The organism is Candidatus Effluviviaceae Genus V sp. (genome assembly GCA_014728125.1).
Classification (GTDB): Bacteria; Joyebacterota; Joyebacteria; order Joyebacterales; family Joyebacteraceae; genus WJMD01.
In genome coordinates, this window is sequence record WJMD01000097.1 from 1 (window position 1) to 57,671 (window position 57,671).

Sequence of the window (57,671 nt, forward strand, 5' to 3'; positions counted from 1 at the left end):
CGCTCATGGTCGCCGTGGCTGTCGAGCACCGTTCCGTTCAACCGGCGCGGCGCAGTCGGGAACGCGGCCCCGGGCAGGGCCGCGCTCGTGGGGAGCATCGTAGCACCGCCTGGGACGGCGTGTCAAGACGGGGCGCCTTGCCTGGGGCGCCGGAGCGTCGTACAATGCTTGCGACGGACCTTCCACGAGCTGGCCGTCATCAGGGCACGGCGGCGACGACAGAGGGGACCGGCGTATGCCAGAGAACACAGCGGAGAAGCCGCTCGATTTCGTGCGGGCCATAGTCGAGGAGGACAATCGGACCGGCCGCTACGACGGCCGCGTCCACACGCGTTTCCCTCCCGAGCCGAACGGCTATCTGCACATCGGGCACGCGAAGGCCATCAACCTGAACTACTCGATCGCCGAGGAGTACGGCGGCCTCTTCAACCTGCGCTTCGACGACACGAACCCCATGGCGGAGGAGGAGGAGTTCGTCGAGTCGATACAGGCCGACGTCCGGTGGTTGGGGTTCGACTGGGAGGACAGGCTCTACTTCGCGTCCGACTACTTCGGGCAGCTCTACGAGTACGCACGCGAGCTCATCAGGCTGGGCAAGGCATACGTCTGTGATCTGACGCCCGAGGAGACAGCCGAGTACCGCGGAACGATCCACGAACCCGGGCGTCCCAGCCCCTACCGTGACCGGAGCGTCGATGAGAACCTCGACCTTCTCGAACGGATGAAGAACGGTGAGTTCGATGACGGTTCGCGCACACTCCGGGCGCGCATCGATATGACGTCGCCGAACATGCTCCTTCGCGATCCTGTCATCTACCGCATTCTCCACGTGGCGCATCACAGGACCGGCGACGAGTGGGCCATCTACCCGATGTACGACTTCGCCCATCCGCTCTCGGACTCCATCGAGGGGATCACCCACTCGAACTGCTCCATCGAGTTCGAGAGCCACAGGCCGCTCTACGACTGGTATCTCGACCAGCTCGGCGTGCACCATCCGAGGCAGACCGAGTTTGCCCGCCTCAATCTCACGAAGACGGTCCTCTCCAAGCGGCGACTGCGGAAGCTGGTCGAGCAGGGCTACGTCGAGGGGTGGGACGACCCGCGCATGCCGACCATCGCGGGACTCAGGAGGAGAGGCTATACGCCGGAAGCGATTCGTGAGTTCCTGGACCGCGTGGGGGTCGCGAAGACGCCGACGACCATAGAGATAGAGCTTCTCGAACACTGTCTCAGAGACGACCTCAACAGGCAAGCGAACCGGGTGATGGCCGTGCTCGACCCTGTCCGTGTGGTGATCGACAACTACCCCGAGGGACGGACCGAGGAGGTCGAGGCCGTCAACAACCCGGAGGACTCCGCGGCCGGCACACGGATGCTGCCTTTCTCCGGGACGGTGCTCATCGAGCGACGCGACTTCATGGAGGACCCTCCGAAGAAGTTCTTCAGGCTCGCGCCAGGACGCGAGGTGCGTTTGAAGCATGCCTATCTCGTTACCTGCACGGATGTCGTCAGGAACGGGGAGGGCTGCATCGAGGAGATCCACTGCACGTACGATCCCGAGTCGAGAGGCGGTGACGCGCCCGACGGGCGACGCGTGCGCGGGACGCTGCACTGGGTCAGCGAGCAGCACTCGCTCGAGGCGGAGGTCAGGCTCTACGACCACCTGCTGGTCGAGCCCGAGGACGGGACGGACGTCGACGTCACTGAGCTCGTGAACCCCGAGTCGCTCGTCGTCAGAAGCTGCGCCCGCGTCGAGCCGTCGCTCGGGGACGCCGTCCCGGGCGTTCCCTACCAGTTTCTCCGACTGGGGTACTTCACACGGGACGATCAGGGCGGGTTCGTCTTCAACCGCTCCGTTGCGCTCCGAGACACATGGGCGAAGATCGTCAGGGCGCGGAAGAAGAGCTGATCCGCGCCGGTGCGCTGCGTCTTCCGATCCCGGGAGACCCGCCACGGGACGGAAGCCTGCGCCCGTGCGGTCCCGCCTGCATGTTCCAGTGGCACGAATCTTGCCTTTTTCCGCCGCCGGCTGGCGTGTTCACAGGCGACGGGAGAGTCCATGCGCGATCTCATCCGAGCGGCCCGTGACAGGGACCCGGCGGCGCGCGGCCTGTCGGGTCTGATCGAGGTCGTCCTCTCGTATCCGGGCTTCCATGCGGTCCTGCTGCACCGCGCGGCTCACGCGCTGTGGCGGTGGAGACTGTGCCTCTGTGCCCGCGCGGTCTCCCAGTTCGCCCGGTGGCTGACAGGTATCGAGATCCACCCGGGGGCGGAGATCGGTCGCGGCTTCTTCATCGACCACGGGATGGCGGTCGTCATCGGCGAGACGACGGTGATCGGCGACAGCGTCACGCTCTACCAGGGCGTCACGCTGGGCGGTTCCGGGAAGGAGACCGGAAAGCGGCATCCAACGCTGCACGATAACGTCGTCGTCGGGGCCGGGGCCTCTGTTCTCGGGAACATAGCGGTCGGCCGCGACGTCCGGATCGGGGCCGGATCGGTCGTCGTCAAGGACGTCCCGGACCACTGCACGGTCGTCGGCGTCCCCGCGCGCGTGGTCCGTCACAAGGGTGAGCGCGTCGCGCAGCACCCCCTCGATCACGCAGAGATGCCCGACCCGGTTCAGCAGAAGATGAACGAGCTCGAGCGGCGGCTGCAGGAGTTGGAGATCCGGCTGGACGACGGTCAGTCCTCTTGACAGTTCGTGGATCACGCACTAGGCTCTGCTCTGTGTCCGGAAACGGTTTCCACAGGCGCCCCTCCGGATCGCCGAAGCCACTTCATGGCATGCACGCCGCGCGAGGGCGACACGCCATCACGCCCGCCCCGGTCGCCGGGGGCCTGCTCGCGCCGCGGGATCGTCCGATACCGACCGGAGCGACTGCCGGTCGTTAAGCGTCACTGGACCTTCACCCCATTCATACTCGCCGCTTGCACGGCGGTCCGTTCTCGTACTCGGGGGGGCAGCATGAGGTGGGCATCGCTCATCACGGGACTCATTCTCGCGGCAGCCGTCGCGGCCGGTGCGCAGACCGATGGCGCGACACCCGAACCGCCGGACACGGCCGAGGTCGGCCGGGAGGCGCGCGCCGACACGGCGACCGTTCCCGCGCCGTCGGACAGCGTGTCGGCGGACGCGGGAGAGGGGGCGGAACCGGCGCCCGACGACGCCCCGGCCGGCGCCGGGCTCCGCGTGCTCCGAGCGTACGTCTGCAAGGGTATCGAGGAGAGCGAGCCGGCCGAGGCGGGCCGGAGCTTCCTCTCGCCGGACGACGGGCTTCTGAGGCTCTGCTGCTTCAGCGAGATCGCCGCGACGGCGACCGACACCGTTCTGCACGTCTGGTACTGGGGCGACAGGGAGATGGCCCGTGTGCCGCTCGAGGTCAGGGGCCCCCGTTGGAGGACCTGGAGCTCGAAGCGCATCATCGAGGCGTGGCGCGGCGACTGGCGTGTCGATATAACGGACCGCGGGGGAGACGTGCTTGAGCGGCTCGACTTCTCGATCGAGTAGCGCCTGCCCGTGCGAGCCGCCTCGTACGGTGCTGACGCGCCCGGCGTTCCTGGGGACGCCGGGCGTTTCTGTGTCGTGCCCGGGCCGCTCGGCTCCCCGTCGTCAGGCGTCGGCCGGGCACGAAGCCGCCCATCCACTTCTGACTTGACATGCATATATTCAGATTCTATAATATTCTTAGTTTTGCATACTCAACGAGACACTGGAGGTTCTAAGGTGGCCGGCTCGAAGCGGGCGGCGGGTGAGCGGCGTCAGCCGGACGATCCGGAGCGGACGGAGCGAGCGGCCGAGGTTCTGCGGGCGCTGGCGCATCCTGTGCGCGTCGAGATCGTGCGACTGCTCGGTGAAGGCGAACTCTGCGTCAAGAGGATCGAGGAGATCCTCGGCGTGCCGCAGCCGTCCGTGTCACAACACCTGGCGCGGTTGAAGTACGCCGGTGTCATCGAGTCGGAGCGGCGGGGGCATCTGGTCTGCTACCGACTCAGAAACACGGGCGCAGCCGACGCGGTCGATGCCGTGGTCAATGAGGAGTGAGTGCTGCGTGAGAGGAGAACCCCGAGTGGGGGAAGGGAGAGGCACATGGATTCGACGAACGCCGTGAACGTGACAGAGGCGACATTCGAGAACGAGGTCACGAAGTCGGACACGCTGGTGCTGGCCGACTTCTGGGCTCCGTGGTGTGGTCCGTGCCGCATCGTCGGCCCGATCCTTGAGGAGGTCGCCGGCGAGAACGAGGGGAAGGTCAAGGTCGTCAAGATCAACGTCGACGACAATCCGGGGCTCGCTCAGCGGTTCGGCATCCGCGGAATCCCCACGATGATCTTCTTCAAGGACGGCGAACAGAAGGACATGATGGTCGGAGCGGCCATGAAGGAGAAGATCCAGGAGAAGATCGACGCGCTGCTCGAGTAGATTCCCGAGGAAGGAGTGACCGGATGAGACGAAGCACGTTGCTCGTTGCCGCGATGCTCGTGGCCGTCGCGGCGTTCAGTCTGCCGATGGCCGGGTGCGGCACGACGGAGGAGACGCCCGGGACCGAGGAGACGAGCCGGGAGCCGGCAACGCCCGGGACCGGAGAGAACGACGATGTGACCGGAACGGCAGTCGGACAGTTCCCGCCCGAGTTCGAGCTTCCCGATCTCGACGACAACACCGTGACCCTGGCCGACTACGAGGGCGACGTCGTGATCATCGACCTCTGGGCGACGTGGTGCCCGCCGTGCCGCGAGGAGATCCCGTTCCTTATTGAGCTCTACGAGGAGCACAGGAACGACGGGCTCGTCGTGATCGGAATCGGACTCGACCAGGGCGGAGCGGATGTGCTTCGGCCGTTCGCGGAGAAGCATGACATCTCCTATCCGATCCTCGTCGGCGGACGTGAGATATCGAGGACCTACAGGGCCTCGAGCATCCCGACAACGTACATCATCGGTCGGGACGGCAGGATCGCGGCGCGCCACGTCGGTTTCCATCCATCGATGAAGGCGGAGATGCGCGAGATGGTCGAGGGGCTGCTCAAGCCTGTTGAGGCATAGGAGACCTGGGGGGTCCGTGTGAAGTGGAGCGGCATCCTCGTCCCGCTGGGCTTCGTCGCGCTGTGGATCATCCTGCAGCTCGTCGTGCTGCCCCGGCTGGGCGTGTCGACGTGACTCAGCCCGTCGTGCGGGCCCGCGGAGCGGGCCGAGTCGGAGGCTGAGGGGAACGATGAGGAGAGCGGCCTGTGAGCGGTTCGCGCGTCACGGTGCGCAAGTCCGCCGGCGAGCTGACGATCGAAGGGCCGGGTGGGGTGGAACGCTTCAGCGTGAGCATCGGCTCGAACCCCGACCTCGCGGACAAGCTCGAGGTGGGAGACTGCAGGACGCCCGAGGGCGAGTTCCCGATCGTCTCGATCGAGGACTCCAGTGAGTGGGAGCATGAGGGCCGGCGGTCGTACGGGCGGTACTTCCTCCGGCTCTTGTGTCCCCCCTGGGAGGGCATCGGCATCCACGGCACCGACGAACCGGAGCGCCTCGGGACCCCCGCGTCGCGCGGCTGTATCCGCATGTCGGACGAAGGGCTCGCCCGCCTCGTCGAGCTCGTCGAGATCGGGACGATCGTGCGCATTGTCCCTTAGCGGGAGTGGACCGCCCCACAGCAAACAGGTTGACACGACCATGTGGCGGCGGGTACGATTCGCACTGCCTCGGTCGGCGCGCCGCGCCGGCCCATTCACGACCACAACGAGATCCTGGAGCTTCGATGTCGACGGGCCAGTTCGTCGCCGTCGCCGGCAACATCGGCGTGGGGAAGACCCACCTCACCACGCTCCTGGCTAACCATCTGGGCTGGCGCGCGTACTACGAGCCGGTCATCGATAACCCGTATCTCGACGACTTCTACGCCGACATGAGGCGGTGGTCGTTCCACCTGCAGGTCTACTTCCTTTCCCAGCGTTTCGAGATCCATCGCGCGATGCTCAGGACGCCCGGCCCGTGCATCCAGGACCGGACGATCTACGAGGACAAGGAGATCTTCGCCGAGACGCTGCACCGACGGGGACTGATGTCGGATCGCGACTATTCGAACTACCGGGCCCTCTTCGACGCCATGACGAGCTTCCTGCGCGCGCCCGATCTCGTCGTCTACCTCAGAGCGGATGTCGGCACGCTCGTCGACAGGATCTGCTCGAGGGGGCGGGACTGCGAGCGCGAGATCTCGCCGGACTACCTGGCGGAGCTCAACGATGCGTACGAGGCATGGTCCGAGAGGGCCGGCAGTCAGACGAGTGTGCTGGCCATCGAGACCGACGGGCTCGATCTGGTGACTGACGAGCAGGCCATCAGGGACGTCCTGGAAGAGATCGTGGGCAGACTGGGGGTGGCCTCGGGGGGATCTCAGGCCGAGGACGTGCGGGAACGGGTCGTGGCTGCCTGAAGTCGCGGTCCCGGGTCCGAATCCCACGCACATGAGCAACGTCCTGTTCCCCTGTGCGCTCGCCGCACGGGCGGGCCGGGAGAACCGTATCCCGGCGAACGAGGTTCGCGCGGCCGCACGCCGTAAGTACGGCATATTCTTGACGTTTGGGCATCGTGGTGGTATAATGAGCGTGAGAACAGGGGGGCCCATGAAGAGCAGGAGACGCGCCGTCCTTGCGACGGTTCTGGCGCTTGGTCTCGTGTTCGCGTGGACGTCTGTATCGTATTCCGACGACCGCGTGGCACCAGACTTCACACTCCCCAGCATCACCGGGGAGGATCTACAGCTTTCGGAGCTTCTTGAGGAAGGCCCGGTCATCGTGGACTTCTGGGCCACGTGGTGCAAGCCGTGCATCAAGGCCTTCCCGGAGCTTCAGTCGATCCTTGACAACTACACACACTGCGGTCTGAGGGTCGTCGCAGTCTCGATCGACGGTCCTCGTTCGAGCTCGAAGGTCCCTTCGTTCATAAAGTCGAAGGGGTTCACCTTCGACGTGGTGCTCGATCCCGGACAGAAGGTGGCGCGGAAGTACCACGTGACCTCTGTACCGCGGACGGTCCTGGTCGGACAGAACGGCCGGGAGATCTTCGCCTACACGGGCTACCGGCCGTCGCACCACAGGAAGATGGAGGAGGCGCTCGAGGAGCTTTTCCCGGAGGGCTGCGAGGAGCCGGAGGATGAAACGGCCGAGACGGCGGAGGATGCCGGTGAGTAGATACGCCACGATTCTCGCCGCGGCGCTCGCGCTGGCTCTGCCGCGGGCCGTCCCGGCCGACGAGATCTACGCGACGGGCGTCGTCACCTCCGAGTACGGCTATCACACCGAGGCGGAGGCGTCGCTCTTCGATGCCAGGGTCGAGCTCGACCTCGAGACCGGACCGGTCCGTCTGGGCTTCGTCCATCGCTTCTATGAGCCGAGCGACGAGGCGTATCCCGGCGCGCTCGACGTGCCGGGTTCCGAGTTCCGCCAGCGCTTCGCCGAGTTCACGAAGGACTCGTTCAGCGTGCGCGCGGGCGACTTCTTCGCCACGTTCGGGAACGGACTGACGCTCCGGAGCTACGAGGAGGTCGAGCTGGAGCACGACACCTCGCTCGACGGCGCGCTCGTCGAGATGGACCGGGGCAGCTTCTCGTTCCAGGGGCTCGCCGGGACGACCGAGGAGACGGTGACGGCCTCGCGCGTTCGCGAGCACGTCGTCAGGGGTCTGAGGCTCAGCACGAACGTGGCCGGGAAGCTCGACATCGCGGCCAGCGCGGTCGGCAGGTCGTCGGAGCTTCAGGATGACGAGCAGGAACTGCCCGACGAGGTCGCCCATTTCGAGGACCGGACGCTGGGAGTCGAGACATCGGCATGGCTTGGTCCCGTGTCGTTCGCGGCCGAGTACGTCGGCCGCTCGGGCGAGAACCCATACGCGGAGACCGGTGACGTCGAGGGACACGGGACGTATCTCGCGACCACCGTCAACCTGCCGTGGGCGACGCTCTTCGGCGAGTACAAGGACTACTCCGAGCTCGGCCACTATCTGATCAACCCGCCGACCTGCGTGCGGGAGCACCTCTGGACGCTGATGAACCGCGTGACCTACGAGATCGACCTCGAGGACGAACGCGGGTTTCTCGGCGAGATCAGCGCTCCGGTCGGGGACGCGCTCTACGTGACGGGCGGGGCCTCCGAGGCGCGCAGCCAGGACGGCGACCTGAGTCACTGGGAGATCTTCGGGCACGTCGACCACGCGTTCTCCGGCAGCATCTACGGCTCGTTCGCTGGCTCGTGGTCAAGGGAGTACCTGGGAAACGAGTATAACGACTTCACGGAGCACATGTCGGGCGCGGCCGAGCTGGTGCTCGTGCCGGCGTCGGGGCAGCCCGTGGAGCTGGTCGTCGAAGGACAACTGACCGAGGAGTTCTACGGGAGCGAGCACACTGATTACCTGTTCTCCTTCACGACCTATCCCGGTGACGGGATGACGTTCAGCGTCCTGGCCGAGACGACCGACGACGAGACGAGCGAGCGTACCGTGTGGACCTCCTTCGAGGTGCGGCGGCAGATCGTCAGGGACATCGAGGCGTCCTTCATGATGGGAACCGAGAGGGGCGGAAAGAAGTGCACCGGCGGGATCTGCTACAACGAGCCGGAGTTCGAGGGCGTTCGGGTCAGACTGACCGGGTTCTTCTAGGAGGGGTCGTGCCGAACACGCTCCGGACAACTCTCAGACGGGCCCTCGCGGTCGCGGCGCTCGCGGCCGTCGGCACAGCACTCGGCGGCGGCTGCGACTGGTTCGACGATCCGATCGAGCCGAACCTCACGCCCGAGACGTCAATGACGACCTGTCCGTCCCAGGTCGACGCCGGGACCTCGGTCACGCTGTCGTGGACTGGGACCGACGTCGACGGCAGCGTGGTCGCCTACGCGTGGGCGTTCGACGACACGATCGACGGATACACGACGGAGACGACTGCCGTCTTCGACTCCGTGGATGCGGGGGCCCACACGTTCGAGGTCGCGGCGGTCGACGACGACGGCGACACCGACCCGTCGCCCGCGGTCTGCTCGTTCGTCGCGATCGACGAGGAGGAGAACCTCCCGCCCGAGACCGAGATGATCACGTGTCCAGGAACGGTGTCGGTCGGAGACGACGTGACGCTCCGTTGGTCCGGCAGCGATCTGGACGGAACGGTCGTCTCGTACCGTTGGACGCTGGACGGATCGGACGAGACGACGACGACCGACACGACGCTCGTCGTATCGGACGTCACGGAGGGCGGACATACCTTCAGCGTCGCGGCCGTCGATGACGACGGCGACGCCGACGGTACGCCCGCGACCTGCTCGTTCACCGCCACGGCGGCCGGGGAGCCGGTTCCGCGGATCGTGCTGGTCGAGCTCTTCACGACGCACTCGTGCGCGAACTGCCCGAACGCCGAGGAAGGGCTCCACATGATGCTCAGCGAGTACGGATCCGACAGCCTCTGCGTCGTGGCCTACCACGACCTGGGGCCTCCGATCGGGCCGGACGTGCTGGCCACGCAGGAGATGATGGACAGGATCGACTGGTACACCGACATCCACGGGTTCGAGGACCTGCATCCGCTGGCCCTCTTCGACGGGGACTTCTCGCGGCCGGTCCCGGGCGCGTTGAGTCCGGAGGCTGCCGCCGAGGACTACCGTACGGAGATCGAGGTCAGCCGGAAGGTCCCGTCCGCTCTGTCGGTCGACCTGAGCGGGTCGCTGGACGGAGCGCGGGCGAGCGTGACGGTCCGGGTGCGCGCGCACGACGACCCCGGCGCCGGCGACCTGGTGCTCCGGACCGTGGTCGTCGAGGACGAGGTGCAATCGCAGGGGCGGGTGTTCGACTTCGTCGCCCGTGACCTTCTCCCGGACGAGCCTCTGACGATGACCGCAGTGGGTGATTCGGCCGTGGTGACCAGGTCGTTCGACGTGGGCCCCGGCTGGAACATGGACCATATCGATGTGATCGCGTTCGTCCAGGACGACACGACGCAGGAGGTCATACAGGCCGGGCGACTCGCGACCGGCATGTAGATACGACGACGACCGAAGAGAGTCAGCAAAGGGAAGAAGGAACACTGTCTCCACAGAGCGCACGGCGACAGGGGCCTCAGACAGTAGGAGTGAAATCGCCGCGAAAGGAGAGCAGCATGATGAAGCGAACGGCGATCGTGGCAGTGCTCTGCGCCGTACTGGTGGGAGTCTCAGTGAACGGGGTCGCGGCAGACCGCGTCGTCCTCGCCGAGATGTTCGGCGGGACGTGGTGCGGATACTGCCCCGACTCGTCAGGCGCCCTTCAGATCCTCAGGGGCGAGTTCAGGGACGACCAGTTCCTGGCCATTTACAATCACGTGGGCGGCGCCGACCCGTGGCGCACGTCCGAGTCCGAGAGCCGCGCCAGCTGGTACAGCGTCGGCGGCGTCCCGCACGTCGAGTTCGACGGGGTCACCGACGTTGTCGGCTCGTACGGGTCGCCCGAGGCGACGGCCGACGCCTTCCGGCCGATCGTCAACAGCCGTCTGGGCGTCTCGGCTCCGCTGACGATCGAGGCCGTCGGCATCATCGGGTCGTCGGCCGGCTGGGTCGACGCCACCATCAAGGCGACCGAGTCGATCTCCCACACCGATCTCAGGGCGCAGTTCGTCCTCATCGAGAACGGGATGAGCTACGGCGGGAAGGACTACGACTTCACGGCCCGTGATTACCTGCCGGTCGAGAGTCTCTCGCTCTCCTCGCCCGGCGACTCCGTGGTGGTCAACAGGAACTTCACCATCGATCCGACCTGGGACCACACGAACATGGAGCTCGTCGTCTTCGTCGAGCGGACGACGGTCAAGCAGATCGTCAACGCCGGACTCATGACGAACCCCTATCAGTTCGACTTCGAGACGGAGGTCTACGCGGCCGAGGTGCCGCTGATGGGCGGCAGCGTCTTCACGACCGTTCTCAGGAACACAGGAACGGTGACCGACACCATCACGGTCAACATCGAGAACGTCGAGATCCCCGACGGCGTCTCCTCGTTCGATTGGTTCGCGACCTACTGCGACGAGGAAGGTCTGTGCTACTTCGGCGAGCATGACTTCGTTCTGGCGCCTGGAGAGTTCGAGACGCTCGACGTGCACATGGACGACTACAATGGATCGGTCCCCGGCATGGCGGTCACTCGCCTCTTCGGCACCAGCGCCGGCGACACGACGGCGCTCGAGGAGGAGTACTACGCGACCTTCGTCGGCATGCCTTCCATCCTGGTCGTCGAGGACGACGGCGACGACACATACGGGACGTACATGAAGTCCGCTCTCGACAGCGTCGGATACGCCGGACACCTGTGGGACGCCCACACACTTGGGCGCCCGGGTGCGGACCGGCTGGCGTCGTACTGGGCCGTCCTGTGGACGACCGGCAACGGCGACGCCACCGACATCACGGCAGACGACGAGTCGGATCTCATGAGCTTCCTCGACGACGGCGGCAACCTGTTCCTCGCCAGCATGAACTACCTGTCGTCGCGCGCCGCAACGAACACCTTCATCACCGACTACCTGAATGTCAGCTCGTGGACGGACGATGCCGGCGGCTTCGTGATGACGGGCGTGAGCGGCGACATCATCTCCGACGGCATGTCGCTCGGGCTTCTGGGCGGGGACTTCGCCCCGGGCGCGACCGACAAGTTCGTCATCTCCTCGCCGGCGGATTCGATCTTCTACGCCTCCAACGGCGTGCGCGGACTCAAGGTCGATGACGGCTACAAGGCCGTCTTCACCTCGTTCCCCTTCGAACTCGTGAAGACGACGACGGCCGACCCCGACAACCAGATGACGCTCATCGACCGCATCCTCACCTGGTTCCAGATGACGGGTGTCGACGATGTGATCCCGGGCGTGCAGAGGCTGTCGCTCGGCCAGAACTACCCGAACCCCTTCAACCCGGTGACGACCATCGAGTTCTCGGTGCCCGCGAGCGCGGAGCGCGTTGAGCTCGAGGTCTACAATGTGGCCGGAAGACTGGTCCGGACGCTCGTCGACGGCGAGCTCGAGGCCGGACCGCACAGGGTCATCTGGGACGGCACGGACGGGAACGGGAAGAGCTGCTCCTCCGGCATCTACTTCACCAGACTGACGGCCGGACGGGAGACGAAGACCGGGAAGATGACGCTTCTCAAGTAGCGCCGCTTCGGAGCACACTGCATCCCGGGCGCCCTGAAACGACGGGCGCCCGGGTGCCTTCCGGGGGGACGCACAGCTGAAAGGGCACGTTCGATGCGACACGATTCGCGACTCCTGAGCCTTGTGCTCGCAGCGATCCTCGCCGTCACGCTTCAGGCCGCCGCCTATCCGAGGGACGATGCGGCTGTCGTCGAGATCGACGTCCATTCAAGGGCGGAGATCCACCATCTCAACGAGCTCGGCATGGACATCATGAACGTGCGGGACGGCGTTGCCGAGATCGCCGCCGTGCCCTCGGAGATCGACGTGCTGCGAGCCAACGGCTACATCCCGCGCATCGTCATGGAGCGCATGATCGACGGCGTGGCCTCGCTGCGTCTCGAGGACCGTGGGGAGTACCACAGCTACACCGAGCTGACGAACGACATGGCGGCGTGGGCTTCGGCCTATCCGAACATCACCGAGCTCGTCTCCATCGGTCAGAGCGTCCTCGGCCGCGAGCTCTGGGCGATGAAGATCACCGACAACCCGGCCATCGAGGAGTTCGAGCCGGAGATCCAGTGGATCGGGGCGCACCACGGCGACGAGACGATCAGTGTCGAAGTGTGCTACTACATGATCGACCACCTTCTCGAGAACTACGGTACAGACCCCCAGGTCACGTGGCTCGTCGACGAACGCGAGATCTGGATCATCCCGATGTTCAACCCCGACGGCCACACGAGCGGCTCCCGATACAACGGGAACGGCGAGGACCTCAACAGGGGCTACCTCTGTCCGTGCGGCTGCAACGCCGGCTCGGCCATGGCCCAGCCCGAGCACCAGGCGCTCGAGGCGTTCAACGAGCGGATGAACCCCGTGACGTCGCTCACGTTCCACTCGGGCGCGGTCTACGTCAACTACCTGTGGGACTACACGTATTCGGCCACGCCCGATGAGGCGATGCTCATCACGCTCTCCGAGGGCTACAGCTCGTACACGGGCCTCCCTGTGACGAACGGCGCCGACTGGTACATCGTCCACGGGAGCTGTCAGGACTGGTGCTACGACCAGCGCGGTGAGATCGACACGACCATCGAGGTCTCGACGACCAAGGACCCGCCCCAGTCTTCGATCGATCCGATCGTGTCGGACAACATCCCGGCGATGCTCTATCAGGCGCGGAAGTCGGGGAAGGGCATCCGGGGGCTTGTGACAGACGGCGAGACCGGCGAGCCGCTGTATGCGACGATCTCGATCCCCGAGATCGGAAAGGACGTCTACACGGACCCGGACGTCGGCGACTACCACCGCATGGTCGAGTCGGGTACCTACACGGTTGTCTGTGAGGTCGAGGGATACCCCACCGAGACGGTCTACAACGTCTCGGCGAACCTCGACACGTTCGTCGTCGTCAACTTCGCCATGGAGCCTCCGCCCCGCGGCACGGTCGCGGGCTACGTCACCGACGAGCTCATGAACCCGATCGAGGCGACCGTCGAGGTCACCGACCTGACGGGCTACTCGGCCTCGTCGGACCCGGCGACCGGGTACTACGAGATCCCCTACATCCCGGCAGGCACGCACACGGTCCGGGCGAGCGCTCCGGGCTTCAGGACCGAGGAGCGGACCGGCGTCGAGGTTGTCGACAACACGACCTCGACGGAGAGCTTCGCGCTCGTCGCGCCGGTCTTCTACGACGACTTCGAGAGCGGGCTTTCGGGCTGGAACGGCTCGTGGGCGACGACCACCTCCGAGGCCATGAGTCCGACCCACTCGATGACCGACAGCCCGGGCGGCCAGTACGGCAACAACGACTACACCGTGACCACACTGGCCAGCCCGGTCGATCTGACCGGTCATGCCGAGGCGGCGCTCGTCTTCTGGCACCGGTACGACACCGAGGCCGGATACGACATCTGCTACGTGGAGGTGAGTTCGGACGGCGGTTCGAGCTGGACGCAGGTCGGTTCGTACGACGGCCTGCAGAACGACTGGGTCGAGGAAGAGATCGACGTCTCTTCCTGGGCGGGGACGAGTCAGTTCCTCGTCAGGTTCACGCTGGACTCGGACGGCTGGATCACGGACGACGGATGGTACGTCGACGACGTCCAGGTCTTCGGCGACCAGACGCTCTCGGGCATCGATGAGGAGATCGTCCGGGCCCCGCGCGTGGCCAACTACCCGAACCCGTTCAACCCGGTGACCTCCGTGACCTACTCGGTACCGTCGCCCGGAAGCGTGACACTCGGGATCTACGACGTCTCGGGGCGGCTCGTCCGGACGCTGGTCGACGGAGCCGTCGAGGTCGCGGGCGAGCACAGCGCGACGTGGAACGGGACGGACGAGGGCGGCCGCTCGGTCGCCGGCGGCGTCTACTTCGCCCGTCTCGTGACCGACGCGGGGGAGGCCTCCTCGAAGCTCGTGCTGCTCAAGTAGTTTTCGGAACGGTTCTGGCATTCTCAAGCGGGGCGGCTCATCGAGCCGCCCCGCCGGTGTCTGTGGACCGCCCTTGACACGCGGCGAGGGGCGGTGACATTATCGCGCCCGTTGCGGAGACGGCGACTCGAAGAGGAAGGGACGCTTACTCTCGGTGAAGCGACGCAGGGTTCTGAGCATCCTGATCGCGCTGGTCGTCTGTGCGGGCATCATGCTGGCGCCGACGCCGTCCGGCCTCACGCGCGAGGGACAGAACGCGATCGCCATCTTCGGGCTCTGTTTCGTTCTGTGGGTAGGGAACGCACTTCCCCTCTCCGTCACGAGTCTCTTCGCCATCGTCCTGCTCCCGACGCTCCGCGTGCTCCCGGCGTCGCGGTCGTTCGCCCTCTTCGGCAGCCCAGTCGTCTTCTTCATCCTCGGGGCCTTCATCCTGGCCGCGGCCATGATGCGGTCGGGTCTCTCGACGAGGCTGGCGCTCGCCTTCCTCAGACGTTTCGGTGGCAGTCCAGGCCAGCTGCTGGCCGGCGTCGTCTTCTCGGGCGGCTTCCTGGCCTTCTGGATGCCGTCGCACGCGGTCGCCGCGCTCCTGTTCCCGATCGTCCTCGAGATCGTCCACGCTCTTGAACTCCGTCCGATGCGGAGCGGCTACGGCCGCGCCCTGCTTCTCGCGCTCGCGTGGGGGGCCGTGATCGGCGGCGTCGCCACCTTCCTCGGCGGCGCCAGGAACCCGCTCGCGCTCGGCATCCTCCAGGAGCACTACGGGCAGTCGATCGGTTTCCTCGAGTGGATGATCGCCGTGGCCCCGTTCGCCGTGGCCCTCATGGGAGTCGGCTACCTCGTGCTCTCCAGGGGATGCAGGATCGAGATCGACGACGTCTCGGAAGCCAGGCGGGCGCTCGACAGAAAGGCCACTGAGCTCGGGCCGCTGACGGCCAGGGAGAAGGGCGTCGCGACGATCATGGTCCTGACGATCGGCGCGTGGATCGTAGCCGGTCAGAACATGGGACTGGCCTCCATCTCTCTGCTCGCCGCTGTCTCGCTCTTCGTCTTCAACCTGATCGACTGGCAGAGCGTCGAGGAGTACGTCAACTGGGGCGTCATCCTGATGTACGGGGGTGCCATCGCGATCGCGACCGCGCTCCACGAGTCCGGCGGCGCGGCGTGGATCGCGCAGGTAGCCGTCCAGCGCCTCTCGGGTCTGCCGCCCTTTGCGATGTTCATGGTCTTCGCGGTCGCCGCCATCTTCCTGACCGAGGCCATCAGCAACGTCGCCGCCGTCGCACTCTTTCTTCCCATCGCCTTCGGGATCGCCGAGGGGAGCGGTCTCGCGCCGGTCCCGGTCGTCTTCGCCGTGGCGGTCCCCGCCGGTCTGGCGTTCGCGCTGCCGATGGGGACTCCGCCCAACGCGATCGCCTACTCGGCCGGCTACTACAGACTGAGGGACTCAGTGATTCTCGGAGCCGTCCTCAAGCTGGCCGCGCTCGCACTCCTGGCGCTCGCGGTGAAGGTCTACTGGCCGCTTCTCGGCATCGACATCTAGGAGGAGGCCGTCGTGAAACGAATGCTGCTGCTGCTCTCGCCCGCGCGCGTCTCGCCGGTCTGCGTCGAGGAGGCTCTCGAGGAGGCGTCGACGTCCGACGCCGAGCTCGTCGCGTACTTCATTCTCGACACGACCATCAGCGAGGACCTCAGGAAGCGGATCCACGATACGGGGTTCCTCGGCGGCGCTCCGAGCGACGACTTCATGAAGGCGATGCGCCGGGAACACGAGCTTCAGGGGAGGGAGCAGCTGGAGCGCATCGGCGAGCGCGCCTCCGAGCTGGGGATACCCTACCGATCGGAGTTCGTCATCGGCGACTTCCTGACGAGTTCGCTGGCGGCCGCCGACCGCGAGCATCCGGAGGCCATCTTCGTTTCGCGACGCGAACGGACGGCGATCGCCCGTCTGGTGGAGGGGTCCGCCGTCAGGGAACTCGAGGCGAGCGCCCCGTGCGAGGTTCTCGTGCACGACGAGGACAACGGTCTGGAGTGACGCCGCCCGGGAACGTGAAAACGCCGCCCGGTTCTCGGCGCGTTTCTGCGCGCCTTGGGCCGGGCGGCGCCGTTCTGCCGAGCCTCGGTGGAATCGTCTAGCGCTTCTCCGAGCGGAGTCGCTCGAGCTCCTGCTCGAACGCGGCTCTGAGCCGCGGCCTTTCGGACAGCTCGATCGCCTTCTCCATCTCACGGATCGCCTCGTCGATGCGCCCGGTCTCCGCCAGGAGACTCGAGAGATTGGCGCGCGGAGACGGTGACTTCGGCGAGACGATGATCTCCTTCCGGAGCTCCTGCTCGGCCCGCTCCAGATCCCCCATGCGGTAGTAGGCCTGCGCGAGCCGCGTGTGTGCGTGCTCGACCCTCTGGTCGCCGGTCAGCGCCGCACGGAGAGCCTGGATGGCCTCGGGGTAGCGCTCCTGCGAGAGGTAGATGTCCGCGAGCCGCGACTGCGCGAGGCTGTTCCTCGGGTTGATAGCGATGGTCCGCTCGAGGTACTCGAGCTCCTGTTCGAGGTCACCCGTATCGAGATAGGTGAGCGCCAGCGTGTAGGCCGCGTCTGCGCTCGACGGATCGAGTTCGAGCGCCTTCTCGAGCGCCTCGATCGCGGCGTCCGGATTGCTCTGGAGCTTGAGCGTCTGCCCGAGCCCGACGTGGGCCGAGGCGTTCTCAGGATCGATCTCGATGGCCCTGCGGAAGACGCGGGCCGCCTCCGCCAGGCGGTCGAGCCGCATGTAGGCCGTTCCCAGGCTGACGTAGGCCGGACCGTATTCCGGATCGGCCTCGATGGCCTCCCTGAACGCCTCGACGGCCCCCTCGAAGTCGCCCGCACGGAACATCTCGATCCCCCGGGAGAGCCGTCGCTGTTGCTCGGGCGAGAGACTCTCGTCGACCATCTCGAAGGTGCCGGAGGACCTCGTGACCTGCGCGAACGAGGTGTCATCGAGCTCGGATCTGAGGACCGGCAGGTCGGCCAGCCCGAGCGCCTGGAACGACACGAGAAGCGCGGCGCCGACGACCAGCAGGGCGGGCGCGAGAAGCTGCTTTCTGAGCGTCACCGTAAGCACGAAGCCCGCGGCTCCGGCGATGAGGCCCGCGATGAGAATGGAGGTCCGACCGAGCAGAGCTCCCGGAAGCGCACAGGCGATCAGGACGCAAGACGCCGCTATCCAGCTCGTGGCCGGGCTCTTGAGGGAGCCGAGGTTCCATCCGAAGCCGTACGACTTCGGGTCCTCCCAGAGACCCCGGGAGAGTGCGACGAGTGCCCCCGAGACAAGCGTGACGACGACCAGCGTCCTCGGCGTCCAGAGCGCGGCGGCGCCGCCCGCGTAGCCGCCGTATCCGAGAAGGAACGCGAAGAAGAGAGCGCTGGCTATCATGAGCTCCGCCAGCGGCGTGAACCGGCGGAGTTCGAAGGGCGGCGCGTAGTAGAAGTAGAAGATCGACAGCACACCGAGCACATAGGTGAGCGCGACGTAGCTCACCGAGAGCGCGAAGAGCGTCGACAATGAGAAGAGGAAGACCGAGGCGATGAGACGCCGTCCCCGTTCGGGGTTGCCCGCGGGCGTCGCCGTCAGCCGTCGGAGAGAGGAGACCGTCAGTCCGGCCGAGCAGGACGCCGCCAGAAGCCCGATGATCGAGATGGCATCGAACGGATGCGAGATCGCCAGCAGCCCCTCGCTCTGCATCAGAAGTCTGGCTCCGAAAGCCAGGCCCGCGAAAGTGACGAGCGGCATCGAGACGGCGTGCACGAGGTCGAGCTCGCGGACGTCGGCCGCGAACCGCCCGGCGTCGTGGAGCCTGTACCAGAGGATGAGCACCGGTGTCACGACGAACAGGTCGACGAGCGAGTTCGAAAGGTCGGAGAGCGCGAACGGCGTCACGTTCGCGAAGGCCCGGTGGATGTCGGCCCGGGCGAAGAACAGCTGGTAGACGTTCTCGATGTCGCCGCCGAACAGGTTGACCAGGGCCAGTGTGATCGGCGGGAGGGCGAAGAAGAAGAACATCGTCACGTAGATGACGAAGAACGACAGCACGCTCCGGAGGACGTTCCGCGTCTTGAGAAAGACGTACCAGGCGCCGAGCAGGCAGCCGAGCGCTGCCTCCAGCCGGATGCCGACCGTCGTCCCCTGGAAATCGTGGTAGGTCGGGTTGAGGAGGTTCAGGAACGCCCTGCCGATCGACCCGTCCTTCGGGATCAGATACCCGATGAGTTCGGGGGCATCGCCCGCCGAGGGAACGAGGAGATCGAGCACCGGCGGGAGCAGCGTCAGGAGCCAGGCGAAGAGCATGAGTCGCGTGACCCGCGCGATGCGCTCGCGCGACAGGAGCGCCAGGACGACCGAGAGCGCCAGAAGCGGCGCGATGTAGGCCAGAGGGTAGTGCAGGAAGTAGGAGAGGAAGTAGAGCGTTTTCTGCTGTCCGGAGACCTGCTCGAGGAAGTGCCTCAGGACGATGATCGACGCGAGGAAAAGGAGCCAGCGTCCCAGACCGATCTCGAGGTTCTCGATCCTCGACGAGATGGAGAGGACCCATTCGTTGAGACTCTTCTTCACAGATTCGTCCTCCGGAGTTCGGGCCCGAGCCGCAGGCGCTTCAGCCTACTCGCCGTCGCGGCGACCACGGTCGTACAGGGTCAGATAGATGGCGAACCCGAGGCACGCCATGGAGAACCGCCAGAGCGTCACGGGCGCCAGTCCTTGGGCGAAGCGCCCGCCGGAGAAGTTCACGATGACGCCCAGAATGAAGACGATCGCCGCTACCGCGGCCAGTGCGAACGACACGAAGCGCACGAAGCACCCCCCTGACGGAACCGGGACCACGCGACCTCAGACTTCGAGGGTACGTTCCCTGAATCCGGAGTGTCAAGCCACAAGGGCCGTTCCGCCTTGACCGGCCGGGCGCCACGGCGTAGAATCCGCGTAGGCACGTTACGGCACCCGAAGGAAGAGGATAGTGCAGGCATATGGACGACCGAACGTACGATCGCGAGATGGCCCAGCTCCTCGAGGAAGAGAACGAGAAGCTCGAGCAGCTTCGCGAGCTCGTCGACAGCGCGTGTGAGGAGATCCGGGGAGGTCGGCTCGACCGCCAGGAGGCGACGGTGCTCGCCCAGCGTGTTCGCAGGGAGGCCCGCGCGATCATCCCCGATCTGATGGACAAGTTCGACCTCATCTACAAGAGCCGCTTCGAGCGTCTCATCTCCCAGTACATCGACGAGGCCCGGAAGACCTCCGGTTCCTGACCGTCTCGCACTCCCGTTCAAGGCCCGGATCCGCCGAGGGTCCGGGCGGTTCTGCGGCTGCGCGCAGCGGGCGAAACGTTTTGACCGAAGCCCGTGCCCTGTGGTACCTTGCGGGACCTGAACGTCCCGAGTCGGGGTCCGTTCCAGAGGAGCATCTGTGGCAATGGGGGAACGGTGACGATCGCAGTGCTGGCCAGCGGCAGTTCGGGGAACGCCATGGTCGTCTCTTCCGACGGCGTGAACCTCGTCATCGACGCCGGCGTCTCCGCGCGCCGTCTGGCGGGCGGTCTTCGGGAGCTGTCGATCGGGGAGGACGAGGTTTCGGCGGTGCTCGTCACGCACGAGCATCACGATCACGTCTGTGGGTTGGGCCCCGTGTCGAGACGTCTCGCTTCTCCGGTCGTCGCGACGCGCGGCACCCACGGCGCCGTGCGCTCGAGGCTCGGAGACGGCGGTATCGGCGTCACGATCTCCCCAGGCGACACCCTGACGCTGGGCGGTCTCGAGGTCACCGCCTTCGCGACCAGCCACGACTGCGCGGAGCCCGTTGGGTATGCGATCACCGACGGCGAGGCGAGCGTCGCCGTCGCGACCGACCTCGGCGTCGTCGACGGGGACGTACGGCGCCACCTGGCGAACGCCGACTGCGTCGTGCTCGAGTCGAACCACGACGAGAAGATGCTCGTCGACGGACGCTACCCCTGGCACCTCAAACGGCGCATCATGGGAAGGCTGGGGCATCTCTCGAACGCGGCCGCGGCCGCCGAGGTGACTGGGCTCACCGGCTCACCCCTCTCGCTTCTCGTTCTTGCGCACCTGTCGAAGGAGAACAACGACCCCGGGCTCGCTGTCGATATCGCGGCTGAGGCGCTCGACGGCGCGGGCCTCTCTGATGTGGAGCTTCACGTCGCCTCCCAGGAGCTGCTTCTCGGACCGCTCGACATCCCGGCCCGGCGTAGCGCCCGCGGGACCGCACCGGAGATGGAGCCATCATGGACAAGATAGCAGTGGTCGGGACCGGGTACGTCGGGCTCGTCGGCGGCGCGGGACTGGCCGACTTCGGCAACACCGTCATCGGCGTCGACCTGGACGAGTCCAAGATCCGGAAGCTGGAGAACGGACAGGTTCCCTTCTACGAGCCCGGACTCGCCGAGGTCGTCACGCGGAACGTCAAGGAGGGACGGCTCTCCTTCACGACCGACTTCGCGTCCGCCGTTGCGGAGTGCGGCATCATCTTCATAGCGGTCGGAACGCCGGAGGGCGAGGACGGCGCCGTCGATCTCTCCCAGGTCGACACGGTCGCCCGCGACATCGGCAGGCACATGACCGGCTACCGCGTCATCGTCCAGAAGAGCACCGTTCCGGTCGGCACGGCCGTCCGTCTACGCCGGATTGTCGAAGAGAACCAGAGGGAGAAGCACCCGTTCGACGTCGTGTCGAACCCGGAGTTCCTGCGCGAGGGCTCGGCCGTCGAGGACTTCATGCGGCCGAACCGTGTGGTCGTCGGCACGGAGAGCGAGAAGGCGCGCGAGATCATGCGGAACATCTACGCGCCGCTCTACCTCATCAAGACGCCGATCGTCGAGACCACGTGCGAGACCGCGGAGCTCATCAAGTACGCCTCGAACGCCTTCCTCGCCACGAAGATCTCGTTCATCAACGAGATGGCGAACCTCTGTGAGAGGGTCGGGGCCGACGTCCAGACGCTGGCCTATGCCATGGGGCTCGACAAGCGCATCGGGCCGAAGTTCCTGCACGCCGGTGCCGGCTACGGCGGGTCGTGTTTTCCCAAGGACACCAAGGCGCTTGTGAAGATCGCCGAGGCCGCCGGTCGGGAGGCGAGCATCGTCGCCGCGGGGATCATAGTCAACGAAGCCCAGAAGCGGCGCATGGTCGACAAGGTCCGTGAGGCGGCCGGCGGGAGCCTCGAGGGAAAGACGGTCGGCCTCCTCGGTCTCGCGTTCAAGCCCAACACGGACGACATGCGGTACGCCGCCTCGGTCGTGCTGGCCGAGGGCGTGCGCGACGAGGGCGGGACCGTCCGGGCGTTCGACCCGGTCGCCGCTGAGAACGCCAGGGACCTCATGCCTTTCATCGAGTACTGCGACGATGCGTACTCGGTCGCGGAGGGCGCGGACGTGCTGGCCCTCGTGACCGAGTGGAACGAGTTCCGGCGGCTGGACATACCGCGGCTGAAGGATCTCATGGCCGCCCCGGTCGTCGTCGACTGCAGGAACGTCTACCATCCGTCCGATTTCGAGGAGCACGGGTTCACCTACGTCGGCGTCGGCCGCGGACGGTCGGAAGCCCAGGGTTCGTAGGGGGGACGACATGTCGTCAGCAAGCGCGAGGAAGCTCCCGCCCGGCGTCCGGGCGAAGCGGCTCATCGACGGTGTCGAGATCAAGGAGCTGCGCCTGATACCCGACGAGCGCGGCTATCTGATGGAGATGATGCGCGCCGACGATCCCTTCTTCACGAAGTTCGGGCAGGTCTACCTGTCGGTCGCCTATCCCGGCGTGGTCAAGGGCTGGCACTACCACAGGGTGCAGACCGACCACTTCACGATCGTCAAGGGCATGATGAAGGTCGTGCTCTACGACGACCGCGAGGACTCGCCGACGAAGGGCGAGGTCAACGAGTTCTTCATGGGCGAGCTCAACCCCATCCTCATCACGATTCCGCCCGGCGTTCTCCACGGCATGAAGGCCATAGGGACCGAGCCCGGCTACCTCGTCAACTGCCCGACCGAGACGTACGACTACGCGGAGCCCGACGAGTTCCGCGTCGACCCCCACGACAACGACATTCCCTACGATTGGGCACAGAAGGACGGGTAGGACCGGCTAGGACGCCGGTTCGCACGCGCCACGCACCGCCCGCAGCCGCGCTCGGGCGCGGCGGGCGCGCTCCGATGCCGCCTCGGAGGGCCTGATGGCGGCCAGCGCCGTCGTCAGGAGGGCGCGGACGGCGAGCGACGCGCGCAGGAGCGACGCGTAGAGCCGGGCGCGGGCGGGCCCAGCGTGCTTCCTGACGAGGTCGGTCTTCGCGCGGAGGAGCCTGCGTTCGTACTCGGGGGAGACGTCGCCGGCCGTCGAGGACGCGCCACGCGAGTGGGCCACGACGGCGCGCTCATCGAGCACGACGCTCCATCCCCCGCGGCGGGCTCTCAGGCAGAAGTCCGCGTCCTCCGCGTAGAAGCGGAACGATTCATCGAATCCCCCCAGCTCCCGGAAGCACTCCCGCCTGATCGCCATGCAGGCCCCGTCGACATACTCCACCCGGCGCACCCGCCTCGGGCCGCCGGATGACCAGCGTGCCCCCGCCCGCCGCTCCGCGAGCGTATCCAGCAGGAACAGAGACCGGAGCGCCGAGAGGGCCGACGGAACGCGGCCCGACGCCCGCTGCCACCCGCCGTTCGGGTAGACGAGGGCCGGCCCCGCGACACCGACGTCCGGAGTCTCGAGCGTCTTGAGCAGCGGAGCGAGCGAGCCGTCGGATGTCCACTCGAGGTCGTTGTTCATGACGATGAGCACGCCGGTCGTCGCGCGGGAAACGCCGGCGTTGACCGCCGACGAGTAGGAGGGAGAGCGACCCGTCTCGAGCACGAGGTCGACATCTCCCATCGAGGAGGCGTGCGCTGCGAGCGCGGCCGCTGAGAGCTCTCGAGTGTTGTCGACCACGATGAGCTCGCGCAGGAGCCGGGCGTCCGGGTGCGCGGCGAGCGTCTCGAGCAGTCTCGTGAGGATCTCACGCCGGCCGTAGTGAACGACCACCGCCGACGCCAATCCTCTCTCAGTCGTCACGCCGGACTCCTTCAGCCTTCAGTCAGGTGGCAATGGCGTCTTCATTCCGATAGAATCCACGGAGGCGCGGCCGCCGTGTCTCCGGCATGATACACGACGACAGCCGCCTTCCCAAGCGGAGGAGAGCGGGTGCAGGAGAACCACGAGAACACGCTCAAGGTCGTCAAGGAGTCGGGCATCGGACTCACGGGCCTGCTTTTCGGCACGGTCCTGAACTACGTCCTGCTGATGGTTCTGACGCGCTGGCTCGATACCGACGCCTTCGGCACGTTCGTCCTCGCCCAGTCGGTCGTGTGGCTCGCGGCCATCCTCGTGCTCTTCGGCAGTCCCCGCGCGCTCGATCGCTACATTCCGCTCTACAGGGCTAGAAACGAACCGGGGAGGGTCCGGACACTCGTCAGGTTCATTGCGATCATATCGATCGCGGTCGCCGTGCTGGCCGCGCTCGTGCTCTGGCTCCTGTCGCCCTGGCTCGCGGGCTCGGTCTTCCGGAACCCGCTTCTCGACGCGACCCTGGCGCTCATGGCATTGACGCTGCCGCTCATCGTCGTCGTGCGCCTCGTCTCGTTCGCCTTCGCCGGTCTCAAGGAGATGCGCTACGAGGTCTATCTGCAGCACCTGGCGACGCCGCTCTCGAAGATCGCGCTCGGCCTCGTCGTTCTCGCGCTCGGCCTCGGCTACATGGGCTGGCTGTGGGCCTACGTCGCCGCGCTGGCCTTCGTGGCGCTCCTGGCCGTATGGTTCGTCACGCGGCGGCTCCTGCCCGCCATCGGCTCCGGTCCTCGCGAACGGATAGACATTCGTGAGATCGTCGCCTACTCGTGGCCGCTCGGTCTGACCGGCGTCGTCGTCATGCTCCAGGGCCAGATCGATGTCCTCTTCCTGGGGCGCTACGGCCCACCGGCCGACGTGGGCATCTACCGCATCTACATCCAGATGTGCGCCCCGCTGCTGCTCGTCATGATGGCGTTCGCCCGCATCTACAAGCCGGTGCTCTGTGAGCTGATCGCCGGGGGCGGCACCCGCGACGCGCTCTCGCTCTACCGTCGCGTAGCTCGTTGGATCATGCTCGTCAACGCGCTCGGCTTCCTGCTGCTCGTTCTCTACGGTCGCGAGATCGTCGCCCTCGTCTTCCCCGTCGCCTACGCTGGTGCGCCGGCTGTCCTCGGGGTCCTGGTCGCCGGGCGCCTGGCCAACACGTCGTTCGGACCAGAGGGTATGACGCTGGAGGCCTTCGGCAACACGAAGCTCTCGCTCATGAACGCGGTTCTCATGCTGGCGGTGAACGTCGGCGTCGACCTGGTTCTTGTTCCACGGATGGGTCTCCTGGGGGCCGCGATCGGGGCGACCTCCGCTACCACGATCGGGGGCCTCGCCGGGGTCATCGAGATACGCGTGCTTCACGGGTTTCAGCCCTACACCCGGCGGCACCTCGGGATCGCGGCGGCGATGGTGGCGGTCGTGGCTGCGGGACTGGGTGCCAGAACGCTGCTGCCCGGGACCGGAGGGTTCTGGCTGGCCGCGCACCTCGCGATCGCCGTCGCCGTGTATGCGCTCGTCGTCCGCGTGACGGGTGTGCTCGATGACACCGACCGCGCGGTCGCGAGACGACTCGTGGACCGCGCGCGCGGGAACGGGAGACGAAGATGAAACGTGTCCTCGTCATAGGACTGGACGGGGCCTGCTTCGATGTGATCGACCGTCTCGCGGACGGCGGCGCGGTGCCGACGCTCGAGAGGCTGATGCGTGACGGGGTGCGCGGGCCCCTCGAGAGCACCGTTCCGCCCACGACGATCCCCGCATGGTTCAGCATGGCGACCGGGCTTCCGCCCGGGGAACTCGGCGTCAGCGATTTCCTGTACTTCGATCCACGTCAGGGGAGGATGCGCGGCGTCGGTTCGAGCATTCTCTGTGGACGGGCCGTCTGGGACGTGCTCGGCCGGGTCGGTTTGCGCGTCGGCCTTCTCAACTTCCCGCTTCTCTGGCCACCGTGCCCCGTGAACGGGTTCGCCACGACGGGCGTCGGGGCCACCGCGGACGATGAGTACGCCTGGCCGCGCGAGCTGAAGCAGGAGATCGAGCGCGTGGCCGGAGGACGCTATCACCCCGTCGTGCCCTATCACAAACCCAGGTACGACGACCTCGACCTCTTCTTCGACGATCTCGAGACCGCCTTCGAGGGCCACGACCGGGTCGCGACCCACTTCGCCCGGAAGGACGACTGGTCGCTCCTGTGGGTCGTCTTCTCCGCGACCGACTGGCTGCAGCACAGAACGTGGTCCGCGATCGCCGGCGGATCGGACGGCGCCGAATCCGACACCCTCCGCCGGCACGACGCCTTCTGGACCCGGGTCGACCGCGCGATCGCCGGGCTCATCGAGGCGGCCGGCGATGGAACGACCGTGCTCGTCGTCTCCGACCACGGGTTCGGCTCGAACGACCTGGTGTTCAGGCTGAACGCGTGGCTCGAGCAGTGGGGATATCTCACGAGGCGGGGGGAAGGGCGCGGCTCGACGGTGGCCGAGCGGTCGGCCAGGGCTGTCCGCGCCGTGGCGCGGGCCGTCGGCGTGCACCGGCTGGCGCCCGCGCTCTACGATCGAGGTCGGCGGGCCGCACGCCCCGCGTGGACGTCGGCGTCGCATCGCATCGACCTCGAGGAAAGCACGGCGTTCGATCCTGGGCATACCGTGCCGTTCGGCGGGATCTACGTGCGGGGGGCCGCGGACGAACCCGAACGTGCCGAGCGGATCGCGCGGGAGCTGTCGGAGTGGGGACGTGAGAACGGGGTCGAGATCGACTCCCGCGTACGACGTGGACAGCCCGTCTCAAACGGCAGACGCATGCCCGACATCATCGTCTCGGTCGAGGGGTGGTCCGGGGTGATTCTCAAAGAAGAGCTCGACGGTCCTCTGATCGAGCGCAGGCCCCTCTCGACGCGGCATACCGGCTCCCACCGGCCCGAGGGGATCCTCGTGGCGCACGGTCCGGGAGTCGCGAATGGCGTGCGCACCCGGGCCCGCATCACGCAGATCGCGCCGACGATTCTCCGATCCCTGGGGCTCGACGTGCCGCAGGAGATGACGGACGGAGTCATGTCGGAGTGCCTTCCGGACGACGACCGACCCTGACCGGTCGCCGGTCATCCCTTTACGCGTAACCCAGGTCCTTCAGTTTCTCGAGCGTTCTGCGGTCCTGCTCCACATCATCCTGTTCATCGCCGCCGCGGCTGGACCGTAAGAGTTCGATGTGCTCCCGAACATCTTCCGGCACATCAGGGCCCGGGCGCTCGTTGTGGCGCTCGAGCGGGTCTCGTGAAAGGTCATACCGCTCACTACCCGTGCGCTCGTCGTAGATGAACTTCTCCGTCGCGGTCCTCCGGGAGATCACCCACTTCTCCTCCCATTCGAACTCGCTCCATGCCGCAGCGTCGGCGGCATCGACGTCACCCTCCGCTGAACTCAGGAGCGAGCGGCCCCGCATGCCCTCCGGCGGGAGGCCGGCCACCTCGAGCAGCGTCGGACCGATGTCGAGGTGCGACACGAGCCCGTCCTTCACCTCGGGCCGCCCGGAACCCGGCAGCTTGATCAGAAGCGGCACGTGGATGATCTCGTCGTAGAGCTTCGGTGTCGCGCCCATGTGTCCGTGACCGATCTCACCGTGCTCCCGGAACTCTTCGCCGTGGTCGGCCGTCACGACGATCGTCAGCCTGTCCAGCAGTCCCAGCTCCTCCAGGCCGTCGAGGAGGCGGCCGAGCTGGTCGTCGGCGGTGCGGATGTGCGCGTCGTAGAGGTCGATGAGCAGTTCGACGTCCTCCTTCGAGAGGCTCGCCTGCCGCGTCTCGACGTCGGCCATGACGCGCGCGAGTCTGCGCACGGACACCCGCCGTCGGAGGAAACACTCCCTGTGCTTCGGTATCGGAACGTAGGGTGAATGGGGCTCCGCGATGTGGAGCCACGCGAAGAAGGGAGCGTCGCCGTTCTCCCTGATCCAGCTCAGGGCGCGATCCACGACCGAGCCGGCGGTCGGGTACGGCGGGATCCCGCTTCGAAGCTGCCTCGCGCGTTGCCACCTGAGAGCCGCGCGCGAGAGGGCGGGGAGCCCCCTGACGGCGGCGGCCGCTCTCCGCAGACGGGAGGGCGACGGTCCGTCCCCGGCAAGATCCGACTCGCCGACGAAGTCGTCGAAGCCGCGGTCCCAGCCGGCGCCGGGTGAGAGGAGCGGGTTGGAGACGACGGCGAGGGTCCGCGCTCCGGCGCTCCTGAACGTGTCCGGGACCGAACGCCGGAGACCCGACAGCGAATCCGGGTCCGGCCGCTCGAGCGGGTAAGTCGAACTCAGGAGACCCTTCATGCACGATATCGTGGACGGCCCCGCGGCGAAGGCGCACGAGTAGACGGTCGATCGCTCCGCCAGACGGCCGAGCGAAGGGGCCGTGTCGCGGTCGTACCGATGCCACGGTGTATGGTCGGCGCGCAGGCTGTCGAGCACGACCAAGAGCACGCTGTCGTTCAACGCTTCACCCCCCGATGCTCCCTGCCCGCGTCCGGGCGACGCACGGCGGACCAGGTCATTGTAGCGGCTGGTCCGGCGATGACAACCCTCCAGTGGTGCTGCACTTGGGGCGTCCCTCGGCGCCGGAAAGCCTTTGACCGCGGCGGGTCACCATGGTAGCCTCACCGGGGTTTGCCAGGCACCCCGAACGCCCGGCTCGATGCCGCGGTAAGGGAGGCGATGCCTTGTTGCCTCATGCGTTGCTGATCGGTCTCGCGACCGCCGTCCTCGGTCTCTCTCCAGGTGCGATGGACGAGGCCGACGCGCCGCGGAGCGAGCGGTCTCTCTCCTCGGTCCCCGCCGTGGCGGTCGACGCCCCGGTCGCCCGGGACCGGTATGTCGTCGGGCCCGGAGACCGCTTCCTGCTCTCCGTCCTCGGTGATGTCACCGAGCTCCACACACTGACCGTCACGCCGACGGGCGCACTGACGCTTCCCGTCGGGGAGACCGTCGTGGTCGCCGGAGCCTCCATCCAGGATGCCGAGGCCGTCGTGCGGGACGTCCTGAGCGATTACTACCACGACGCTCGGATCACCCTGACGCTGGTCGGTGCGCGCCAGGTGATCGTCCACGTGACCGGCGCGGTCGAGAACCCGGGGATGCTCCGGCTTCCGGCCACAGCCCGCGTCTCGGCGGCGATCGATTCGGCGCTCGGGCCGCTCGAGACGGCCTCCATGCGACGAATCGAGGTCAAGGGGCCGGACGGCCGTTCGCAGCGGGCCGACCTGGTCCGCTTCGGGGCGCTCGGGGAGCTCGAGATGAACCCGCTCGTCGCCGCCGGGGCCGTGATCCATATCCCCCATCGCGCGTCGTGGGTCGAGGTGCTCGGAGCGGTCAACGCTCCCGGCGACTATGAACTTGTTGCAGGAGACGACGTCAGCACCCTGCTGGCGATCGCCGGCGGCTTCGCTCCCGGCGCGGATACGCTTCACATCGAGCTCGTGCGTTTTGATGAGGACGATCCCACCGAGTACCAGTCCTTCTCTCTGGACCTCACGGAGCTCGACCGGAGCGCAGTGCCGCTCCGGAACGGCGACCGGCTCTTCGCGCGGTGGATCGAGGGCTGGCACCGCGAGGCTCACGTCGAGGTCATCGGTGAGGTCGAGTACCCCGGGGTCTATTCGATCCGGGAGGGGACCGACCGTCTGAGCGACCTGATCGAGAGAGCCGGGGGCTTCACGGAAAGGGCGGACCTCAGCAGGGCGGCCGTCCTCAGGCGGAGCGCGGTCGCCAGGGAAACGGCCGTCGAGCGGAGCATCGAGTTCCTTTCGGAGAGCGATCCTGCCTCGCTGGGGCACACGGACTACGAGTTCCTGCGGCACGGCGTGGTCTCGCGACGGGGTGCGCTCTCGATCGACTTCCGTAACGTCTTCGTGGTAGGCGAGGGGGCGGACGATGTCCTCCTGCGAGGGGGGGACTTCATCGATGTGCCGCGCCGCGTCGACGCGGTCGAGGTTGCGGGCGCGGTCTCCCGGCCCGGCCTGGTCGACTACGATCCCGACCACCACTACCGGGACTACATCAGGGCCGCCGGGGGCTTCACGAACTTCGCCGACCGGGGGCTTGCGAAGATCGTCCGCGGAGAGACGGGACAGCGCGAGCGCGCCACCGTGTCGGTCGAGATCGGGCCCGGCGACGTCATCTGGGTACCGCCCGAGATCGAAACGGAGTTCGTGGAGACGTTGAAGGATGTCCTCGGCATCCTCGGCCAGCTGGCCACCATCTATCTGGTGATCGACAGCGTGCAGGACGGAAACTGATGGCACAACCGGACATCGATCTCCATTCCGACAGAGAGAAGTCGCTGACAGACTATCTCTACGTCATCGTGAAGCGCCGCAGGATGGTCTGTCTCAACGTCCTGGTGGTCGCGGTCATCACGGCGATCATCTCCCTGCTCGTCCCGAAGTGGTACGAATCGAGGGCTTCGCTTCTGCCCGACGAGACCATGGGGCTCGATTCGGGTCTCATGAGCTATGTCCAGAGCAACTTCCCGCTCTTCCAGCTGACCGGTGCCAGCACACCCGCGCAGGGTACGGTCTCGATCCTGAAGAGCCGTCGCGTGGCCGAACAGGTGGTTCGTGCGAACGAGCTGACGGAAGTCTATGGAGCGGAGACGATGGACGCGGCCGTCGCGGCACTCCGAGAGCACCGTGACATTCTCATTGACGAGAACGGAACTGTCGTTCTGATCGTTGAGGCCCGCGATCCCCTGCGGGCGGCCGCGATGGCGCGTTCTCATCTGACGGCTCTCGAGGAGTACAACGCGGCGACGCGGGCGACGACCGGGAGGCGGATCAGGGAGTTCGTCGAGGAGCGTCTGGAGGAGACCGATTCGCGTCTCCGGGCGGCAGAGGATTCCCTGACGGCATTCCAGTCGAGGAACGCCACCTTTGAGATCTCCGAGCAGGCGCGAGCGATGATCAGCACGATGGCCGAGGTCGAGGCGAAGCTGACAATGGCCCAGATCCAGCTCGGGGTGATCCGCGCCTACGCGAGCGAGTCGCACCCGGAGGTCCGGAGGCTCCGGGCCGAGATCGAGGAGTATCGCTCCCAGATCCGGAAGCTGACGGCGGGGGGAGACGAGCCGGGTTCCGGCGGTCCGCTCGGCACGCCGCTGACCGAGCTGCCGGACCTGGCGGTACGATACGCCCGCCTCATGAGAACGACCGAGGCCCTCGGGCAGGTCTACCTGTACCTTCTGCAGGAGTATGAGTCCGCGCGGATACAGGAGGCGCGCGACACGCCAACCGTCCAGATCCTCGACGAGCCGGAACCGCCGGAGCTCAGGGTCCGTCCGAAGCGCAAGGTGATGGTGGTCATCGGTGCGATGATCGGCCTTCTCGCCGGCGTGGTTGCGGCTCTGGGCATCGAGTACTACGAGTCGTCGGACCCCGACGAACCACACCGCCGGAACATCGATGCCGTCGTGCGCATGCTGCGGTCGGATCTTCGCCGACTCACACCGGGCGGCGGGCGCGGGACCTGATGTGTCCGGCGCCGCCGGTTCTTCCCTTATCCCAGACTGACGAAGCCGGCCACTTGTTGTCTCCGAGGACGGGGCCGCGACCGTATCGAGAGCGGGAGTCCCCTTGACTGGCATGACCTTCCGCGACAGCGACCGAGCCTCGACGCGACGAAGGGCCCTGCCCTTCGTCTTCGGCGTGGCGGTCGTTCTGCAAGTGCTCCTGGCGGTCTGGGGCTCGCGCGAGCCGGTGCTCCTGATCGGAGGCATCGTCTTCGCGATCGTGCTCTGTCTCTCGCTCGCGAACACGTTCGCGGGACTTATCGCGATCCTGCTGTTCCAGATACGCATCCTGCAGGGTTCCAGCGAGATCGGCATCGACGAGCTCGCCTACGCAGCGCTTTTCGCCGCGACGTTCGGTGGTTGGCTGCTCCGGCACGGGCTCTCGTCGGAGTTTCGGCGGCTCCGATCGAGCCCCCTGACGGTTCCGCTCCTCGCGTTCTTCGTTGTCTGTGCTGTCTCCATCATCCCCTCGCTGGTCAACGGATACAGTCCCCTCTGGTGGTTCAGGGACCTGGTTCGGTTCTCGACGTTCCTCCTGATATTTCCCGTGGCGACGGTCGCGCGTTCCCGGAAGCGGGCCGCGGTCCTCGTCACCTGCTTCCTCGCCGTCGTTCTCTACTACGGGATCGATGCCTTCATGACATACCGGTCCATGCTGGAAGCAGCGAAGCACCTATGGCAGATGCAGTGGCAGCGCGCTCCCTCTCACGAGGTGCTCCCGATGACGACGCTCGTCATCGCGCTCGCGGTCTTCCTGAGGACGAGGTCCTCGAGGGCGATGATCGCGTCCCTGTGCGTTGTCCTCATCTCGCTCGTCCCGCTGGCTGTCTCGCTCTCGCGCGGGTTCTGGGCCGCTTCAGGGCTCGCGATTCTGATCCTCCTGCTGGTCTCGAGGCCGGCCGCGCGCCGGGTCGTCGGCCTGGCCGTCACAACCACTGTCGGCGCGCTCATCGCGGGCTACATGGCGTTCGGGTGGCGCTTCGCCGGCGTGATCGAGAGCCTCACTGAGCGGTTCTCCTCGATCGCCTCGCCGCTGGCGGCGCTCTCGATCCAGGAGCGGCTGGCCGAGTCGTCGGCCCAGCTGGAACTCATCGCCGAGAACCCGATCATCGGTCACGGTCTCGGGGCGACGCTCTCCTACATGTCGCCGATCGAGTCTCAGCTGATCACGAGCACGTACAGCCACAACGCCTATCTCTTCCTGATCTTCAAGCTCGGCATCGCCGGGCTTGTCGCGTTCCTCGCCTTCTACGTGAGAGGTGTTCTCCGCGTCAGAGCGGCGGCCCGCCGATCCGGATCGACGTTCGAGCGGACCCTGATGCTGGGCAGTCTCAGCCTGCTGATCGTGTTCCTGCCGCTCTCGATCACGTCGCCGCAGTTCTACGCGAAGACGTCGGTCCTCGTCATCGCGCTGATGTTCGGAATGGCCGAGGCCATCGTGGGACGGAGCGGGAGCGAGTCGGCCGAACCGGCTCCAAGAGCGCAGGGCGACCGGGCTGCTGCATCCGCTGTGCCTGAAGGCGGTCCGCGGGAGCATCGGTCCGCGGACGGCCCGGCGGAGGCGTCGTGAGGGTCCTCTTTCTCACATCGCGACTCCCGTTCCCCCCGGACCGCGGCGACAAGGTCAGAACGCACAATCTGCTGAGGGCGTTCGCCGCGCGCCACGACGTGAAGCTCATCTCCTTCGTCGACGGCGGCGAACCCGGGGAAGGGGAGGAGATACTCCGGCAGTGGTGCGACGTCGAGACGGTTCATCTCCCGTCGTTCCGCTCGGTGCTCAACGCGGGCGCGGGCCTTCTGCGTAGACTGCCGCTTCAGGCTTGCTACTACTCGTCAGGAGAGATGTCGGAGCTCGTGCGAAGCGCACTTCGGGACGGTTGCGACGCGCTCTACGTGCACCTCTTCCGGATGGCGCCGTTCGCGCTCGGTGCCCTCGGCGACGTTCATGCGCGGGCCGGACGCCCGGCCACCATCCTCGACCTGACCGACGCTATCTCGCGCGAGATCGAGCTGTCCCTTCCGAGGAGACGACCGCTCTCGCGGGCGGTCTACACGATCGAGCATCGCAGGGTGCGAAGCTACGAGGCGGCCATCTCGCCGCGCTTCGACGACGTGTGGACGATCTCGGGAGCGGACGCCGACATCATCCGAAGCGCGGCGCCGACGTCGAACGTCACCGTCGTTCCCAACGGCGTCGACGACTCGCTCTTCGCGCTCGGGATTCCCGCCGAGCGACCGGTCTCCGTCCTGTTCGTCGGGAACTTCCGTGTGCCCCACAACGTGGACGCCGCGGCCTGGCTGGCCGGAGAGATCGCGCCGGCGGTGGCCGCCGAGGTCCCCGGCGTCGAGTTCGTGCTGGCCGGCGCGGCCTCCGACGAGGTCGTTCTGCCCGAACGGGGTGTCGTCTGGCGCCGCAGGGGCTTTGTGCCGGCGCTGAAGGACGTCTACGGTGGGGCCGGTGTTTTCGCCGCCCCGATGCGGTTCGCGGCGGGCGTTCAGAACAAGATCCTCGAGGCGATGGCTGCGGGCCTCCCCGTTGTCACAACATCGATCGCGAACGCCGGTCTCGGCGCCCGGCCCGATTCCGAACTTCTTGTCCGGGACGGGGCGCGGGCCTTCGCCGACGGCATCGTGGACCTGCTGTCGAAGAGGGAACTCGCGGGAGGGATCGCGGAGCGGGGACGCGCGTTCGTCAGGGAACGCTTCACCTGGGACAGGGCTCTGGAACGACTCGAGGAGGTCTCGGCCGGCCTATGAGGAGCGGCCGCGCCCTCGAGCAAGACGCTCGCAGGCCTTCACGAGCGGGGAGTCGTCCGACGTCGCATCGTGCTCGGCGAACGCGAGTTTCCTCGCCGCCGCTCCGAGCCGCTCTCTCAGGCCGTCGTCATCGAGGACGGAGGTCACCTCCCTCGCGAACGACCTCGGATCGTCGGCCATCCTCACCTCTCTGTCGTGCTCGACGTGCAGTCCCTCGCAGCCCTTCGTCGTCGTGACGACCGCCTTGCCCATCGCCATCGCCTGGATGATCTTGACCCTCACGCCGCTTCCGATGCGCAGCGGAACGACCAGGACGCGCGACCGGGCGAAGTGTTCGAACACGTCATCGACGTCGCCGACGAACGATACCCTTCCGTCGCCGCCGGCCAGAAGCGACGCCCACTGGGGCACGGGGGAACCGACGACGGTCACCGTCGTACCGGGTCGTGTCGCCCGAATGGCCGGGAGGATCTCTTCGAGGAACCAACGCAGGCTGTCCTGGTTTGGGCGCCAGCCGAACGAGCCGACGAAGAGAACGTCGTTCTCCTCGGCGTGTGGCGGCTCCGGCAGGGCTCCGACGTCGATCGCGAGCGGTACGGCCTCGACCCGGGCTTCCTCGGACATCTCCTCCAACGCTCGCCGGTCGACGTCACTGAAGGTGAGCGTCAGGTCGAAGAGCGGCAGGACGGAGGCCTCGTATCGCTCCATGCGCCGCCACTGCAGCGTCGCGTAGAGGCGGGCGGCGGACGACGCCTGGAAGTCCGCGAAGAGCCTCATCACGGTCGACTGGACGTTGTGTTCGAAGAGCACGGCTGGCGCATCCGAGGCAGCGCCCGCGGCGGGGAGCGCCGGAGCGCTGTGAAGGCTGTTGAAGAAGATGAGGTCGTAGCGCTCCGCGGCCGCCTCCGCGACCCTCGCGAGGAAGCGCCGCGATGTGTAGCGTCGAATGGGGACGGGGAGCGGGTCGGTGAGCCCCCTCAGATAGCCGGCGGTCGAGACCTTCGGCAGCTCGGGCACGGCGATGACGTCGGCGAGTCCGCCGAGCTCCGCGTCCTGCGACACCGTACCGTCCGGGACGATCGTCAGGAATGTGACGCCGTGCCCCGCCCGGGCAAGCTGCGAGATCTGGTAGAACGTGGCGATCTGACCACCTGTTCTGCGCCTGCCGGGCAGATCCTGTCCGATGAAGAGGACACGCAACGCTATAGTCTCCCGGTTGAGCGTGACGGCGTCGGCGGAGGCTCCGCCGGACGACCGCCCGAAGCTAGCGCAGGACGGCGGCGCGGTCAAGAGCCTCGAGCCGGGCATGACGATTGCACGTGGAGGGGACCGGGAGAAAGGTGCTTGCTCGACGGTGCGGCGGGCTGTATACTCCGTCTTCTAACTGAGGGGTGAAGAATATCTGTCGCAGCCCGTCGTACGAGCGTGCTGACGACGCGACTTCATGGGAAGACACGGATGAAAGCACTCGTCACCGGCGGCGCTGGGTTCATCGGTTCGCATCTGGTCGAGGCGCTCCTCGACCGGGGCGACCGCGTGTGGGTCATCGACGACCTCTCGACCGGCCGCTTTGAGAACATCGCCCACCTCGAGGGAAACCCGGACTTCAGCTACGTCATCGACACGATCCTCGACGAGGAGATCGTCGCCGAGCTGACGTCCAAGGTCGACGTGGTCTTCCATCTCGCGGCGGCCGTCGGCGTCGCCTACATCATCGAGAACCCGTTGAAGTCGCTCGAGACGAACATACAGGGCACCGAGATCGTCCTTCAGAAGGCGAACGAGGGGAAGAAGAAGGTCGTTCTCTTCTCGACCTCGGAGATCTACGGCAAGGCCGACTCCCAGCCGTGCAGCGAGACCGACGATCGGATCCTGGGCTCGACGATGATCGCCCGCTGGGGCTACTCCTCCTCGAAGGCGATCGACGAGTTCCTGGCGCTGGCATACCATCGCGAGAAGCAGCTCCCGGTGGTCATCGTGCGATGCTTCAACACCTGCGGACCGCGCCAGACCGGTCAGTACGGCATGGTCATCCCGCGTTTCGTCAAGCAGGCGCTGCTCGACCATCCGATCACGGTCTACGGGGACGGACAGCAGACCCGCTGCTTCTGCGACGTGTCCGATGTGATTCGCGGCGTCCTGGCCCTGGTCGACGAGCCCTCGGCGAACGGCGAGGTCTTCAACATCGGGAGCGACGAGGAGACGACGATCGAGGCGCTCGCCGAGAGGATCAAGGAGCTCACGGGAAGCCAGTCGGTCGTGGAGCACATTCCCTACGAGAAGGCGTACGAGGAGGGATTCGAGGACATGCGGCGCCGCATTCCCGATCTCGCGAAGATCCGCGAGACCGTGGGATACGAGCCGCAGATCGGGCTCTCGGAGCTCCTGGAACGCATCGTAGCGCACTTTAAGAAGTAAACTGAGGCCGCCGTACACGGGAGGGCGTACAGAACGAGCTTGACAGCTACGAATGAGTCCTGAATAATCCCGATTCCGACGTTTGGCAGGGATCTGTCAGGAAACTGTCATGATCTTCATCTGTGCGTTCGGCCTGTCGCTTCTGGCGGTCTTGGCGCTCACCCCGGCGGTGCGCACCCTCGCCACCAGGCTCAGGTTTCTGGACTACCCCAATCGGGCGAAGGCCCATCGGCGGCCCACGCCGCTGATGGGCGGTCTCGCCGTCGCCATCGCGAGCCTCGCCGCCGCGGCGAGCGCGCTGGCGCTGATTCGTTCTCCCTACAGCGCACGGATCGTCGGCTTCATGTCCGGCGGACTGATCGTCGTGGTGCTCGGTCTGGCCGACGACGCCAACGGCATGAGGCCCCGCGTCAAATTGGCCGGCCAGGCCGCGGCCGCCACCGTCATGCTGCTCTCGGGCGGCATCGACGGCATCCCGCTGCCGCTTCCGCTCGCCTTCGGGCTCGCCCTCCTCTGGATGGTCGGGCTCATGAACGCGTTCAACTTCCTGGACAACATGGACGGTATCACGTCCGGTCTGGCGTCGATCGCCTCGTTCGGCATCTTCTCGCTGGCGCTCGGCCACGGCCACATCCATACCGCGATCGCGGCCATCTCCGTGGCCGGCGGGGCGCTCGGGTTCCTCAGGTACAACTTCTCCCCGGCCTCGATCTTCCTCGGGGACGCCGGCAGTCTCTTCCTCGGATATGTCGTTGGTGGACTGTCCCTCAGGGCTGTATCGTATGCGGGGGCCGACCCGACCGCGCTCCTGATACCCGTCCTGATGCTCGGCTACCCCATTTTCGATGCGACGCTCGTCACGGTCGCGCGGCTGACCGACGGCCGGGACGTCGCGCAGGGCGGCACCGACCACAGCTCGCATCGGCTGGCGCGGCTCGGACTGAGCGCCAGGCAGACGGCTCGAACGATCTACACCATATCCGCCCTCCTTACGGGAACGGCGGTCTATCTCTCGCTCGCCCACAGCGGTCGCACCGGTCTCCTCGGCCTGGCGGCTCTGGCGGCCGGGGGCGGCATGCTGCTGCTCGGCATGCGTCTCGTCCGCGTTCCCATCGCAGCGCGGTCGGACAAGGTGGCCCGCAGCGTTCGGATCCTGCGGGAGCTGTCGGACGAGGAGATGGTGCTCCTCTCGGGACACCGGCAGGAACCCGCCGACGCCGAGACGAGAGAGCCCTCAGAGACGAAGACCCGCGAAAAAGTCGCGTCGAGGTAACGGCCCGGTGGTTCCCCCCGAGGGGAGCTCCGGCCCGTGGAGGAGTCTATGCTGGACCTGAAGTACGTCCGTGCTCATCCCGACGATGTGCGCCGCGCCGTCGAGAACAAGGGTGAGAACGCCGACATCGACCGGCTGCTCGCTCTCGACGAGAAGCTCCGGGGCCTCATCGTGGAGGCCGACGAGCTCAAGCAGCAGCGGAACGAGGAGAGCGACCGCATCGCCCTGCTCAAGAAGGCGGGCGAGGACGCGTCGGACACGATCGCCCGCATGCGGGAGGTCTCGGCGCGCATCAAGGAGTTCGACCGTGAGATGTCCGAACTCCGCGAAGAGCTGGCGACGCTCGAGCTGACCGTCCCCAACATCCCTCATGAGTCCGTCCCGGTCGGGAAGGACGAAGACGACAACGTGCTCGTCCGGGAGTGGGGTGAGCCCAGTTCTCTTGTCAGTGAACCGGCACCCCACTGGGAGGTCGGGGAATCGCTCGACATCCTCGATATCACGGCCGGGAGCCGCGTGGCCGGTTCGGGCTTCGTCGCGCTCAAGGGTCTGGGCTCTCGCCTCAGCCGCGCGCTCATCTCGTTCATGCTCGATGTTCACACGAAGGAGCACGGGTACCGGGAGGTCTCGCCGCCGTATCTGGCCGACCGGCAGGCGATGACCGGCACCGGTCAGCTCCCGAAGCTCGAGGAGGACATGTACCTGGCGGAGACGGACGATCTCTTCCTGATCCCGACGGCCGAGGTGCCCCTGACGAACCTGCATCGGGACGAGATCCTCGAGCCGGGAACCCTGCCGCTCCGCTACACAGCGCACACGCCGTGCTTCCGCCGCGAGGCGGGGTCGTACGGGAAGGACACGCGCGGGCTCATCCGGGTGCATCAGTTCGACAAGGTCGAGCTCGTCCAGGTCGTCGAGCCGGAGTCGTCGTACGATGTGCTCGAGACGCTGACGGGCCACGCCGAGACGATCCTCCAGCGCCTGGAGCTTCCGTACCGAGTCAAGGTGCTCTGCACGGGCGACCTCTCCTTCGCCGCCGCGAAGTGCTACGATATCGACGTCTGGGCGGCCGGCATCGGCCGCTGGCTCGAGGTATCGTCCTGCTCGAACTTTGAGGATTTCCAGGCGAGGCGGGCCGGGATCAGATACCGCCCGGAGGACGGCGGCAAGGCCCGGTACGCACACACCCTTAACGGCTCCGGCGTCGCGCTCCCGAGGACCATCATCGCCATCCTCGAGAACTACCAGACCGACCGAGGCACTGTCGCCGTGCCGGACGCGCTTCACCCCTATATGGACGGCCTGGACGAGATCGCGTGACCGTGGACCGCCGTCCGTCCTCCGCCCGGAGGAGCCCGGATTGCGCATCGCCTTTCTGACGACCGGAGATCCCAGACGGAGGGATTTCTGGTCCGGCACACCGTACTCGATGCTGCACTCGCTGCGCCGCCGGTGCGGCGAGGTTGTGCCGCTCGGCCCTCTCCGATCGGTGACGCGTGAGGTCGTACGCGCGTGCGTGGGGGCGAGAAACCGGCTGACGAGGGGCCGTTTCGACCACACGCACTCGCGCGTCGTCGCGCGGGCTTACGCGAGAGCGGCCGGGCGCCGGCTCAGTGAGGGACGATACGACATCATCGTGGCCCCGGCGGCGAGCGAGGCCGTCGCCTACCTCGAGACGGACCTGCCGATCGTCTACCTCTCCGACGCGACATTCCGGCTGATGGTGGACTACTACCCGGCGTTCTCCTCTCTCACCAGGGCCTCACTCTCCCAAGGTGAGGAGATCGAACGACGCGCCATCGAACGATCGTGCGCTGTCGTCCATCCGACGCGGTGGAGCGCTCGGTCGGTCGTCGAGGACTACGGCGCCGACCCGTCACGCGTGCACGTGATCCCCTACGGTCCGAACCTCGACGCGATTCCCGATGCGGCGGTCGCCCGGCGTCATTCGACCGACGTCTGCAGGTTGCTCTTCATCGGCGTCGACTGGGTCCGCAAGGGCGGGGACATAGCGCTGGGGACCCTTCGCGCGCTCAGGGAGCGTGGCATACCGGCCGAACTCGTCATCGTCGGTTGTGCGCCACCCGACGACCCCGACGTTCCCGGCGTGCGTCTCATGGGCAGACTCGACAAGTCCTCGACCAGGGACGTCCGGGTGCTCGACGAGCTGTTCGCATCGTCCACCTTCCTCCTGCTTCCGACGCGGGCGGAGTGTTCCGGAATCGTCTTCGCCGAGGCCTCGGCCTACGGGCTCCCGTCGATCGCCAACAGAACGGGTGGCGTGCCCGATGTCGTACTGGATGGCAGAAACGGATTCCTGCTCGATCCCGACGCCGGTCCGCGCGAGTACGCCTCGCTGATTGGTTCGGTCTGCGGGGACGCGCAGGAGTATCAGGATCTCTGCAGAAGAGCCCGGGGAGAGTACGAGACCCGCCTGAACTGGGATGCCTGGGCGCGTCGCACGGTCGCCGTCCTCGAATCGTGCCTGGGCTCCTGACGCGTGGCGGGTTTCTTGACTGCCGTCGCGGCCGTGCTAGACTGACGTCGTAGGGAGTTTCAGGGTCGCCTGAATGGGGGCAAGGTGGCAAACCGTACGCGAGGAAGCTGGCGGGATCCCGACGCGATCGGCGCGCCGAGAATGCGCGCCTACGTCTTCGTCGCCGTCTCCGTGCTCGCGATCGCCATCTTCCTCTATACGAACAGCCTCATCAGGCGGCTCGAGGTTCAGGCGGCCACCCTCTCCCGGTCGATCGCCGGGCTCTGCGCCACGGCGACCTATGCTGCGAGGGAGAACGAGGAACTCCGTGTGATCTTCACGGAGCTCATCGAGACGATCAACTTCCCGATCGTCATCACCGACGTCAGAGGAGTCCCGATCACGTGGAAGGGGCTCCCGATGGAGATCGACCCGTACGACGTCACGCACGAGGACTACCTCAACGCCGATCCCCAGGCCGGTGACGAGACACCGCTGGGCGAGATCATGGCGTTCACGAGAGAGCTCGACCGCAAGCAGTCCCCGATTCCGATGACGCATCTCGGCGACGACACGGTGCTCGGCTACATTCACTACGGCGAGTCGAGCATGATCCGCGAGATGCGGTACGTCCCGCTCCTGGAGCTTCTGGCCTTCGGGATCCTCGTTGCGCTGGGTTTCCTGGGGTTCCGGAACGCGAAGCTCGCGGAGCTCAGGTCGATCTGGGTCGGCATGGCCAAGGAGACCGCACACCAGCTGGGCACGCCGATCTCCTCTCTGATGGGGTGGGTCGAGCTTCTCAGAAGCAGCGCTGACGAGGACTGCGTGGCCTGCAGCCGGATGAGCGGCATGGCCGACGAGATGCAGCGCGACCTGGAGCGGCTCGAAAAGATATCGCTCAGGTTCAACCAGATCGGCTCGATCCCGAAGACGAAACGTCAGGACGTCGTCATCGTCCTCAGAGAGGCGGTCGACTATCTCAGGCGGCGGCTCCGGGCGCTCGGCAAGGACGTCGCTCTCGAGGAGCTCTATCACGAGGTTCCGCCGGTCGACGTCAACCGCGAACTGATGGAATGGGTCGTCGAGAACCTGGTCAAGAACTCGACCGAGGCCCTGCCGCCCGAGGGAGGCAGGATCGTCATCTCGACGGAGTACGATCCGAAGCAGGGCTGCGTCCGCCTGCTCTTCACCGACAACGGCAAGGGACTCTCGCAGTCTGAGCGCCGCCGGATCTTCCTGCCCGGCTACTCCACCAAACGGCGGGGATGGGGCCTCGGACTGGCCCTCGCGCGGCGCATCATCGAGGAGTATCACAAGGGTCGGCTCTACGTCGGGTGGTCCGAGCCCGGCAAGGGGACGACCTTCGTCATATCGCTTCCGGCGACGTAGCGTGGCCGCTTCGGCGCGCACGCCGCAGAGGGGTGTGATGGGAGGGGAGGACACATGAACGGTCCCGTGAGGCGCATCCTCTGGGTCGACGACGAGATCGACCTCCTGAAGCCCCACATCATCTTCCTTGAGGGAAAGGGATACGAGGTCGGCACGGCGACGGGCGGCGAGGAAGCTGTCGAGATGATCCGTGAGAAGCCGTACGACATCGTGTTGCTGGACGAGATGATGGTCGGCATGGACGGACTGGAGACGCTCGGGCTCATCAAGGAGATCGACCCGGCACTCCACGTCGTCATGGTGACCAAGAGTGAGGAAGAGGAACTGATGAACGATGCGCTCGGGCGGCGCATCGACGACTTCCTGATCAAGCCGGTCAAGCCGACGCAGGTGCTTCTGGCGATCAAGCGCATCCTGGACGGGCGAAAGATGCGGCGCGACCAGACCGCCCAGAGCTACGCATCCGAGTTCAACGAGCTCCAGCGCCGACTGATGGAGCCGATGAACTGGGAGGAGTGGATCCAGCTCTACGTGCGTCTGGTGCACTGGGATCTCGAGCTCGACAAGAACCGCGATCCCGGACTTCAGCAGACGCACGGAGACCTCAGACAGACCGCCAACGCGGAGTTCGGGCGCTTCGTCTCCGGGGAGTACGGGGCCTGGGTCAACGACGAGATCGACCGTCCCACGCTGTCGGTCGACATCTTCGAACGCTTCGTGGCGCCGCTTCTCAAGGCGCGAAAGAAGGTCTACTTCGTCGTTCTGGACTGCATGCGGCTCGATCACTGGCTGAGCATCCAGAGCGACCTCGAAGGACTTTTCTCGATCACGAACAGCTACTACTACTCGATCCTGCCGACGGCCACGCCGTTCTCGAGGAACTCGCTCTTCGCGGGCCTGTGGCCGGTCGAGATCACGCAGTACGTGCCGGATCTCTGGGCGACCCCGGCGCGCGACGAGTTCAGCAAGAACCGGCATGAGCGGAGGCTCATGGACCTGCAGATCGACCGCCACGGACTCCGCTTCTCGCCGGAGCACAAGTACGTGAAGATCTACGAGAAGGACGAGGCCGAGAACGTCAAACGGCAGATGGCCTCGTTCGTCGACCGGCGGTTCGTCTCGCTGGTCTATAACTTCGTCGACATCCTCTCGCACTCGCGTTCCGAGTCGGAGATCCTCCAGGAGATCGCGCCGGACGAGGCGGCGTTCCGCTCCCTCGTGCGGTCATGGTTCAACCACTCGGCGCTCTACGACATCATCGCGGAGATGGCCAGGCAGGGCGCGACGGTCGTCCTGACCACCGACCACGGCGCGGTGCTCGGCAGGAGGGCAGCGCTGATCCGCGGCAACCGCGACACCTCGACCAACCTGCGCTACAAGTTCGGCAGCAACCTCGGATGCGACGAGAAGGAGACGTTCCTCATCAAGGAGCCGGCGAGGTTCAAACTCCCGGCCGACGGCGCCAGCAAGCAGTACGCGATCGCCAAGGAGGACTACTACTTCGTCTACCCGACGGAGTTCCACCGTTACGAGCGGCAGTACAAGGGCAGCTTCCAGCACGGCGGCATCTCGCTCGAGGAGATGATCCTGCCGTGCGCCGTCATGGAGCCGAGATCGTGACCGGACCACCAGCAGAAGAGGGTGCGCTCAGGTTCAGGACGACGTCGCCGGACGAGACGCGTGAGCTGGGCCGTCGTGTGGGTCAACGCGTCGAACCGGGTGCGTTCATCGGCCTGATCGGCGACCTCGGCAGCGGGAAGACCGTCTTCGTGCAGGGACTCGCGCTCGGTCTCGAGTGCGACGAACCTGTGTCCAGCCCGACCTTCGTGATCATCAACGAGTACTCCGGCAGGCTTCCCGTCCATCACGTCGACCTCTACCGGTTGACGGACGAGGCGGCGGTCGAGTCGCTCGGTTACCGTGAGCTCTTCTGGAGCGACGGCGTGACCGTCGTCGAGTGGGCCGAGAGGGCGGGCGCGCTGGTGCCCGACGACCGACTCGACATTCGGCTCGGCCATGTTTCGGAGTCCGTTCGGTCGTTCGATGTCCGCGCGACAGGTCCGTCCTCGTCGGCGCTCCTGTCGCTGCTCGAAGCGGCGGTCGGGGGAGAAGACACATGAAGGCGCTGACGATCGAAACATCGACAGAGCTCGAGTGCGTCGGCCTGGTGGTCGACAACGAGCTTGTGAGCGAGCGGAGCGTCGAGGCCGGGAGAGGACGGGACCTCGAACTGCTCGAGGTGGTGCGCGAGGTGCTCGCCGGCGCCGGCATGCGACCCGGTGATCTCGATCTCGTGGCCGTCTCGTCGGGGCCGGGGCGCTTCACGGGCCTCCGGGTCGGCATGGCCACCGCCAAGGGACTGGCGGCGCCCGGCGGACCGGACGTTGTTGCGGTCTCGACGCTGAGGGCCCTGGCTGCCTCGTCGGGCCTGGCCGGCACGGTCGCGCCGCTTCTCGACGCGCGGCGTGGCGAGGTCTACGCGGCGCTCTTCGAGGGCGGCCGGAGGCTCTCGGACGACATCGCCTGTGCGCCGGGCGAGCTGGGACGCGCGCTCCCGAAGGTGGACGGCGCGATCGCGTGCGTCGGCGGCGGCGCGCTGGCCTACCGGGACGCGGTCGCCGACGCGCTGGGAACCTCCGCGGTCATCGTCGAGGAGGCGCCCGTGAGACCCGATCCGGGCGCGCTCGCACGTCTCGCTGAGACGGCTCCGCCTACCGCTCTCGCGGACATCGAGCCGATCTATGTTCGTGGCGTGGGGGCCGTGAAGCCGGTTCCCCCGAGGGACTCCGGATGAGCGAGGTGACCGTGCGCCCGATGCGGTTCACCGACCTCGAGGCGGTCGAGGCCATCGAGCAGAAGGTCTTCTCGACGCCTTGGAGCCTGAGCTCGTTCCGGGAGGGGCTCGCCGCCGGCGCCTCGTTCTCGTGGACGGCCGAGGAACGGGGCCGAGTCGTCGGGTATCTTGTCTCCTGGGTGGTCGAGGACGAGCTTCACATCGGCAATCTGGCCGTCGCCCCGGCACACCAGGGGCGTGGGATCGCCAGACGGATGGTCGAGCACGCACTCGGCGACGCCGCCGGGCGCGGGGTCACTTGGGCCGCTCTCGAGGTGCGCCGCTCGAACGTCAGGGCCCAGCGACTCTACGCATCGTTCGGGTTCAGCCGGGTCGGCGTTCGCCGCAGATACTACTCGGACGATGGGGAGGACGCGATCGTCATGGGGCTCGAGGTGCGCGGGGGAGCGCGATGAGCCGCTCCCGCGTTCGGGAGGCTGCGGCCGAGCTCAGGCGCTTCGGTGTCGAGGCGCCCGCGGCCGGCATCGTGCTCGGCTCCGGGCTGTCGTCGTTCGTCGACGGCCTCGCAGGTCCGATGTCGCTTCCGCTGGCGGAGCTCCCTGGCGCTCCGGTCACCAGCGTCGGCGGACACCGCGGCGCGGTCGTCCGCGGCTCGCTCGCGGGGCGCGAGGTCGTCGCTCTCGCGGGCCGCGTTCACTACTACGAAGGGCGAGGCGTCGACGAGGTCGCGTTCGGGGTTCGGCTTCTGGCGGAGCTCGGCGTGGAGACGCTCATCCTGACGAACGCGTCAGGCGGCATCGACACAGGCTTCTCGGTCGGCGACCTGGTGCTGATCGCGGACCAGATAGGCCTCATCTGGGGCAGAGCGGTTCCCGGCGAGACGTTCCGCGCGGCGGGCGCCTACTCGAAGCGACTGCGCGCGCTGGCCCGGGACGCCGCGTTCGACGCGGGCGTCCCGGTCAGAGACGGTGTCTACCTCGGCGTGCTGGGTCCCTCATACGAGACGCCCGCGGAGATAGCGTTCGCGAGGCGCACCGGGGCGTCCTGCATCGGCATGTCGACCGTCACGGAGGCCGCGGAGGCCCACAGGCTGGGGCTTGAGCTCCTCGGTGTGGCGCTCGTGACGAACATCCCGCTGCCGGGGCGGGCCGAGGAGACGACGCACGACGAGGTGCTCGCCTCGGGACGGACGGGGGCGAAGCGGCTCCTTTCCCTCGTATCCGGGGTGCTCGAGCGTCTATAATGGATGCGCGGACGCGCCACCACCTCGAGGCGGGCGAAGCGCTCGGCGACTGGAGGAGACCACGATGGACGGCATATCCTGGCTGAGACGCCGCAAACCGGGCATCAAGGAGACCGCCAAGCGGGAGGTGCCCGACGGCCTCTGGAGGAAGTGCGACGCCTGCGGCGAGATCATCTACCACAAGGAACTCGAACGGAACCTGTGGACCTGCCCGTCGTGCGGGTACCACTTCCGGATCTCTGCGCCGCAGTACCGGGACATCCTGGTCGACACCGGGAGCTTCGTCGAACTCCTCTCAGGCATCGAGTCGGTCGACCCCCTGGGGTTCGTCGACTCGAAGAAGTACACGGACAGGCTCGAAGCCGCCAGGCAGAAGACCGGGCAGCGCTCGGCCGTCATGACCGGCAGCGGCCGCATGGACGGTCATCTCGTGATGCTCGGGATCCTCGACTTCCGTTTTCTCGGCGGCAGCATGGGCTCAGTGATGGGTGAGAAGCTCGCCAGGCTCACCCGAATGGCTATCGAGGAGCGGGTTCCGCTCGTCACGCTGTCGAGCACGGGCGGCGCCAGAATGCAGGAGGGGATCCTCTCTCTCATGCAGATGGCCAAGACGAGCGCCATGCTGGCACGTCTCCACGACGATGGGTTGCTGCACGTCGCCATCCAGGCGCACCCCACGACCGGGGGCGTGACGGCGAGCTTCGCGTCGCTCGGCGACGTCATCATTGCCGAGCCCGGGGCGCTCATCGGCTTCGCCGGGCCGCGCGTCATTCAGCAGACCATCAGGGCCGAGCTGCCGGAGGGGTTCCAGCGTTCCGAGTTCCTGCTGGAGCACGGGATGGTCGACATGGTCGTTCACAGGAAGGAACTCAAGAACGCCGTCGTGAGGCTCCTCAGGTTCTTCGAGGAGGAGCGGAGCGGGACGGAGGACGCGCTTGGACAGGCAAGAAGGCAGGGCCTTTAGTTCGTATCGGGCGTGCCTCGACTGGCTCTTCGCCCGGCATCGCTTCGTCATGAAGCCGGGGCTTGAGCGCGTCGAGCGGCTGCTCTCATCGGTGGGTTCGCCCCATCGGAAGTTCCGCATCGTCCACGTCGGAGGCACCAACGGGAAGGGCTCCACGGCCTGCCTGATCGCATCCATCCTCACCGAGCACGGGCTCCGGACGGGACTCTACATGTCGCCGCACGTCACGAGCTTCGTTGAGCGGATGTCGATCGACGGCCGGGCCATCGCACCCGAGCGTGTCCTCGACATCGTCGAGCGTCTCAAACCGGCCGCCGACGAGATCGAGGCCACGTTCTTCGAGATAACGACCGCCGCGGCAGCCGTCTACTTTGCGGAAGAGGGGGTCGACATCGTCGTGGCGGAGGTCGGTCTCGGCGGGAGGCTCGACGCGACGAACGCCCTCGAATCGGCTCTGTCGGTCATCACGCGGGTCGCGATCGACCACGCCGACATCCTCGGGAGCGACGTGGCGGCCATCGCCGCAGAGAAGGCCGGGATCATCCGGCAGAGCGGCTCCGTGGTCTGCGGCGCCGAGGGCGACGCCCTCGACGTGGTCCGGGGTGTCGCGGCCGCCAGGAAGGCCCGGTTCATCGATGTCCGCGACGCGTCGAAGCTCTCCGGGATCCAGGTGTCGACGAACGGCAGTTCGTTCGACTTCACGTACGGAGACCGGAGCTACGAAGAGCTCTCGATCTCGATGCTGGGAGGCTTCCAGCTGGAGAACGCGCGTGTCGCGCTCGTGGCCGCGCACGAGCTGGACCGCCTGGGGATCGTCACACTCAACGAGCCCGCGCTCAGGAGAGGGCTTCTCGAGGGAAGCTGTCTGGGCCGCATGCAGATCATCGACCGACGCCCGACCATCGTGGCCGACGTCGCGCACAACCCCGACGGCGCCCACGCACTCATGGTCTCGGTCGGCGAGGTCGTCAAGTACGAGAGGATGATCGTCGTCCTGGGCATCATGGGCGACAAGGACATCAAGGGCTTCGTTGCCGCTCTCGTCGACTACGTTGACCTCGTGATCGCGACAGCGCCGTCGGCGGACCGCGCCGCGGACGCGGAGGAGCTGGCTGAGGCCGCGCGCGAAGTGGGCATCGAGGCGAGGGCGGTTCCCTCGCCCGGCGCCGCCATCGAGCAGGCGATCTCCGAGGCCCGGGAGGGTGACCTTGTCTTGGTGACGGGTTCCCACTACACTGTTGGCGATGTCATGACGAGTCTGGGCGTCGGTCAGACGCTGGGCGCATAGGCACGGCTGGGAGGAAGCAATGGCGAACGTCGTCCTCAAGGGAGTCACGAAGGTCTTCGACGGCGACGTCGTCGCGGTCGACAACGTGAGCCTCGAGGTCCAGGACCGGGAGTTCGTCGTCCTTGTCGGACCATCGGGGTGCGGCAAGTCGACGCTTCTGAGGATGATCGCAGGGCTCGAGGAGATCACGGAGGGCGAGATCTCCATCGACGATAGGATCGTGAACGACGTGCCCCCGAAGGACCGCGACATCGCCATGGTCTTCCAGAACTACGCTCTCTACCCTCACATGTCGGTCTACGACAACATGGCGTTCGGGCTGAAGCTCAGGAAGCTCCCGAAGGACGAGATCGACGCGAGGGTCCGTGAGGCGGCAGAGATCCTCGGGATCGAGCAGCTTCTCGACCGGAGGCCGAAGGCTCTCTCCGGCGGCCAGCGCCAGCGCGTGGCGGTCGGCCGCGCCATCGTGCGGAAGCCGAAGGTGTTCCTCTTCGACGAGCCGCTGTCGAATCTCGACGCGAAGCTCAGGGTCCAGACCCGGACGGAGATCTCGAAGCTGCACGAGCGTCTCAAGGCCACCATCATCTACGTCACGCACGACCAGACGGAAGCCATGACGATGGGAAGCCGGATCGTCGTTCTGAAGGACGGCCTGGCCCAGCAGGTGGCGGGTCCTCTCGAGATCTACCAGAAGCCGGTCAACCGCTTCGTCGCCGGCTTCATCGGGAGCCCCGCGATGAACTTCATCGAGGGGAAGCTCGAGCGCGAGAACGGCCGCGTACGCTTCGTCTCGGAGGGCATCGAGGCGGACGTACCGGAAGCACGTGCCGCGGGCCTCGGAGGCACCGAGAGCGCGGTCGTCTTCGGCATCCGCCCGGAGGACATCTTCGACGCGTCCGAGGAGTCGAGGCTCGAGAACAGCACCCGAATCTCGGCGAAACTCGATGTCGTCGAACCCATGGGGAACGAGATCTACCTCTACTTCAAGCTCGGCGGTCAGGACATGGTCGCGCGGATCGACGTGCGTGAGCCCCCGGCGGTCAACACCACCCTCGATCTGGTCATCGACATGGACAGCGCTCACTTCTTCGATCTCGAAAGCGGCCGTTCGCTGGTCGCCGACGGTGAGGAGTGAGCGGTCCCTTGCCTCACACGCTCGGTATCGACATAGGCGGAACGAACGTCCGGGTCGCCGTCGTCGACGACGACGGCCGTCCGGATGAACTCGAGGGCAGCGGCTGGAGCGGCGGCGCGCCCGAGGAGTGCGTGTCGGTCGTCTCCTCGCTCGTCGAGCGCGTCGGTCCGTCCGGCCCCCTCGCCGTGGCGGGATGCGGCTGCGCCGGTCTGGTCGACCATGACCACGGCATCGTCACGAGCTCTCCGAATCTCCCGTTGTGGCGCGACGTCCCACTGGGCGCGATGCTGAGCTCCAGACTCGACATGCCCGTCATTATCGAGAACGACGCCAACGCGGCAGCGTACGGAGAGTACGCGGCCGGCGCCGCGGCCGGAGCGAGGAACGCCGTGATGCTGACCCTGGGTACGGGACTCGGCGCCGGATTCGTCCTGGGCGGTCGTCTCTACCGTGGGAGCCACGGACTCGCGGCCGAGTACGGACACACGACGATCGAGGTCTCCGGCGAGCCCTGCGCCTGCGGGGGGTCGGGCTGCCTCGAGAACCTCGTCAGCGCCGGTGCCCTGACGGCCCGCGCCCGAAGGCTCATCGCCTCGGGGCGGCAGAGCTCGCTCGGCGAGGCCGGAGACGAGTTCACCGCGGCCGAGGGCGGCCGCGCGGCGTCTTCGGGCGATGCTGTCGCACTGGACGCCCTCGCCGAGACCGGCCGCTATCTGGGCGTCGGTCTGGCCAACCTCGTCAGGACGCTCGATCCCGATGTGGTCGTGATCGGCGGCGGCGTCGCCGGCGCGGGTCAAACGCTTCTCACCCCCGCCCGCGAGGAACTCGAACGCCGGCTCTCCGGCTGTCCATCCCCGCTGCCGCGGCTCGTCTTCGCCGAGCTGGGGAACGCGGCCGGCGTGGTCGGCGCGGCTCTTCTGGCGCGCGCCTCGCTGGCCGGTTCCTGACGCCCGGCGTGGACGTGGGACGCAGGCCGCGGCGCCGGGGGTTCTCCGAGGACGCGAGGCGGTAACGTGATCCCCATCCTCTTTCTTGCGCTCGCCCTGTCAGCGACCTCCCCGCAGCAGGCGGGGGGCGATGACGGCTTCATCATCTCAGCCGACACGGTCGAGGGAAGCGAGGGCCCCGAGGGAAGGGTCGTCGAACTCTACGGGAACGTCTCGATCACGCGTCGCGGCGCCGTCCTCACCGGCGCTCGAGGCACGGTCTACGAGGACACCGGACTCGCCGTCATCAGGGGGAACGTGCGCGGAACCGACGGGCCCGCCTCGATCGCATGCGACTCGCTCAGATACTATCGTGACGACGACGTGGCCGTTCTGACCGGGAATGCGTCGTACGCCGACACATCGGTCGTCGCCCGCGCGCGCCGCATCGACATCTACCGTCTGGACGAGATCGCTGTCTTCTCGGGGGACGTCGTGGCCGAGGACGTCGACGGCGAGGCCGAGCTCACCGCGCAGCGGCTCGTCTACGACGCCGCCCGCGGCGAGGCCCGATCGTACGGGGATCCAGTCCTCACGACCTATGACGATGAGGGTGCGATCGATGCCGTGCTTCGTGGAGACGTCATCGAGATGGCCACGGAGACGGAGACGATCAGGGCCTTCGGAAGCACGCGGATCGAGACGCGCGACGTCATGGCGCGGGCCGGGGTGGCGACACTCTTCGGGGAGGACGAGAGGATCGTGCTCGACGGCTCGCCGTCGGTGCAGCAGGACACCGACCGGATGAGCGGCGGGCGCGTGGTCGTCGCGACGGCGGACGGCGAGATCGAGCGCGTCGACGTGACGGGGGGTGCGCGAGCCGACTACACGATCGAACCCGACGAGCCCGGAGGTGACCTTGAGTCCGGCTACGTCGCGGGCGACAGTCTGACGATGTACTTCGCGAACGGGGATCCGGTCAGGACCTTCGTCCGCGGTCGGGCCGAGAGCGAGCACGCCGTCGGGCTCTCCGGCGAGCGCAACACGCTGTCGGCGCGGACCATCGACGTCAGGTTCTCCGAGGGCAGGATCAACCGGGCGACCTTCCGCGGGAACGCCCAGGGCGTCTACGTCTTCGTCCCGGAGGATGGGGGAGAGACGGCCGGGAGCGACACGACGGCCTTCGACCGGGTGGCCTACGCGTCGACGACGATCGACTACTACGTTCCCAGGAACAGGATCGTCCTCACGAAAGGAGCCCGGGTCGAGTACAAGAGCACCGAGCTCAGGGCCGGGCGGATCGAGTTCGACCCAGAAGAGGAACTGATGATCGCGAGCGAGAGTCCTGACCTCCTTGAGGAGGGCGAGCGACTCGTGGGGTCGCGTCTCGGCTACGACCTGAGCGACGAGTCGGGCGCCGTCGTCGGTGGCGTCACGACATTCGAGGAGGGGCTCTACGCCGGCGACTGGATCGTACGCGAGTCCGACGGCTCACTGAGCGTCAGGGACGGCGTCTACACGACGTGCGCCGACGAGCACCCGCACTATCGGCTGGTCGCGTCGCGGATGCGCATCTACCTCGATGACAAGGTCGTCGCGCGGCCCGTCATCCTCTACATCGGTGAGATCCCGGTGCTGGCACTCCCGTTCTATGTCTTTCCCATCCGCAAGGACAGGCACTCGGGGTTCCTCATTCCGACCATCGAGGTCGGCCTGTCCGGGGACAAGGGCCGGTTCGTGCGGAACTTCGGCTACTACTGGGCCCCGAACGACTACGTCGACGTCTCCGCCTGGGCCGACTACTACGAGCAGACGAGATGGGTCGGTCACCTCAAGGCGCGCTACAAGGTGCGCTATGCCCTGTCCGGATCGGTCGAGTCGTCGTTCACCGACGAGCTGGCGGGCGGAAAGCGCCGCTGGGACCTCAAGGTCACCCACCGCCAGGAGTTCGGCCGCCACTGGACGGCCGGCGCCTCCGGGGACTTCCGGAGCGATGCCGCGTACGCCACCGACACGAACCAGACGATCGAGGAGAGCGTCAACAGGAGCCTCCACTCCCAGCTGTGGTTCCGGGGGCGGTGGAGCGGTGTCTCGGTCGGCGTGACGCTCGACCGCAGGGAGGAGCTCGACCAGGACCGCGTGTCGGAGCTCCTGCCCAAGGCCGACATCTCGTTCTCGTCGAAGCCCATTCTGTCGGCGGAGAGGGACGACGGCGCGTTCAGAAAACTGCTCTCCGAGATATCCGTCGGCTGGAGGGCGCTCGCCGTCAACGACAGGGACACCTCGGGAGACGACGAGGAGGTGCACCAGGGCGTGGGGGTGTCGATGTCCCTGCGTTCGAGCATCAAGGCGTTCCGGTGGGTCAACCTGACCCCGCGGCTCAACATCAGGGCGAACGTCTACGACCGGGGCCGCGACGGCGGGGAGTTCCCGACGAGGGTGACCTACGACGCGGGTGTCTCGGCCGGCACGACGGTCTACGGGACCTTCATGCCCGAGATCGGCCCCGTCAGAGGGGTGCGCCACATCGTGGAGCCGTCGGCCTCCTTCTCCTGGACCCCGGAGTTTTCGCAGTACTTCGAAGAGGACGGGACCGACCGCTTCTACTCCTTCAGCGGGTTCGGAGGCACGCCGGGGGCGAGGAAGTCCCTGAGCCTCTCGCTCGTGAACAGGCTTCAGGTGAAGCTCTCCTCTGGTGACGACACCCGCAAGCTGGACAATCTGGCGAGGCTGTCGTTCCGGAGCAGCTACGACTTCCGTCGCGACGACGAACGGTGGTCCGATCTGTCATCGGGGTTCGAGCTTCGCCCGGGCCGGGCGCTCTCCTTCCGGTGGTCGGGACGCCACGACCCGTACGACGGCTGGGCCATTCAGAACTCCAGTCTGACGACGACGGTCACGCTGAACGGGAGCGCACCGGCGGCCGACCGGACGTGGGAGGACCGCGTGCAGGACATGGCGTCTCCGAGCCCGGTCGACGAGCTGAGACAGCAGATCGCGGAGCGCGCGAGATCGGGACTCACGACGCTGAAGCCGTGGAGCGCCTCGATGACCTTCCGGTACTCGAGAGGAGCGTCGTCCGCCAGCGAATCGTACTGGGTCGACGGCAGCGTGGCCTTCTCGCCGACGCCGAAGTGGCGGCTCAACTACTCGCTGCACTACGATCTCGAGGCCGGCGAGGTCGCCAGCCAGGAGTACACGATCTATCGTGACCTCCACTGCTGGGAGGCCCAGTTCACGCGCCGCTACTACAACGACGAGTGGCAGTACTACTTCAGGATCAGTGTCAAGGCGCTTCCCGAGCTCCAGGCCGAGTCCGGCGAGCGCTACCTTTCACGAGGAATCCGCTAGCCGCCACATCGATCCCCGGGGCCCCGCCGGTCACCCCTCAGCTCGAGCGGTGTACGGAGGTCTTCTCTCCGCTACGAAGGGCATCCCACGGCCTGACCCCCGCAGGGCGGGCGGCTTCTGCATTCGAGACCGCCCTCCCGTGTCACGCGTCCGCCGGACGACCGAAGCCGCACGTTGCGCGCCGCGGTTCGACGGGGTCTCGGCCCCGGTCCAGTGTCGACCAGATACGCCTCTAAGTGGCCATGGGACAAGTCCTTACAGATTTAGCGCGCGACCCCACGAGGGGGGGCCAACACGGCCGGTGCCGCCTTGTGAAAAGGCCCGTTCGATGGGGCCTTCCTCAGGGGGGTGCGCCGGAAGCGCCAGCCAGTAGGGGAATTCCTGTTGACAGAATGAGGGGTGTGTTGTAGCGTGTCCCCAACTTCGTCAGCTTGAGCGGATGTGGTGCTTGTGAGACTGGTTCCTGAGAGGGGGTTGCAGGATGAACAAGGCGGAACTCATCGAGAAGGTCGCGCAGCGTTCAGGGCTTTCGAACCGTGCAGCGAAGGACGTCGTCGACTCGATCTTCGCGGTCGACAACGGGATCATCGCCGAGGAGCTCAAGAGCCGCGGCAAGGTCCAGATCACGGGCTTCGGCACCTTCCAGGCCGACAAGCGCAACGCCCGCGACTGGCGGATCCCCGGCACCGACAGGACGAAGCACGTGCCGGAGCACTTCGCGCCGAAGTTCAAGGCCGGTAAGTCGCTGAAGGACACGGTCAAGTAGAACGACCCGAGCAGGGTACACGACTCAACGGGGAGCGGAGAGTCCTGGACTCTTCTCTCCCCGTTTCTCTTTGCTCGCCGGATGACGCACGTCCGGCGGGAGGACGAGTATGCAGCAGCTGGTCGCTACCGTCATCAGGCGGACCGAGACCGGGCGCCGGACGACGTCCACGGGGCTGTCGGCGAGACGGCTGTCGCTCCGCGTCAGGGTCGAGGGGCCCGTCGAGAAGGCCCTCGCCGTTCCTGACCGGGTGAAGGGCAGGGAGATGACCATCGTGCGCGAGGTGCCGGGTCGATGGGGCATCCGCCGGGGCGACACGATCGTGCTCAGCCGGAAGGAGAGCGCGAGGGCGCTGTGTCCAAGGAGGGCATCGCTTCCCGAGCTCCCGTCGGGCGCCGACGCGGTGAGGCTCGACACCGGCGACATCGACAGAGACGGCTTCGAGGAGGACCGTCTCTCGAACGCCTTCGTGGAGGCGGTGCTCAAGCCCCACCGCGGCGCGCGCCTCGCATCGCTCAGGGACTGCGGCGGCGTCGACCGCTTCGCGCAGCCCTTCGAGCACATCATGGCGGGGAAGTACGTGCTCCTCGGGGGCGCCGAGGACCTCATCTTCGAATCGGGTTCGCCCGGGAAGCTCTGGAACGCCGCCCTCGAACGCGAGCAGGGCGGGGCCGGCGAGGCCGTGTACGGAACGAAGCTCAAGAGCCCCGCCCACGTTCGCCTCCGGAAGCGCGCGTGGACGGAGCCGGGTCTCCCCGGTGTCATCACCGAGGTCCGCATCCGGTATGACGGTACGTCGAACGACGAGGCCGGACGGGAGAGCGCGGACGAGGACAGGACGGCGATCTCGTACGGCATCAGGCTCTCGACGGCGGTCACCGGAACCGCGTCGAGGAACGTCTTCGACGTCCCCGGCCCCGGCGGCGTCAAGGTCGTCCGGTACGTCAGGCCGCCTCACGGCAGGCGCTGGCGATGGCGCGACTGGAGGGACGAGAGCTTCGGGCTGAGGGGAGGCTTCCTGATCAGCCGTCACGAGGTGCTCGGGCGCCCTCTCATGGTGCTTTTCAGCGCCCGCCGGGCGCTCTGCGTGGGCATCCGGAACGACCTTCCGGGGCCGGAGGTCGTGCTGCGGCACAGGACGGTCCGCCTCAGAGCGGATGCTGAGCGGCCGTGGGGCGCGGCCTTTCTGTCGGGCGATGCCTCGTGCGCGTCCGGTAAGAGCGCGCTGCTTCTTTCCCGCGACAGAACGGGCACAAGACTTGCGGTCAGCGTCCGGACGGCGCGACGTGTCGAGCGGATCCGGGCCTCGCTTCTGACGGCGGGCGGACGGCGGCGGCTGACGCTCCGCCCCGTCGAGGTCCCGTACGCCGGACATCTGCATACGGGCGTGCTCGAGGACCTGGACGCCATGAGGCGGCTGGCATGCCGCGTGCGCGTCGCCGACGACGTGCTCCGCGCGGCGCTGGAGGACGCATGATAAGGGCGCTCGAACCCCTGACGCTCGGATACGACTGGGAGATGGCCGTTCTCAGGCCGTCGGGTGAGAACGTGTCCGAGAAGGACGTCACCGAGCTGGGCGACGACCTGCGCTCGAAGCTGTCCTGGGCGGAGACCGGCACCGATTTGGAGCTTCTGGAGAGCCGGATCGGCGCGGTCCGGAGCTTCGGTGAACTCCTGAAGAAGAGCGAGCGCTTCGACGAGGTGCTCACGGAGGAACTCGAGCGCCGAGGGTGGGGGCTGCTCCGGCTCGGAGCGAGGCCGTTCCAGATGGAGCCCGTCGGGGCGCACGTCCACGTGGGGACCGTGTCGAGCACGCGGGCGGCGATCGGTATCCAGAACGGGATGATCCCGTACACTGCGCCTCTCGCCGCGCTCTGCGTCAACAGCGCCGTCTACCGGTCGCGCTGGGGCGACTACAAGAGCTACCGCGTCGCGTCGTTCGCGGAGGGCTGCTCGACCCCACAGGGCGTCTACCGACCCGAGACGTCGCAGTGGATCTGGGGTACGGACGTCAACGCGAAGCATGCCTGGGGCTCGACCGTCGAGCTCCGGGTCGCAGACTGTACAGGGTCGGTCCGCCTGATGTGCGAGGTCACCGCGTTCGTCGCGGGCATGATGTTCCACGTCGCGGAGCACGGGCTCGACCGCGAGGTCGGCACGGACGAGTATCGCGAGTTCCTCGTGAACCGCTGGCGGGCCGCTCGGCACGGTCTTCAGGCCGTGTTCGAGCGGAACGGACGAGGGATCGAGGTCGTCTCACTGTTGACAGAGATGCTGGAGATGGCGCAGGATGGCCTTGAACTCCTCGGGACGTCCGTCGGAGATCTGAAGGTCGTCCGGGCCATGCTCAGGAAGCGCCAGACGCAGGCCGACTTCCAGAGGGCGCTTTTCGAGATGGACGGGTGCGATCCCTATCGCCACACGCGGACCATGATGAACGTTCAGAGGGATCCCAGGGCCTTCGAGCGCTACCTGCGGACGGCGCCGATGCTCGAAGCACTCGAGCCCGAGGACCACGACGCGTTCCTCCTCGGCCTGGTCGAGGTCGAGACGCCCTACCATATGCTGCTCCGTGCGACTCCGCTCGGACCGGACGCTCTCGACCGTCTGCTCGAGCGTCTCGTGCGCGAGGGCCTCGTCGTCGAGGGGCGGGACCCCATGGGGGTCAGAACGTATACGCGGGCCGGCGCCCTGCCCGAGCAGCCGAACTGACGGCCGGGGCGTCCGCCGGGAGGTGACGCATGGGAGAGGTGTCCAGCATGGTCGAGCTTCTGGGAGTGCTCCTGAGGCTTCTGGGACTCGATCGGAACGCCCTGCTGCCGGCCGTCGCGCTGCTCATACTCTTCTTCCTTCTGGCGGTCCCCGCGGGTCTCCTCGCGCAGTCCCGCAGGATCGCCACGGGGCGACAGGGGATCGTCGGCGAGCGGGGAAGGACGGTCGGCGCACTGGACCCGGAGGGCAAGGTCTTCGTCCACAGCGAGTACTGGAACGCCGTCGCCGACGAGCCGATCGGTGAAGGAGAACGGATCGTCGTGACCGGCGTCGACGGCATGAGGCTCAGGGTCGAGCGGGATCCTCAAGGGAGGTAGCGCATGGTTGGAACCGTCATACTCATACTGGTCGTGCTCGTCCTGCTCGCGAAGTCGGTCTACGTGCTTCGCGAGTACGAGCGCGGCGTCGTCTTCCGGCTCGGCCGGTTCACCGGCGTCAGGGGCCCGGGCTTCATCCTCATTATCCCGTTCATCGACCGACTCGTCCGCGTGGGGCTTCGGATCATCGCCATGGACGTCCCGCCGCAGGATGTGGTGACGAGGGACAACGTCTCCGTCAAGGTGAATGCGGTCGTCTACTACCGGGTGTTCGAGCCGAATCTCGCCATCATCGAGGTCGAGGATTTCGACTACGCGACCTCCCAGCTCTCGCAGACGACGCTTCGAAGCGTGATCGGTTCTGTAGAGCTCGACGAGCTATTGTCCGAGCGGGACAAGATCAACCAGGAGCTGCAGTCGATCCTCGACAAGCAGACCGACAGCTGGGGCATCAAGGTCTCGGCGGTCGAGGTCAAGCACGTCGACCTGCCCGAGGGCATGCAGCGCGCCATCGCCCGCCAGGCCGAGGCCGAGCGCGAGCGCCGCGCAAAGATCATCCACGCCGAGGGCGAGCTCCA

At 66.9% G+C, this 57,671-nt stretch carries 50 protein-coding genes (1 of these 50 running past the window's edge); 45 read left to right on the forward strand and 5 right to left on the reverse strand.

The annotated features are described in order from the left end of the window. Positions 1-235: 235 nt before the first annotated feature. From GF405_05560 to GF405_05630, 15 genes are all read left to right on the forward strand, one after another. Entirely contained in the window at positions 236-1,912 is a 1,677-nt protein-coding gene (locus GF405_05560) for a glutamine--tRNA ligase/YqeY domain fusion protein (GenBank protein MBD3367623.1), read from the forward strand. A 150-nt stretch (positions 1,913-2,062) separates the two neighbouring features. Then, positions 2,063-2,701, forward strand: a complete 639-nt coding sequence (gene cysE, locus GF405_05565) for a serine O-acetyltransferase (protein MBD3367624.1) — start codon at positions 2,063-2,065, stop codon at positions 2,699-2,701. Positions 2,702-2,971: 270 nt separating this feature from the next. After that, on the forward strand, positions 2,972-3,514 hold the full coding sequence (locus GF405_05570) for a DUF2914 domain-containing protein (protein ID MBD3367625.1): 543 nt from the start codon (positions 2,972-2,974) through the stop codon (positions 3,512-3,514). Positions 3,515-3,517: 3 nt separating this feature from the next. Continuing rightward, a complete protein-coding gene (locus GF405_05575; protein ID MBD3367626.1) occupies positions 3,518-4,048 on the forward strand; it encodes a metalloregulator ArsR/SmtB family transcription factor in 531 nt (176 codons plus the stop codon). Positions 4,049-4,093: 45 nt separating this feature from the next. After that, positions 4,094-4,426: a thioredoxin gene (gene trxA / locus GF405_05580; protein ID MBD3367627.1), complete on the forward strand. Its 333-nt coding sequence runs from the start codon at positions 4,094-4,096 to the stop codon at positions 4,424-4,426. Positions 4,427-4,449: 23 nt separating this feature from the next. Beyond that, positions 4,450-5,049 (forward strand): redoxin domain-containing protein, encoded by a 600-nt coding sequence (locus GF405_05585; protein ID MBD3367628.1) that lies wholly within the window; start codon positions 4,450-4,452, stop codon positions 5,047-5,049. A 185-nt stretch (positions 5,050-5,234) separates the two neighbouring features. Then, positions 5,235-5,627 carry a L,D-transpeptidase family protein gene (locus GF405_05590; GenBank protein MBD3367629.1) on the forward strand — a complete coding sequence of 131 codons (393 nt, stop codon included), beginning with the start codon at positions 5,235-5,237 and terminating at the stop codon, positions 5,625-5,627. 125 nt (positions 5,628-5,752) lie between these two features. Continuing rightward, positions 5,753-6,427 (forward strand): deoxynucleoside kinase, encoded by a 675-nt coding sequence (locus tag GF405_05595; protein ID MBD3367630.1) that lies wholly within the window; start codon positions 5,753-5,755, stop codon positions 6,425-6,427. A 31-nt stretch (positions 6,428-6,458) separates the two neighbouring features. After that, positions 6,459-7,184: a redoxin domain-containing protein gene (locus tag GF405_05600; protein ID MBD3367631.1), complete on the forward strand. Its 726-nt coding sequence runs from the start codon at positions 6,459-6,461 to the stop codon at positions 7,182-7,184. Next, complete coding sequence (locus tag GF405_05605; GenBank protein ID MBD3367632.1) at positions 7,177-8,646, forward strand: hypothetical protein; 1,470 nt, start codon at positions 7,177-7,179, stop codon at positions 8,644-8,646. Before GF405_05600 ends, GF405_05605 begins: the two co-directional genes overlap by 8 nt. Positions 8,647-8,654: 8 nt before the next feature. Next, complete coding sequence (locus tag GF405_05610; protein MBD3367633.1) at positions 8,655-10,013, forward strand: hypothetical protein; 1,359 nt, start codon at positions 8,655-8,657, stop codon at positions 10,011-10,013. A gap of 116 nt (positions 10,014-10,129) precedes the next feature. Further along, positions 10,130-12,148, forward strand: coding sequence for a T9SS type A sorting domain-containing protein (locus GF405_05615; GenBank protein MBD3367634.1), 2,019 nt, complete (start codon positions 10,130-10,132; stop codon positions 12,146-12,148). A 93-nt stretch (positions 12,149-12,241) separates the two neighbouring features. Next, the gene (locus tag GF405_05620; protein MBD3367635.1) at positions 12,242-14,566 is read left to right on the forward strand and encodes a T9SS type A sorting domain-containing protein; all 2,325 of its coding nucleotides are present in this window, start codon (positions 12,242-12,244) and stop codon (positions 14,564-14,566) included. 154 nt (positions 14,567-14,720) lie between these two features. Next, positions 14,721-16,106, forward strand: coding sequence for a DASS family sodium-coupled anion symporter (locus GF405_05625; GenBank protein MBD3367636.1), 1,386 nt, complete (start codon positions 14,721-14,723; stop codon positions 16,104-16,106). Positions 16,107-16,118: 12 nt separating this feature from the next. Beyond that, positions 16,119-16,598, forward strand: a complete 480-nt coding sequence (locus GF405_05630) for a hypothetical protein (GenBank protein ID MBD3367637.1) — start codon at positions 16,119-16,121, stop codon at positions 16,596-16,598. A gap of 97 nt (positions 16,599-16,695) precedes the next feature. Here GF405_05630 and GF405_05635 read toward each other — a convergent pair whose 3' ends face one another. Together GF405_05635 and GF405_05640 are read right to left on the reverse strand one after the other, a co-directional pair. Then, the gene (locus GF405_05635; GenBank protein MBD3367638.1) at positions 16,696-19,152 is read right to left on the reverse strand and encodes a tetratricopeptide repeat protein; all 2,457 of its coding nucleotides are present in this window, start codon (positions 19,150-19,152) and stop codon (positions 16,696-16,698) included. 45 nt (positions 19,153-19,197) lie between these two features. Beyond that, positions 19,198-19,389 (reverse strand): hypothetical protein, encoded by a 192-nt coding sequence (locus GF405_05640; GenBank protein MBD3367639.1) that lies wholly within the window; start codon positions 19,387-19,389, stop codon positions 19,198-19,200. A 173-nt stretch (positions 19,390-19,562) separates the two neighbouring features. Here GF405_05640 and GF405_05645 point away from each other — a divergent pair, with 173 nt between their 5' ends. The 4 genes from GF405_05645 (at position 19,563) to GF405_05660 (ending at position 22,679) form a co-directional block, all read left to right on the forward strand. Then, a complete protein-coding gene (locus tag GF405_05645; protein MBD3367640.1) occupies positions 19,563-19,841 on the forward strand; it encodes a hypothetical protein in 279 nt (92 codons plus the stop codon). Positions 19,842-20,015: 174 nt separating this feature from the next. After that, on the forward strand, positions 20,016-20,846 hold the full coding sequence (locus GF405_05650) for an MBL fold metallo-hydrolase (protein MBD3367641.1): 831 nt from the start codon (positions 20,016-20,018) through the stop codon (positions 20,844-20,846). After that, entirely contained in the window at positions 20,834-22,162 is a 1,329-nt protein-coding gene (locus GF405_05655) for a nucleotide sugar dehydrogenase (protein ID MBD3367642.1), read from the forward strand. The genes GF405_05650 and GF405_05655 overlap by 13 nt, the downstream gene beginning before the upstream one ends. Positions 22,163-22,172: 10 nt before the next feature. Continuing rightward, positions 22,173-22,679: a dTDP-4-dehydrorhamnose 3,5-epimerase gene (locus GF405_05660; GenBank protein MBD3367643.1), complete on the forward strand. Its 507-nt coding sequence runs from the start codon at positions 22,173-22,175 to the stop codon at positions 22,677-22,679. A 6-nt stretch (positions 22,680-22,685) separates the two neighbouring features. Here GF405_05660 and GF405_05665 read toward each other — a convergent pair whose 3' ends face one another. Further along, complete coding sequence (locus GF405_05665; protein ID MBD3367644.1) at positions 22,686-23,660, reverse strand: glycosyltransferase; 975 nt, start codon at positions 23,658-23,660, stop codon at positions 22,686-22,688. Positions 23,661-23,774: 114 nt separating this feature from the next. Between GF405_05665 and GF405_05670 the strand changes: the two genes are divergently transcribed. Together GF405_05670 and GF405_05675 are read left to right on the forward strand one after the other, a co-directional pair. Then, positions 23,775-25,295: an oligosaccharide flippase family protein gene (locus GF405_05670; protein ID MBD3367645.1), complete on the forward strand. Its 1,521-nt coding sequence runs from the start codon at positions 23,775-23,777 to the stop codon at positions 25,293-25,295. Next, entirely contained in the window at positions 25,292-26,773 is a 1,482-nt protein-coding gene (locus GF405_05675) for a hypothetical protein (GenBank protein MBD3367646.1), read from the forward strand. Before GF405_05670 ends, GF405_05675 begins: the two co-directional genes overlap by 4 nt. A gap of 19 nt (positions 26,774-26,792) precedes the next feature. On the opposite strand, the gene GF405_05680 is transcribed toward GF405_05675, so the two are convergent. Beyond that, positions 26,793-28,250: a sulfatase-like hydrolase/transferase gene (locus GF405_05680; GenBank protein MBD3367647.1), complete on the reverse strand. Its 1,458-nt coding sequence runs from the start codon at positions 28,248-28,250 to the stop codon at positions 26,793-26,795. Between the two features lie 59 nt (positions 28,251-28,309). Between GF405_05680 and GF405_05685 the strand changes: the two genes are divergently transcribed. From GF405_05685 to GF405_05700, 4 genes are all read left to right on the forward strand, one after another. Continuing rightward, the gene (locus tag GF405_05685) at positions 28,310-29,956 is read left to right on the forward strand and encodes a hypothetical protein (GenBank protein ID MBD3367648.1); all 1,647 of its coding nucleotides are present in this window, start codon (positions 28,310-28,312) and stop codon (positions 29,954-29,956) included. Further along, a complete protein-coding gene (locus GF405_05690; GenBank protein ID MBD3367649.1) occupies positions 29,956-31,185 on the forward strand; it encodes a hypothetical protein in 1,230 nt (409 codons plus the stop codon). Before GF405_05685 ends, GF405_05690 begins: the two co-directional genes overlap by 1 nt. Before the next feature lie 103 nt (positions 31,186-31,288). Continuing rightward, positions 31,289-32,794 (forward strand): hypothetical protein, encoded by a 1,506-nt coding sequence (locus GF405_05695; GenBank protein MBD3367650.1) that lies wholly within the window; start codon positions 31,289-31,291, stop codon positions 32,792-32,794. After that, positions 32,791-33,981 (forward strand): glycosyltransferase, encoded by a 1,191-nt coding sequence (locus tag GF405_05700; protein ID MBD3367651.1) that lies wholly within the window; start codon positions 32,791-32,793, stop codon positions 33,979-33,981. The genes GF405_05695 and GF405_05700 overlap by 4 nt, the downstream gene beginning before the upstream one ends. Here GF405_05700 and GF405_05705 read toward each other — a convergent pair. Next, entirely contained in the window at positions 33,976-35,289 is a 1,314-nt protein-coding gene (locus GF405_05705; protein MBD3367652.1) for a glycosyltransferase, read from the reverse strand. The genes GF405_05700 and GF405_05705 overlap by 6 nt on opposite strands. A gap of 150 nt (positions 35,290-35,439) precedes the next feature. On the opposite strand from GF405_05705, the gene GF405_05710 reads away from it, so the two are divergent. From GF405_05710 to GF405_05805, 20 genes are all read left to right on the forward strand, one after another. Continuing rightward, a complete protein-coding gene (locus tag GF405_05710) occupies positions 35,440-36,399 on the forward strand; it encodes an NAD-dependent epimerase/dehydratase family protein (GenBank protein ID MBD3367653.1) in 960 nt (319 codons plus the stop codon). 109 nt (positions 36,400-36,508) lie between these two features. Next, complete coding sequence (locus GF405_05715; protein MBD3367654.1) at positions 36,509-37,672, forward strand: hypothetical protein; 1,164 nt, start codon at positions 36,509-36,511, stop codon at positions 37,670-37,672. Positions 37,673-37,720: 48 nt separating this feature from the next. Next, positions 37,721-38,992, forward strand: a complete 1,272-nt coding sequence (gene serS / locus GF405_05720; GenBank protein ID MBD3367655.1) for a serine--tRNA ligase — start codon at positions 37,721-37,723, stop codon at positions 38,990-38,992. A gap of 40 nt (positions 38,993-39,032) precedes the next feature. After that, the gene (locus GF405_05725) at positions 39,033-40,169 is read left to right on the forward strand and encodes a glycosyltransferase (protein ID MBD3367656.1); all 1,137 of its coding nucleotides are present in this window, start codon (positions 39,033-39,035) and stop codon (positions 40,167-40,169) included. A gap of 84 nt (positions 40,170-40,253) precedes the next feature. Then, positions 40,254-41,537: a two-component sensor histidine kinase gene (locus GF405_05730; protein MBD3367657.1), complete on the forward strand. Its 1,284-nt coding sequence runs from the start codon at positions 40,254-40,256 to the stop codon at positions 41,535-41,537. A 54-nt stretch (positions 41,538-41,591) separates the two neighbouring features. Continuing rightward, positions 41,592-43,157 carry a response regulator gene (locus GF405_05735; protein MBD3367658.1) on the forward strand — a complete coding sequence of 522 codons (1,566 nt, stop codon included), beginning with the start codon at positions 41,592-41,594 and terminating at the stop codon, positions 43,155-43,157. After that, positions 42,935-43,657 (forward strand): tRNA (adenosine(37)-N6)-threonylcarbamoyltransferase complex ATPase subunit type 1 TsaE, encoded by a 723-nt coding sequence (tsaE, locus tag GF405_05740; GenBank protein ID MBD3367659.1) that lies wholly within the window; start codon positions 42,935-42,937, stop codon positions 43,655-43,657. The genes GF405_05735 and tsaE overlap by 223 nt, the downstream gene beginning before the upstream one ends. Beyond that, positions 43,654-44,331 carry a tRNA (adenosine(37)-N6)-threonylcarbamoyltransferase complex dimerization subunit type 1 TsaB gene (gene tsaB / locus GF405_05745; GenBank protein MBD3367660.1) on the forward strand — a complete coding sequence of 226 codons (678 nt, stop codon included), beginning with the start codon at positions 43,654-43,656 and terminating at the stop codon, positions 44,329-44,331. Before tsaE ends, tsaB begins: the two co-directional genes overlap by 4 nt. Then, complete coding sequence (gene rimI, locus GF405_05750) at positions 44,328-44,786, forward strand: ribosomal-protein-alanine N-acetyltransferase (GenBank protein ID MBD3367661.1); 459 nt, start codon at positions 44,328-44,330, stop codon at positions 44,784-44,786. Before tsaB ends, rimI begins: the two co-directional genes overlap by 4 nt. Beyond that, entirely contained in the window at positions 44,783-45,574 is a 792-nt protein-coding gene (locus tag GF405_05755) for a purine-nucleoside phosphorylase (protein ID MBD3367662.1), read from the forward strand. The genes rimI and GF405_05755 overlap by 4 nt, the downstream gene beginning before the upstream one ends. A 64-nt stretch (positions 45,575-45,638) precedes the next feature. Further along, positions 45,639-46,538 (forward strand): acetyl-CoA carboxylase carboxyltransferase subunit beta, encoded by a 900-nt coding sequence (locus GF405_05760; protein MBD3367663.1) that lies wholly within the window; start codon positions 45,639-45,641, stop codon positions 46,536-46,538. Next, the gene (locus tag GF405_05765) at positions 46,510-47,826 is read left to right on the forward strand and encodes a bifunctional folylpolyglutamate synthase/dihydrofolate synthase (GenBank protein ID MBD3367664.1); all 1,317 of its coding nucleotides are present in this window, start codon (positions 46,510-46,512) and stop codon (positions 47,824-47,826) included. Before GF405_05760 ends, GF405_05765 begins: the two co-directional genes overlap by 29 nt. A 19-nt stretch (positions 47,827-47,845) precedes the next feature. Further along, a complete protein-coding gene (ugpC, locus tag GF405_05770) occupies positions 47,846-48,961 on the forward strand; it encodes a sn-glycerol-3-phosphate ABC transporter ATP-binding protein UgpC (GenBank protein MBD3367665.1) in 1,116 nt (371 codons plus the stop codon). Then, entirely contained in the window at positions 48,958-49,908 is a 951-nt protein-coding gene (locus GF405_05775; GenBank protein MBD3367666.1) for an ROK family protein, read from the forward strand. Before ugpC ends, GF405_05775 begins: the two co-directional genes overlap by 4 nt. Before the next feature lie 66 nt (positions 49,909-49,974). After that, the gene (gene lptD / locus GF405_05780) at positions 49,975-53,238 is read left to right on the forward strand and encodes an LPS assembly protein LptD (GenBank protein ID MBD3367667.1); all 3,264 of its coding nucleotides are present in this window, start codon (positions 49,975-49,977) and stop codon (positions 53,236-53,238) included. 481 nt (positions 53,239-53,719) lie between these two features. Further along, a complete protein-coding gene (locus tag GF405_05785; protein ID MBD3367668.1) occupies positions 53,720-54,004 on the forward strand; it encodes an HU family DNA-binding protein in 285 nt (94 codons plus the stop codon). A 109-nt stretch (positions 54,005-54,113) separates the two neighbouring features. Further along, the gene (locus GF405_05790; protein MBD3367669.1) at positions 54,114-55,481 is read left to right on the forward strand and encodes a hypothetical protein; all 1,368 of its coding nucleotides are present in this window, start codon (positions 54,114-54,116) and stop codon (positions 55,479-55,481) included. After that, the gene (locus tag GF405_05795; protein ID MBD3367670.1) at positions 55,478-56,716 is read left to right on the forward strand and encodes a hypothetical protein; all 1,239 of its coding nucleotides are present in this window, start codon (positions 55,478-55,480) and stop codon (positions 56,714-56,716) included. Before GF405_05790 ends, GF405_05795 begins: the two co-directional genes overlap by 4 nt. Positions 56,717-56,745: 29 nt before the next feature. After that, entirely contained in the window at positions 56,746-57,093 is a 348-nt protein-coding gene (locus GF405_05800) for a hypothetical protein (GenBank protein MBD3367671.1), read from the forward strand. A 3-nt stretch (positions 57,094-57,096) separates the two neighbouring features. Further along, positions 57,097-57,671, forward strand: partial view of a slipin family protein gene (locus GF405_05805; protein ID MBD3367672.1) — the 5' portion only. 181 nt of this gene lie beyond the right edge of the window; 575 of the gene's 756 nt are visible here — the first part of the coding sequence; the start codon lies at positions 57,097-57,099; its stop codon lies off the right edge, out of view.

Excerpts from the sequence above, each read along its gene's own strand:
- GF405_05560 (MBD3367623.1), top strand. The coding sequence starts at position 236 with ATGCCAGAGAACACAGCGGAGAAGCCGCTCGATTTCGTGCGGGCCATA.
- cysE (MBD3367624.1), top strand. The coding sequence starts at position 2,063 with ATGCGCGATCTCATCCGAGCGGCCCGTGACAGGGACCCGGCGGCGCGC.
- GF405_05570 (MBD3367625.1), top strand. The coding sequence starts at position 2,972 with ATGAGGTGGGCATCGCTCATCACGGGACTCATTCTCGCGGCAGCCGTC.
- trxA (MBD3367627.1), top strand. The coding sequence starts at position 4,094 with ATGGATTCGACGAACGCCGTGAACGTGACAGAGGCGACATTCGAGAAC.
- GF405_05585 (MBD3367628.1), top strand. The coding sequence starts at position 4,450 with ATGAGACGAAGCACGTTGCTCGTTGCCGCGATGCTCGTGGCCGTCGCG.
- GF405_05595 (MBD3367630.1), top strand. The coding sequence starts at position 5,753 with ATGTCGACGGGCCAGTTCGTCGCCGTCGCCGGCAACATCGGCGTGGGG.
- GF405_05600 (MBD3367631.1), top strand. The coding sequence starts at position 6,459 with ATGAGCAACGTCCTGTTCCCCTGTGCGCTCGCCGCACGGGCGGGCCGG.
- GF405_05615 (MBD3367634.1), top strand. The coding sequence starts at position 10,130 with ATGATGAAGCGAACGGCGATCGTGGCAGTGCTCTGCGCCGTACTGGTG.
- GF405_05620 (MBD3367635.1), top strand. The coding sequence starts at position 12,242 with ATGCGACACGATTCGCGACTCCTGAGCCTTGTGCTCGCAGCGATCCTC.
- GF405_05645 (MBD3367640.1), top strand. The coding sequence starts at position 19,563 with ATGGACGACCGAACGTACGATCGCGAGATGGCCCAGCTCCTCGAGGAA.
- GF405_05655 (MBD3367642.1), top strand. The coding sequence starts at position 20,834 with ATGGACAAGATAGCAGTGGTCGGGACCGGGTACGTCGGGCTCGTCGGC.
- GF405_05660 (MBD3367643.1), top strand. The coding sequence starts at position 22,173 with ATGTCGTCAGCAAGCGCGAGGAAGCTCCCGCCCGGCGTCCGGGCGAAG.
- GF405_05675 (MBD3367646.1), top strand. The coding sequence starts at position 25,292 with ATGAAACGTGTCCTCGTCATAGGACTGGACGGGGCCTGCTTCGATGTG.
- GF405_05685 (MBD3367648.1), top strand. The coding sequence starts at position 28,310 with ATGGTAGCCTCACCGGGGTTTGCCAGGCACCCCGAACGCCCGGCTCGA.
- GF405_05690 (MBD3367649.1), top strand. The coding sequence starts at position 29,956 with ATGGCACAACCGGACATCGATCTCCATTCCGACAGAGAGAAGTCGCTG.
- GF405_05705 (MBD3367652.1), bottom strand. The coding sequence starts at position 35,289 with ATGCCCGGCTCGAGGCTCTTGACCGCGCCGCCGTCCTGCGCTAGCTTC.
- GF405_05710 (MBD3367653.1), top strand. The coding sequence starts at position 35,440 with ATGAAAGCACTCGTCACCGGCGGCGCTGGGTTCATCGGTTCGCATCTG.
- GF405_05715 (MBD3367654.1), top strand. The coding sequence starts at position 36,509 with ATGATCTTCATCTGTGCGTTCGGCCTGTCGCTTCTGGCGGTCTTGGCG.
- serS (MBD3367655.1), top strand. The coding sequence starts at position 37,721 with ATGCTGGACCTGAAGTACGTCCGTGCTCATCCCGACGATGTGCGCCGC.
- GF405_05735 (MBD3367658.1), top strand. The coding sequence starts at position 41,592 with ATGAACGGTCCCGTGAGGCGCATCCTCTGGGTCGACGACGAGATCGAC.
- tsaE (MBD3367659.1), top strand. The coding sequence starts at position 42,935 with ATGCGACGAGAAGGAGACGTTCCTCATCAAGGAGCCGGCGAGGTTCAA.
- tsaB (MBD3367660.1), top strand. The coding sequence starts at position 43,654 with ATGAAGGCGCTGACGATCGAAACATCGACAGAGCTCGAGTGCGTCGGC.
- rimI (MBD3367661.1), top strand. The coding sequence starts at position 44,328 with ATGAGCGAGGTGACCGTGCGCCCGATGCGGTTCACCGACCTCGAGGCG.
- GF405_05755 (MBD3367662.1), top strand. The coding sequence starts at position 44,783 with ATGAGCCGCTCCCGCGTTCGGGAGGCTGCGGCCGAGCTCAGGCGCTTC.
- GF405_05760 (MBD3367663.1), top strand. The coding sequence starts at position 45,639 with ATGGACGGCATATCCTGGCTGAGACGCCGCAAACCGGGCATCAAGGAG.
- ugpC (MBD3367665.1), top strand. The coding sequence starts at position 47,846 with ATGGCGAACGTCGTCCTCAAGGGAGTCACGAAGGTCTTCGACGGCGAC.
- GF405_05785 (MBD3367668.1), top strand. The coding sequence starts at position 53,720 with ATGAACAAGGCGGAACTCATCGAGAAGGTCGCGCAGCGTTCAGGGCTT.
- GF405_05790 (MBD3367669.1), top strand. The coding sequence starts at position 54,114 with ATGCAGCAGCTGGTCGCTACCGTCATCAGGCGGACCGAGACCGGGCGC.
- GF405_05795 (MBD3367670.1), top strand. The coding sequence starts at position 55,478 with ATGATAAGGGCGCTCGAACCCCTGACGCTCGGATACGACTGGGAGATG.
- GF405_05800 (MBD3367671.1), top strand. The coding sequence starts at position 56,746 with ATGGGAGAGGTGTCCAGCATGGTCGAGCTTCTGGGAGTGCTCCTGAGG.